This window comes from Palleronia pontilimi, assembly GCF_016412875.1.
Lineage (GTDB): Bacteria > Pseudomonadota > Alphaproteobacteria > Rhodobacterales > Rhodobacteraceae > Palleronia > Palleronia pontilimi.
In genome coordinates, this window is sequence record NZ_JAEKPD010000005.1 from 56,517 (window position 1) to 112,839 (window position 56,323).

Here is a 56,323-nt window from a genome sequence, read left to right on the forward strand (position 1 = left end):
GGAATCCCGACTATTGCGGCGAAATGGACCTGGTCATTCAGCGCGACGGCACCTGGATTCACGAAGGCACGCCCATCGGCAGGCCGAAATTGGTCAAGCTCTTCTCGACCATCCTGAAACGCGAGGGCGACGATTACTTTCTGGTCACCCCTGTGGAAAAATTGGGCATCAAGGTCGAAGACGCGCCGTTCGTTGCGGTGGACTTCGCGCGCGACGACGACGATCTGGTCTTCACCACCAATGTCGGCGACACGGTGCGCGCCGATGCCGAGCACCCGATCCGGGTCGAGCGCGACGCCGCCACGGGCGAGCCGTCGCCCTACATCCTGGTGCGCCGCAACCTCGAGGCGCTGATCGACCGCAAGAGCTTCTATCGCCTGGTCGACATCGGCGAGGTCGCGCCCCACGACGGGGCCGAGTGGTTCGGTCTGCGCTCGGGCGGACAGTTCTTTCCCGTCATCCCGGCCGCCGAGCTGCCCTAGCGCCCGGGCCACGGCCCTGCCCTGTCTTCAGACCACCCGCGAATCCTTCACGGCGCGCCCGTGCTGTCAGCCGAACGCGGCTCGAAGGTCGCGTGGGTGATGTCGAAACGCGCGCGCAGCATGTCTTTCACCTCGCGGCAGAGCGGCGGAAACTCGGTGCCGGCCCGGGGCACCAGTCGCGCCTCGACCGAAACGCGGTGCTCGTCGATCTGCCACAGGTGCAGATGCTCGACCGATTGCACGCCACCCACACCTGCGATTGCCTGCCGCACGTCCTCGGTCTCGATCGTCAGCGGCGCACCCAGCATCAGCAGCCGGATCGTCGGCCCGATCTCGGCCGCGCCGTGCCACAGGATATATCCGGCGATCCCGATGGTCACGATGGGGTCGATCAGCCGCCAATCGTACAACAGCACCAGCGTGCCCGCCAGGATCACCGCGACCGAGCCCAGCGCGTCGGCCACGTTGTGCAGGAACGCCGCGCGGATATTCATCGACCTCTTCGACATGGCGTAGGTCAGCGCGGCGGTCACAAGGTCCACCGCCAGCGCGATCGATGCGAGCACGACCACGATCCAGCCGTCGATGCTTGGTGGATCGAAAAGGCGGGTGACGCCCTCGTAGATCAGGAACAGGCCCAGCATGATCAGCGTGGTGTAATTGACCAAGGCCGCCACCACTTCGGCCCTTCCGTAGCCGAAGGTCATGGTATCGTCGGCGGGCTTGCGGGCGATCCGGCGGGCCGCGAAGGCGATGATCAGCGACAGCGCGTCCGAGAAGTTGTGCAGCGCATCGGCGATCAGCGCGAGCGAGCCCGACAGCACGCCGCCGATCACCTGCGCCACGGTCAGCCCGAGGTTGATCGCGACGGCGCCCGCCATGCGGGCGTCACCGACCTTGGGATCCATATGGCCGTGATCGTGCGGCAAGGCATTGACCCCTTCCGTGGCGCGCCAGGGCGACGGCCCGGTGCCCGCGCCCCGTCACAAGGGATCAGGCGGCGCGCCGGGTTCCGCGGGCAGGATAGGCCTGCTCGACGATGAAATCGACCTTGTCCAGCAGGAATTCCAGGTCGGGCCGCGCGAAGGGCGAATTCGAGACGTTGGCGAGGTACAGCTCCCCGTCGGGACGCACCCAGAACACGGCGGGCTCGGCGAAGACCTGCGCTTCCTCGTCCTTGATCGATTCGGAGATATAGAGGCCCCAGTCGCGCGCCTGCTGCTCGCTCAGCCCGTAGGCCATGGGGATCGGGTCAAGGCCCCAATCCTCATGCGCCTCACGCGCCCGCTCTTCGGTGTCCATCGAGACGTGAATGGTCTCGACCCCCTTGGCCAAGAAATCGTCGTAGAGCTTGCGCATCTGGCCGAGATATTCCTTGCAGACCGGGCAATGCAGGCCACGATAGACGATGATCTGCGTGAAACTGTCCGGCGATTGTTCGGACAGCTCCCAACGCGTGCCAATGATGAGCGGCAGGTTCAAAGTAGGCGCGGTCTGTCCGGGCATGGGTGTCGTGGGCATGGGGATGCTCCTGTAATGCTTGGTTCCGGGGTCAGCGTCGCAAACCGCGTTCGGTTCCCCCGGGCGTAGTGCCGTGGTCAGCGGATCGACGCGCACTACGCTCCCCATTGCAGGGCACGGCGCCGTGAATGGAGGTGCAGCATGGCCAAGAAGTTTTCGCGTAACGATTGGGCCAGCGATCCCGATCTGTGGAAAGGGCATATCAGCGGACAGGACCTGGGCACCGACGTGACGGTGCTGTTCTTCAGTTCCGACGAGGTCGGGGCGGGCCCGGGCCTGCATCGCCACCCCTATGACGAGGTTTTCATCGTCCGGCGCGGCCGCGCCCTGTTCACGCTCGCAGACGACACCATCGAAGCCGTGGCGGGCGATGTTCTGCTTGCGCAGGCGGGCGTGGCGCATGCCTTCAGGAACCTCGGGCCGGACAGGCTCGAGACGACCGATATCCACCTGAGCGCCGACTGGATCCAGGAAGATCTCGAGGACTAGGTTTCAGATCGCGCCGGTCACGTCGCGCCACGCGCCGGGCGCAAGATCCCCCAGCGGGACCGGTCCGATCTGCCACCGCACGAGCCGCAGACACGGAAAGCCCACATGGGCGCACATGCGCCGGACCTGCCGGTTGCGGCCTTCGCGGATCGAGAGGCGCAGCCAGCTGTCGGGCACGGTCTTGCGAACGCGCACGGGGGGATCGCGCGGCCACAGATCGGGCGGGGCGATCGCTTCGGCTTCGGCGGGTTTGGTGGGTCCGTCCTTCAAACGAACACCTTCGCGCAGCGCGGCAAGCGCCGGGGCGTCGATCACACCTTCGACCTGGACAAGGTAAGTCTTCGCGAACGCCCCCGAGGTGATCCGCGCCTGCAAGCGACCGTCATCGGTCAGAAGCAGCAAGCCCTCGCTGTCGCGATCCAGCCGACCGGCGGCGTAAACGCCGTTGGGCAGCCCCAATCCCGACAGGCCCGACCAGCGCCCTTCGTCGGTGAACTGGCTCAGCCGGTTCATGGGCTTGTCCAGCGCGATCAGCATCGCGGGACGTTCCGGCTCCCTGCGAACCCGGAGTTCCAAGGCATTCGCACGACGCCGGGAAAGCCCGCGGGCAACCTCAATGCGCCTGCGCCCAGTTCGCCCCCTGACCCGCATCGACTTCCAGCGGCACGCTCAGGTGGACGGCCGGAAGCGATGCGCCCTCCATCACCTCGCGCGCAGCGGCGATCAGCGCGTCCTCGGATCCCTCGTCCACCTCGAACAGCAATTCGTCGTGGACCTGCAGCAGCATGGTGGCGGGCAGGTCCGCGATGGCGTCTTCCATGCGGATCATGGCGCGGCGGATGACGTCGGCGGCGGTGCCCTGGATCGGCGCGTTGATGGCCGCGCGCTTGGCGAAACCCGCGCCGGGACCCTTGGCGTTGATGTCGGGCGTGTTGATCCGGCGCCCGAACAGCGTCTGCACGAAGCCGTGGTCCTTGGCGAACTTGACTGTCTCGTCCATGTAGGCGCGGATGCCCGGGAAGCGTTCGAAATAGCGGTCGATGAAGCCCTGCGCCTCGTCGCGGGGGATCCGCAGGTTGCGCGCCAGGCCGAAGCCCGAGATCCCGTAGATCACACCGAAATTGATCGCCTTGGCCTTGCGCCGGATCTCGGGCGTCATCTCGTCCAGCGGCACGTCGAACATCTCGGACGCCGTCAGCGCGTGGATGTCCTGGCCGTCCTTGAAGGCCTGTTTCAGCTCGTCGATCCCGGCGATATGGGCCAGGATCCGCAGCTCGATCTGGCTGTAATCCAGCGCCACCAGCGTCCGGCCCTGGGGGGCCACGAACGCCTCGCGGATGCGGCGGCCCTCCTCGGTGCGGATCGGGATGTTCTGCAGGTTCGGATCGGTCGAGGCCAGGCGACCCGTGTTCGCCCCCGCGATCGAGTATGACGTGTGCACGCGGCCCGTCTCTAGGTCGATATGGTCCTGCAGCGCGTCGGTATAGGTCGATTTCAGCTTGCTGACCTGCCGCCAGTCCAGGATCAGGCCGGGCAATTCGTGCTCGGTCGCCAGATCCTCCAGGATGTCCGCGCCGGTCTGGTAGGCACCGGTCTTGGTCTTCTTGCCGCCCGGCAGGCCCAGCTTGTCGAATAGGATCTCGCCCAGTTGCTTGGGGCTCGAGACCTTGAAATCCGCGCCCGCGAGCTCGCGGATCTCGTCCTCGAGCCCGGCCATCTTCTGCGCGAAGGCGCCCGACATGCGGCTCAGCACGTCACGGTCCACCTGCACGCCCGCCATTTCCATCCGCGCCAGCACCGGGATCAGGGGCCGCTCGAGCGTTTCGTAAACCGTCGTGACCTTGGAGCGGTGCAGCTGCGGCTTGAACAAATGCCACAATCGAAGGGTGATATCGGCGTCTTCGGCGGCGTATTTGACAGCTTTTTCGACATTCACCTTGTCGAAGGTGATCTGGCTTTTGCCGCTGCCGATCAGCTCCTTGATCGGGATCGGCGCGTGGCCCAGGTAACGCTCGCTCAGCGTGTCCATGCCGTGCCCGTGCAGGCCCGCGTTCATGGCGTAGCTCATAAGCATGGTGTCGTCGACGGGTGCCACCTGCACACCCAACCGAGCCAGCACCTTGCAGTCGTACTTGGCGTTCTGCAGGATCTTCATCACCGACGGATCTTCCAGCAGCGGCTTAAGAAGGGCCATGGCCTCGTCGAAGGGGATCTGCCCCTCGGCCAGCGCGTCGGTGGCAAAAAGATCGGCCTCGGCGTTTTCCTTGTGGCCCAGCGGGATATAGCACGCCTCGCCCGGGTCGATGCAAAGCGACACACCCACCAAAAGCGCCTGCATTTCGTTCAGCGACGTGGTTTCGGTGTCCACCGCGACGTAGCCGCGCGCGTGGGCACGGGCGATCCAGTCTTTCAGGGTGTCGGTGACCTTCACCCAATCATAGGCATCCGGAAACGCGACCTGTTTGGCGTCATCGACCGGGTCGGAGCCTTGCGGGGTCGTGTCCGTGATCACGGGCGCATCCACGCCCAGCCCGTCCGACACGCGCTTGACGATGGTGCGGAACTCCATGTCAGTCAAAAAGCCCAGCAAATCGTCAGCGATCGGTTCTTTGACCTCGAGACTGTCCAGATCGTAGTCCAGATCCATGTCACAATCGAGCTGGACAAGCCGTTTGGACAGCCTGATCTGGTCGGCATTGTCGATCAGCGTCTGGCGCCGCTTGGGCTGGGGCACTTCGTCGGTGCGCGCCAGCAAGTCCTCGAGCGTGCCGAACTCGTTGATCAGCAGCGCGGCGGTCTTGATGCCGATGCCGGGCGCGCCGGGGATGTTGTCGACGCTGTCGCCGGCCAGCGCCTGCACGTCGACGACGCGTTCGGGATCGACGCCAAACTTGTCGCGCACGCCGTCGGCGTCGATGCGCGCGTTCTTCATGGCGTCGTACATCTCGACCCCGCCGCCCACCAGCTGCATCAGGTCCTTGTCGGAACTGATGATGGTGACCCGCCCGCCCGCCTCGCGCGCGCGGCAGGCCAGCGTGGCGATGATGTCGTCGGCCTCGAAGCCCTCCTGTTCCAGGCAGGCCAGGTTGAAGGCGCGCGTGGCCTCGCGCGTCAGGGGGATCTGCGGGCGCAGATCCTCGGGCATCTCGTCGCGGTTCGCCTTGTACTTGTCGTACATGTCGTTGCGGAACGTGTGGCTGCCCTTGTCGAAGACCACGGCCGCATGGGTCGGCGCGTCGGGGCCCTTGTTGTCCTCGATCATCTTCCAGATCATGTTGACGAAGCCCGACACCGCGCCCACCGGCAGCCCGTCGGACTTGCGCGTCAGCGGCGGCAGCGCGTGGTAGGCGCGGAAAATGAAGGCCGATCCGTCGACCAGGTGCAGATGATGGCCTTTGCCGAAACTCATGCGGGTTCTCCGTCGATGCGCCGCGCTGTCATCGCCCGCGCGCGCGTCGGAGTCCAGTCGTCAGCCGCCCCAGAACCCGCCGAAGAGACCGCCGAAGATGTCGCCCATATTCTCGATGATCGACACGAGCAAAAGCACGGCCGCGATCAGCACGACGATCCACCAGACGAACTGGAACACGATGGCCGAGAGGCCCATCATCGTGCCGTATGCGCCCAGACGCGGCGGATCGCGCAGGATCAGCGACACGACCGACAGCACGATCGCCACGGCACCGGTCACCGGCGCGGCCAGCAGCAGGATACGGTCGATGTCCCAGCCCCGCGGCTCGGGTTCGGGCTGCGGCGCGCCTGTCAGCGCCCGCCAGGCCGAGGCGCGGATATCGCCCGCGATTTCACCGATGGACACGCCGACGGGTTGCTGGGGCGTGAACGGACCGCCAAAGATGTGGACCATGGCCAGGATCAGCGCCAGGGCGCCGGTGCCGACCGCCAGGTATCCGATCCGGAAACCGCCGCCGGGAATTTCTGCATGGTTCATTCCACCCTCCCAAAATAACGGTGCGAAACGGTTTCAACTCTGCAGATCGAATATGGCCCGAGTGCGGCAATCAGGAATCGCCGCTGCCGGTCAGTCGCAGAAGCGGTCCCGTGTTTCGCGTGACGGGGGCCATTCCGGGCGATCGGGATCCCCCAGGGGCAGACGGTAATAGTCCCGCAAAGCCTCAAGGTCGTGGATGTCGTAGTCGAAGGTCTGGCAGAGGCCGATGGGCCGATCCGTCGGCGGACCGTCACCGCGCAGATCGATCAGGTACCCCATCTTCCGCCCCAGCCCCACGATCTGGAAGTTCAGCGGTTCGGGATAGGTGAACGCGCTCGGGGTCGGCGTGTCGGCGGTGACATCGAGCGTATAGGTCCCGGCAGGCACCAGCACGCGAAAGAATTGCCCGGCCCGCAGCCGGGCGGTCAGGGCGGGCTGGTCTGTCGCAGGATCGCGTAGCGTAATTGACAGGTCCGGACCGGGATCGGTGCGGATCTGCAACGGAAAGACCAATGCCAGGCCCGTGTAGTTGCGCACCAGCCCATAATCCCGCCCTGCCCCGGCCGCGGGCATCAATGTCAGGACCAGCGCGAAAGCGATCCGGATCAGTGGCCGCCCGCGCCATCCTTCAAGACGAAACGCTTGTCGCAATAGCCACACTCCACCCATCCGCGTTCTTCCGGGATTTGCAGCCAGACGCGCGGATGGGTCATCCCGCCGTCACAACTGACCCGGATCGTCGTCACTTCTTCAACCTCGGGCGCGTCGAAGGCCCCGGTCGGGGGCAGATCGCCTTCAAGGTCGACAGGTTTTTCGGACATGGGATTTCCTTCGGGGCTTGGATCATGCGGGCCGGGGCCTAGGTCGGTGCATGATGATAGCCATCGCCGCCCGAGGGGCAAGTGGAGCGCAGGACAATGACCGATAACGCCATCGAGATTTCGGGCCTTACCAAGACCTATGCCGGGTCCGGATCCGAGCCGCCGAAAACTGCGCTGAAGGACGTGGACCTGAACATCCCGCGCGGCTCGATCTTCGGACTGCTCGGACCGAATGGCGCGGGCAAGTCGACGCTGATCAACGTGCTGGCGGGCCTGGTGGTGAAATCCGCGGGCCACGTGAAGATCTGGGGCTTCGACCAGGACGTGAACCCGCGCCAGAGCCGCGCGGCCATCGGCGTCATGCCGCAAGAGCTGAACCTGGACCCGTTCTTCACGCCGCGCGGATCGCTGGATGTGCAGGCCGGGCTTTACGGCGTGCCGCGGGCCGAACGGCGCACCGACGAGATCCTGGAAATGATCGGCCTGACCGACAAGGGCGACGCCTACGCGCGCAACCTGTCGGGTGGCATGCGGCGGCGGCTGCTTTTGGGCAAGGCGCTGGTCCACAATCCGCGCATCCTGGTGCTGGACGAGCCCACCGCCGGCGTCGATATCGAACTGCGCCAGATGCTGTGGTCGAACGTGCGCAAGCTGAACGACGAGGGCATGACGATCATCCTGACCACCCATTACCTGGAAGAAGCCGAACAGATGTGCGACGAGATCGCGATCCTGCACCACGGCGAATTGCTGGTCCGCGACACGACGCCGAAGCTGATCGGGCGCATCGACACCAAGACTCTTGTGATCCAGCCCGAGGGCACGCCGCCCCCCGATGTCGCCCTGCCCCAGGGGGTCACGCTGGACCGGCGCGAGGGCGGCATCCTGGCGTTCAATTATGCGAAGACGAAGACCTCGCCCGGCGACATCCTGATGGCGCTGCGCGAGGCGGGGGTGAAGATCGCGGACGTGTCGATCGAAGAGCCCGATCTCGAAGACGTGTTCCTCGACCTGACCCGCAGCGCCAACAAGTCCGCGGCGTAAGGGAACCGGGCTGCGCGCTGGGCGCTTTCCCCTGCAGCCACAAGCAAGACCGCAGCACGACAAAGACCGGACCGCCGGGCGGTGCATCCTGCACCCCGTCAGGTCCGGCAGGATCGAACGGAGCTATGGATGTTCATACGCCCCACCATTCGCGAGGCACCGACGACCGAGCGGGACGTCTTCGCCTTCCACATAATCGGTGAAGTCACGGCCGACGACATGTCGGCCATGGCCGATTACATGAACACGCAGTTCGACAAGCATGACACCGTGTCGATGTTGCTGATGTTCGACATCTACGACGGCGCCGAGAGGGGGGCGAGTTTCGATTGGGAAACGCTCAAATCCCGGGTGCGTGCGCTGGGCAAGGTCCGGCGCTACGCGGTCGTGGGCGGATCGGACGCAGCAAAGCAAGCGGTCGAATGGTCCGGCAAGATGCTGCCGGTCGACGCCCGCAGTTTCGATGCCGCCAACGAAGACGCGGCCTGGGCCTTCCTGGGCGCGCAGCGCGCCTAGCCCTTGGGCAGCATCCGCCCAAGCGGGCGGCCCCCAAGGATATGCAGGTGGTAGTGGGGGACTTCCTGGACCCCGTTGGCGCCTGCGTTCGAAATGACGCGGTAGCCGTTGCCGCCCGCGCCCGGGCTCAATCCCTGATCGGTCACGATCCGCGCGGTGAGGCGGCTGAAATCGGCGATCTCGGCGTCCGAAGCGTTCGCCATGAAATCATCGTGGCAGACATAGGCGCCTTTCGGGATCACGAGCACATGCACGGGCGCCTGCGGTGTTATGTCCTTGAAGGCCAGCGTGTGCTGGGTTTCGGCGACGGTATCGTTCGGGATCTCGCCCCGCAGGATCTTGGCGAACACGTTCTGGTCGTCATAGGTGAAGGGCATGGTCGGCTCCTGGAAGTTTTTCAATCGGCGAAAAGGTGGTCCGAGGCGGCGATCTGCTGGGCGGCCCCCGGCTCGATGGACAGGAATTCGGCAAGCGGTCCGGCATTCGTGTCGGGCGTGTCGCTTTCGGTGATGCGGTAGAGATGGGTGAAACCGGCGGCATTGATCGCCTCGGATTCGAACTGGAAATCGGCGCGGATCGTGGGCAACAGCCGGGACATGGTGACGGCCTTCGTGGATTGGCCCGCGATCCCCACCCGCCGGGCGTGACCTTCCAGGTACTGGTCCGAAAAGTCGCAAAGAATTTCCAGGATGCGCGTGGTCGAGCGATCGGACTCGAAATCCTGCATCAGGGCCAGGTTGCTCGGGTCCAGACAGATCATCAGGCGGTCCGTGTCGTGATAGTCGAAAAGCATCCGCATCAGCGCCCGGCGATGCCGCGTGCGCTTGACCAGGGTTGCCTGCGTGCCGCCCAGATCGGGCAACTCGGTGTCTTCTTCGTCGAACAGGTATTTCAAGCCCGGCAGGTTGGTATGCTGGCGCGCGCGGTCCACCAGTCGCTTGGCCACATGCCATTTCTTGCACGTCACGATCAGAAGCTCGCGGTCCCGGCCGATGCTGCTTTCCTTTTCCCAGAACCGGGGCGCGAAGCGGCGCCCGACGCGACCGCGTCCGGCGAGGAACTGGAACAGCCGTCGGCCTTCGTTCGAGATATCGAATTCCATTCCGACGGTCGTATAAAGCTGGCCCAGCCGCCGCTTCAGCGCGAGCGCCTCGGGACTGATCTTGCGGGCGAACAGGTAATCCTGCGACAGCAGAAGATCGTAGTGATCGTCGTAGAAGCTGACCGGCATCCCGTAGTCGGAAAATATCAGAAAGGTCAGCGTCCGGTTGCGCAGCTCCGCGCGCGGGATCAGGTGATGGACGAGCGTCTGGAAGAAGGTCTCATCGGGGATCCATGTGGTGCGGAAGAAACGCCGCACATCGCGGCGGCGATCGGTGAAGGCGAGCACCTTCTGCATCGTCTCGCGCCGCAGGCACCACCATTGCGAGCCGATCATGATCTGCAGATCCTGGGGCACGGAACGGGTCAGACCCAGGCGCTTCTGCAGCTCGAACGACCGGTAGAAGAGCGCCTTGTTCCGGCGTTCGTTGAAGAAGTGGCGATAGATCAGCCGCTCTTCCTTGAAGCCCGTCTTGATCCAGTCCGACGCGTGGAAATCGTGATGCTCGATATAGTCGCAATCCTCGGCCTCGAGCATGGCGCGGCAATATTCGGCGGACTTGATGGGCATGCAATCGCCCGACAGCATGTAGAAATGCGTGGCCCGCGGGAAGGTGTCGATCGCCGCGCGGGCGGCCAGGATGGTGGCTTCGACAAGGCTCCATTCGCCCCAGCCGCATTTCACCCGGCGCGGCGTGACCACGACACGCGGGTTGTCCGCAAGCTCGGACACGATCTGCTGATAGTCGCCATCCGGCGCGCGCGCGTCGAAATGAATGGCCAGAAAGTCGCCCGCCGCCGTCACGCGATTGGCCTGGGCGATGACCGCGGGCGCGTCCTTGTGGCTGAGAAGAAGATAGGCGATTTGCGCCATGGGCGGGATCGGGACCTGTCCAAATGCAACATTGGCCACCTGATAGCCCGAGACCCCATTGCAATGACAGGGCTTATTTGCTTCATGATGACCCCAAGGTGTGGGGCACCGCGGTCCTTGACGGGACCAGGAAGAGAGTTGCGCGACCATGGGATTCCCCGGAACCTGGATGACGACGAGCGAAAGCATGGTTTACCGCGTCGTTCCGAAATGCGCCTGTTCGACCATCGGGCAGATAATGTTCTACTCCGACCACGGGCGCTTCTTCGACGGCGATATCCACGACGCGACCGAAGACCTGCACAAATGGGCCCTGCCCGAAAGCCAGCCCATCATCACCCGCAACGTGCGGCGCCACGACAGCCCGGCCTTCACCTGCGTGCGCAATCCCTATACCCGCGTGCTGTCGTCGTTCTTCGACAAGATCTGCGGCATCCAGCGCAACGGGCGGCGCTATCGCGGCAACCTGGTGCCGCTTTTGATCCAGAAATACGGCATCGAGGTGGGCGGCGACGATGGCAAGGCCGAGTTCGACCAGATCGCGTCGTTCCGCCGTTTCCTGCTGTTCGTGCGCGACACGATCCGGTTCCGCAAGCCGATGGATCCCGACATCCACTGGTCGGCCGTCAGCGGCCACGTGGCGACCTTCATCGCCAATGGCGGCCGGTACGACCAGATCTTCTGGACCGAGGATTTTAACGCGGGCATGCGCAAGGTGCTGGACGCGACCGAGACGACGTATCCGGTGGACCTTGCCGAGATCCCGCGCTTCAATGAAAGCGAAGGCCACGGCCCCAAGCGCGCCCACCCGGTCGAGGATTATTTCGACGATCTGTCCATGCACCTCATGTGGGAGATCTATCACCGCGACTTCAGGCTGTTCCGCTACGATTTCGACAACCCGGCCAACAAGATGCCGACGGGCGAGATCGACCTGGACGAGGTGCACGCCAAGCTGGGCGGCTGAACGGCGCGGCCGGTCGGGGCGGAAGCGAGGGGCCAGCCCCTCGCGCTCCCCGGGATATTTCCAAGAACAAAGATGGGGGCGTGCGGCGCCTAGATCAGGTCGTGGGCCGCGAAGACCGCCCGCATGTCCGCCTTGGGACGCGGGCCCACATGGCCGATCACCTCGGCTGCGGCCAGAACACCCATCTGGCCCGCGATCGCGGGCGGCAGGTCCTGCGCCATACCGTAGATGAACCCGGCGGCGAACTGGTCGCCTGCCCCGGTAGCGTCCACCGGCTTGATGCGGTTGACCGGCACCTGGCTGCGTACGCCGTGCTGGACGATCACCACCGGATCGCCCGAGCGGGTGCAGACCACCGTGGCGCATTTCTTGGCCGCGCGGGCCAGCGCGGTATCGAGGTCGGTCTCGTAGAGGGTGGTCCACTCGGCCTCGTTCCCGATGACGAAATCCAGGCGTTCCTCGATCAGGCGCTGGAAATCGGCGCGATGGCGCTCGGCGCAGAACGGATCGCTCAGGGTCAGGCCGCTGCGCCCGCCCGCGTGTCGCATCAGGTCGGCGGCCCGGGCGAAGGCGGTCTTTCCCTCGTCCTTGTCGAACAGGTAGCCTTCCAGGAACAGCAGGCCGCCCCCGTCGAACGCCTGAACGGGCACGTCGCTTTGCGACAGATCGGCGCCCGCGCCGAGATAGGTGTTCATGGACCGCTCGCCATCGGGCGACACGAAGATCATCGAGCGCGACGTGGGCAGCGCCGCGTCGGCGACCGGCGCATTGGGGAACGCGATCCCGTCCGCCTGCATCCCGTCCGCGTAGGCCCGTCCCAGCGCATCGTCCTTCACCTTGCCGATGAACACCGCGTCGGCCCCTAGTTTTCCCAGCCCGGCGATGGTGTTGGCGACGGATCCGCCCGGCGTCTGGATGCGGTCGGACATGGCCGCGTAAAGCAGCTCGGCGCGCTCACGCTCGACCAGCTGCATGATGCCCTTCTCGATGCCCATGTTGTCCAGGAACGAGTCGTCGGCGTGGCTGATGACATCGACGATGGCGTTGCCGATGCCGACGATGCGGGCGGGGGTGGTCATGCGGTTTTCTCCGGGAAGGGGCAAAGATCGGCGATCGGGCACGCGCCGCATTTCGGCTTGCGGGCCACGCAGGTGTAGCGGCCGTGCAGGATCAGCCAATGATGGGCGTGGCGCTGGAACCGGGCGGGCACGTTGTCCTCGACGGCGCGCTCGACCGCGACGACGTCCTTGCCGGGCGCGATGCGGGTGCGGTTGCCGACGCGGAAGATATGGGTGTCGACCGCCTGTGCCGGATGGCCCCACCACATGTTCAGCACCACGTTGGCGGTCTTGCGGCCCACGCCCGGCAGGCCTTCCAGCGCGGCGCGCGACGACGGCACCTCGCCGCCATACTCATCCACCAGGATGCGGCTGAGCTTCATCACGTTCTTGGCCTTGTTGCGATAGAGCCCGATGGTCTTGATATGGGCGATCACGCCGTCCTCGCCCAGATCGAGCATCTTCTGCGGCGTGTCGGCCACGGCAAAAAGACCGCGCGTGGCCTTGTTCACGCCCACGTCGGTGGCCTGCGCGCTCAGCGCCACGGCCACGACCAGGGTGTAGGCGTTGACGTGCTCGAGCTCGCCCTTGGGTTCGGGATCAATGGCTTCGAACCGTTCGAAAATCTCGTAGATCTGGTGATAGGGCAGCGGCTTGACCATGCCCCGCTCTATGCAATGGGCGCCCGGACCCTTCAAGCGGGTTCATCGTCCCCGGCGCAGCGGCCAGCCGCGTGCCCCGCGGGACCGCGCTAGACTTCGATCGCCCGCCTATAGAGGTGCCACGTGGCATGGCCCAGCACCGGAAGCACGATGATCAGCCCGACGAAGGCCGGGATCGAGCCCAGGAGCAGCAACACCGCGACCGTCAGACCCCAGGCCAGGATCACGCGCGGGTTCCTGCGGAACACCCGGTACGACGTCACCACCGCCGTCGGCACCCCGACATTGTGGTCGAGGAGCAGCGGGAAACTGATCACGCTGGTCACCAGCACGGCCAAAGCGAAGCAAAACCCTACGAACGTCCCGATCACGATCATTGCCCAGCCCGCGCTGGTGGTGAACACGGCCTCGAGGAAGGCGGACACGCCGTCCGGCGCCACCGGGCCGAGGGTGGCCGCCCAGACCAGGTGCGCGACCACGATCCAGACCACGAAGATCGCGGCAAGATAGAGCCCCAGTACCACGATCGCGGCGAAGTTCGGTGAGCGCACGACGCCCAGCGCGGCCAGCCACGAGACCTGCTCGCCCCGCTCGCGGCGGCGGCTGACCTCGTAAAGGCCGACGGCCGTGAACGGGCCGATAAGCGCGAAGCCCGCGATCATCGGAAAGACCAGGTGCATCAGGTTCGCGTTCGAGGCGAAGAAGACGAGCAAGACGCCGATGATCGGATACATCAGGACGATGAACATCACGTCCGTCCGCAAGGCCCCGAAATCGTCGAGGCCTGCGCGCAGGACCTGGCGGATGTCCTGTAGCGTCATGGCGCGAATGCGCGGCTCGATCCGTTCGTCGCCGCCGATCCGCCCCACGGAATGGGCGATGTGCCCGGACGCGTCGGCAAGGCGGTGCGCCGTCCAGGACAGGGGATTTCCGATCGTTTTGGCCATGATGCATCCTCCCGTGTGTCGGCCACATGATGGATGCGCTGCGTGCGCCCGATTGGCCGAATGTCGCCCAATGCGCGGATGATCAATGATAGCAGCTTCGCGGGCGGATATCGGTCACTTATGCGGCACCGCGCGCCAGTGCGGGGCGACCGACCCTCGTGGCCGCCCGATCGACCGGGCGCCAAAGCCCGTCGCGGGCGTCAGTTCGTGATGATCTCGGGCCCCATGAAGGTCGTCGGCAGGAAGGTCGACAGCCACGGGATGTAGGTCACCATGATCAGGAATACGAAGAGCACCGCCAGGAACGGCACGGCCGCGCGCACGACGGCCATCATGGGCATGTTCGCCACGCCCGAGGTCACGAACAGGTTCAGTCCGACGGGTGGCGTGATCATCCCGATTTCCATGTTGACGACCATGATGATGCCCAGGTGGATCGGGTCGATGCCAAGCTGGATCGCGATGGGAAAGACCAGCGGTGCGACGATCACGATCAGGCCCGAAGGCTCCATGAATTGGCCGCCGATCAGCAGGATCACGTTGACCATCACCAGGAACATGATCGGCCCGAAACCCGCATCCAGCATGGCCCCCGCGATGGATTGCGGGATCTGCTCGTCGGTGAGCACGTGCTTCAGAATCAGCGCGTTGGCGATGATGAACATCAGCGTGATGGTCAGCTTGCCCGCCTCGAACAGGGTGTCGCGGGTGTCGCGGTGAAAGAAGGCCGTGACCAGCGCCCAGGGCTTTTCCAGCAGGGTATATTGGCGCGGCGCGGCGGGGTTGGCGGCGGCCGACAGGCTGCCCTGTTCGACCATCTCGGTCAGATCGGCGCTGCCCGCGGCCTCGGCCGCCAGGGGGCCCATGTCGCGATAGACGAAGGTTGCGATCACGAAGGCATAGACGGCGGCCACGGCGGCGGCCTCGGTCGGGGTGAAGATGCCGCCATAGATGCCGCCCAGGATGATGACGATCAGGAACAGACCCCACATGGCGTCGCGGCCCGACGCCCAGACCTCGCCCCAGCCCTGCCAGTCGCCCTTGGGCAGGTCGCGCAGCTTGGCGATGGTGAAGATCGTGAGCATCAGCATGAAGCCCGCCAGCAGGCCGGGGATCACGCCCGCCAGGAACATGCGGCCCACCGACACGTCGGTGGCGGACGCATAGACGACCATCACGATGGACGGCGGGATCAGGATGCCCAATGTGCCCGCGTTGCAGATGACACCGGCGGCGAATTCCTTGGAATAGCCCACCTGCCGCATCCCCGCGATCACGATGGACCCGATGGCGACGACGGTGGCGGGGCTGGAGCCCGACAGCGCCGCGAACATCATGCAGGCGAAGACGCCCGCGATGGCGAGGCCGCCCGGCAGATGGCCCACGATGGCGATGGAAAAGCGGATGATCCGCCGCGCCACGCCGCCGGTGGACATGAAGCTGGACGCGAGGATGAAGAACGGGATGGCCAGCAGCGTGTAATGGCCCGCCATCGCCTGGTAGAAGCTCTGCGCGATGGAGGCCAGCGACGTGTCTGACAGCACCAGCAGGAAGATCGTGGAGGAAAAGCCCAACGCGATGGCGATCGGTACGCCCAGGAACAGAAGGCCGATCACCATGCTGAAAAGGATAACGACATCCATGGCTTAAGCGTCCTTGTTCATGTGCGAGACGGCTTCGACATCGTCTTCGGCCTCGTGACTGACGATCAGGCTGTCGCGGGTGCCGCGGGCGATCTCGACGGTGGCTTGGACCAGCCGGAACAGCAGCAGCGCGCAGCCGAAGGGAAGCATGGCGTAGGGGATCACCCGGGGCAGCTTTTCGTATTCCTCGCCCATGTTGATCAGCGGCTCGAGCCAGCGGAAGATCTCCAGCATGGGCACTTGGTCGGTGACGTAGAAGGCGCGGTCGCGCGTGTCCTCGAACCCGGTCGGGAACCAGCGCCCCGTGGTCGCATCGAGCGCGGCGAAGGGCGCCCAGTAATCCCACGCGCCCTTGCACAGCAGCAGCGCGTAGGCCAGCGACACGGCGCAGGCGATCAGCGCGGCCACGTACTTGCCCTTGGGCGGCAGCAGGTTGGTGATGGCGTCGACGCCCAGATGGGCGGTCACCTTCACGCAATAGCTGACCCCGAACAGAACCAACCACGCGAACAGGATCAGCGTGGTCTCGAGCCCCCAGATCAGCGTTTCGTTGAAGACATAGCGCAGAACCACGTTGGCGAAGGTGACCAACGTCATCAGGCCCAGAAGCACCGCGATCGCGGTTTCCTCGAGCTCGTCGACGAAGCGCGAGACGGGCCCGCTTGGCTGATAGTTCTGCGACATGCCGTCCCCCTTCTGCAGAACCACCCGGCGCGCGGACGCACCGGGTGGAGTTTGGCGTCAGGTGATCGCCTCTCCCGCGATCACCCTACACCGTTTTTACATCGATGCGTTGATTTCCTGCGCGGCGGCGATGTTGTCGGCGCCCACGTCGGATTCGAACCGCTCCCAGACGGGCTTCATCGCGTCGACCCAGGCCTGGCGCTGCTCGTCCGTCAGCTCGCGGATCACCGCGCCGGTGTCCAGGATCGCCTGGCGTGCCTCGGCGTCGACTTCACCCACGGCGGCGTTCCGCTCGTTGGTCACCTCCTCGAGGATGGTCAGGAACTGGGTCCGCGTCTCTTCGTCGAGCCCTTCCAGCCAGTCCACGCTGGTCACGACCAGGTAGTCCAGCACACCGTGGTTGGTTTCGGTCGTGCCCTTCTGCACTTCGAAGAACTTCTGGCCGTAGATGTTGGACCAGGTGTTTTCCTGACCGTCGACGACGCCCGTCTGCAGCGCGCCATAGACTTCCGAGAACGCCATGGGCTGCGGCGACGCGTCCAGCGCCTCCATTTGCGCCACCAGCACGTCGCTGGGCTGCACGCGGAACTTGAGGCCAGCGGCATCTTCCGGCGTCTCGAGCGGTACGTTCGCCGAGAACTGCTTCATGCCGTTGTGCCAGAACTCAAGGCCCTGCAGACCGCGGCGGGTCATCGAATCCTTCATCGCCTGACCGGCTTCCGAGTTCTGGAACTTGTCGACGGCGTTGATGTCCACGAACATGAACGGCAGGTCGAAGATGCGGAACTGCTTGGTGAAGGTTTCGAACTTCGACAGCGACGGGGCCGCCAGCTGAACGTCGCCCTGCAGCATCGCTTCGAGCACCTGGTCGTCGTTGTAGAGCGTCGAGTTCGGGTACACTTCCATGCAGGCCGTGCCGTTCATCTCGGCGTTCACGCGCTCTTGCAGCAGCGACGCGGCGATGCCCTTGGGGTGACGGTCGGTGTTGGTCACGTGACTGAACTTGATGACCATTTCGCCGTCGTCGCATCCCGCTTCATGCTCGGCCGCAAAGGTGGCGCCGGTCGTCAGCGTCAGCGCGACGGCGGTGGTTGTAAGGAATTTCATAGGTGTCTCCCGATCTATTATTCTTGATCCGGCGCATTGGTGGCCGGGACCCGTGCAGGATGACGAATTGGTGAACGAAGCTGCAAGTGAATTTCGGTCGCGGAATTTTTACCCGACTTTATGACTTGATTACAGTCGGTTGCCTTATTTCTCACCGATATCTCTACGTGTCCCCACATCCTTGATGCGAAATGCCGCACAGCCCTCTTCCGCGTTGTGCGGGATTCCGCACAGGCTAGCGGAAATCTTCGGGCTTCAGATCGTGGCGCGTCAGCTTGTCGTAGAACGTCTTGCGCGGAAGTTTCAGCGCCTGGGCGGCCGACGTGGCGTGGCCCTTCGCCTGGCGGAGCGCCTGGATCAGCAGGCTGCGTTCGACCTGGGCCATCTGTTCGTTCAACCCCAGATCGGCACCCGGGTCGCGATCCTCGACCCCCATGGCAAAGCGCATGGCGGCGTTCATCAGGGCGCGCGCATTGCCCGGCCAATCCTGCGCCATGATCCGCGCCAGCGTGTCCGACGTGATTTCGGGCGGATCGAGCGCGGCCTGCTCGGCGGCCTGGGCCACGTATTTGCGGAACAGCAGCGGGATATCCTCGGGGCGTTCGCTCAGCGACGGGATCCGCACCCGCATCAAATCCAGCCGATAGAACAGGTCAGGGTTGAACTGCCCCTCCGCCGCATCCGTGTCCAGCGCCCGGAACGAGCCCGCGATGATCCGCGCGTCGATCTCGCCTTCCAGCCGTTCAAGCAGTGTCGCCTGCAATGGCGGCGTCAGGTCGGCGATCTCGCCGATGAAAAGCGATCCCGCCGCAGCCCGGTCGATGGCCTGTCCTAGCGCCTTGGCATCCGCCGAGGCGGCGGAAAGCTTCACGAAGGGCGCAGAGGCGCGGTCGGACAGCAGATGGATGACCTCGGCTACCTTCGAGATGCCCGAGCCGGGCGCGCCCAGGATCAGAACCTCGGCGCGGGTGCGCGCCACCGCGCGAACCCGGTCACGCAGGGTGCGCGCCAGCGCGCTTTCCCCGAAGATCAGCCGACCCGCCGCGTCCCCCTCTTGCGCCGCGCTTTTCAGGCGGCGGTTTTCCAGCACCAGCGCCCGGGTCTTCAGCGCCTTCTGGACAGAGGCCACCAGGTCGGCCGCGGCACAGGGCTTTTCCAGGAAGTCGTACGCGCCCGCGCTCATCCCCTTCACGGCCATGGGCACATCGCCTTCGCCGGTCAGCAGGATCACCGGCAGGTCTGGATCGATCTTCTGGGCGTATTTGAGCAGGTGAAAGCCGTCCCGGCCCGGCATCCGGATGTCGCTCAAGATCACGCCGTCGAACTCGGCCGTGATCCGGTCCTTGGCGGCCACGAACGAGCTGGCGGTCAGCGGGTCCAGATCCGCAAGCTCCAGGGTCTGGGCCAATGCGTCGCGCAGATCCGGCTCGTCCTCGACGATCATCACGCGGATCGTCATGCCGCGGCCCGAACGCTGGCGGGGACCAGATCAATCTCGAAGATCGCGCCGCCGGTATCGGCATTGCGCCCCGAGATGCGGCCCCCGAAGCTCTGGATCAGCCCGTAGGAAATCGAAAGCCCCAGCCCCATGCCCTCGGACGCCCCCACTTCCTTGGTGGAATAGAACGGATCGAAGATCCGGTCGGGCGCGTCCAGCCCAGGGCCCTCATCCGCGATGGAGATCCGCACCGGATCGCCGTCCCGTAGCGTGATCGTCAGCCGCCCGCCCTGCCCCGCCATCGCGTCCATGCCGTTGGTGACGAGGTTCAGGATAACCTGGCTCAAGCGCACCTCGCCGCCGCGCACCATCACGGGGCCATCCGGCAGGTCGGTGACGATGCGCACACCGTCCTTCCGGGTGCGCGCGTCCACCATGTCGAGCACGTCGTCGATCACCGCGCTCAGGTCCACGTCGCGGATCTCGACGCTGTCCTGCCGGGCGAACGCGCGCAGGTTCTTGATGATGCGCCCCATGCGCCGCGCCATCTCGGCGATACGGCCCAGGTTCTCGGCCGCCTTGTCGGGCTTGCCGCGCTCGAGGAAAGTCTGGCCGTTCTCGGCGAAAGACCGGATCGCCATCAGCGGCTGGTTCAGCTCGTGGCTGATCCCGGCCGACATCTGCCCCAGCGCGCTGAGCCTGCTGGCCTGCACCAGCTCCGCCTGCGCGCGGGTCAGCGCGGCCTCAGCGTCCAGCCGCTCGGCGATCTGGGCGCGCAGCACCCGGTTGGCGTCGCGCAACGCGCGGGTGCGATCGGCCACGTCGCGCTCGAGCTTGGCGTTGACCGCACCTTCGAGCGTCAGCCGCTCGGCCAGCGCGCGACGGCGGTCGCTGGCCAGCAGAAGTCCCGCGCCGATCAGCAGCCCAAGCCCCGCCGCCGCAAGCGCCTGCAGCAGCGCCGAGCGCCGGGTCGGGGCCAGGTCCACCAGAAGCTCGGCCGTCATGTCGAGCACGCGCAGATCCTGGCTCAGGTGCAGCGCGCGGCGCGGCAGGTAGCGGTTGTCCGCGATCCGCCAGACGTCGTGCCCGGCGCGGGCGGACCGCGTGACGGGCGTCTCGCCCAGCGGCGCATCGCGGGCCGCGGTCTGCAACACCAGCTCCGAGCGGTTGGCGATGAAGATCAGGCCGTCGGGGTCGGTAAAGAACACCGGCTCGGCCGCGCCGCGCCAGTTGGCTTCCAGCGCGTCCACGTTCACGTCGATGATCAGGACGGCCAGGATGCCCTGCCCGGGATCGCCGAAGATCGGCGTCGCATGGCCGAACCGGCGGCGCCCGGTATCGGGCTCGACACCGTGGTGTCGCCCCAGCGCACCGGTCAGCGCGCGCGCCATCAGCTCGGGCGGGGGGCGGCCCAGCCCGTCGCTGCTTTGCGCCAGCACCCAGCCGTTGGGTGACACCAGCCGCAAGCCCCGCGCGCCCGTCTTGCCCTCCATCCGGCGCAGCAGATCGGACACCGCTTCGGGATCGGCGCGCCCCTCGGCCAAGGCCCGCAAGGCTGGGTGCTCGGCCACCAGGACCACTGACTCGCGGTATTGCTGCAATAGCCCCAGCAGGCGCCCCGACGCCTGCCCCAGATCGGCGCGCCCCCGCTCTTCCAGCCGGTCGAGCGCCCCCAGCCACGCCGCCCACCACACGGCACCGGACAGCAGGCCGATGGCCACCAGATATCCCGCGATGCCAAACGCGCGCGCCATGCGATGCCTCCCTTGCGCCTTGCGTTCTAGCAGTCCCGGAACGCGCCTGCTAGCGATGGCGGATGCAGCGCCTGTCCCAATCGCCGACCGACCCGGGCTTCGTCCAGGATCCCTATCCTTGCTACGCCCGCGCGCGGGCGGCGGGCGACATCGTCTGGTGGACCGACTACGCCATGGCCGTGGCCACGACCCACCGCGCCGTGGGCGCTCTGCTGCGCGACCCGCGCCTGGGCCGCGAAGAGCCGCCCGAAACACGCCAGCCTGCACCGGACCATCTGCGCGATTTCTACGCGGTCGAGCATCACTCGATGCTGGAACGCGAACCGCCCGACCACACGCGGCTGCGCCGCTCGGTGCTGCGCGCCTTCACATCGCGCCGCGTCGATGGGATGCGCCCCGAGATCGTCTCGCTGTGCGACGGCCTGATCGATGCCTTTCCCGACGGCGCCTTCGACCTGCTCGACGCCTACGCGCGCCCCCTGCCCGTGACGATCATCGCGCGGCTGATTGGCTTGCCGGAAACGCTGAACGACCAGCTTCTGGCCTGGTCCAGCGCGATGGTGGGGATGTATCGGGCTGGCCGCAGCCGCGCGGACGAGGACGCGGCAAACGACGCCGCGCGGGACTTCGCCGCCCTCGTCTCGGACCGGATCGCAGCCCTGCGACGCGTGCCCGGCGACGGGCTTCTGTCACAGCTCGTCCACGCCCGAGACGCCGACACCCGCCTGAGCGACGCCGAGATCACCGCCACCGCCATCCTGCTGCTCAACGCGGGACACGAGGCCACGGTCCACACCCTGGGCAACGCCGTGGCCCTGATGCTGTCACGTGGCGTGACGCCCGGCGACCCGGTGACGGATGTCGAGGAACTGCTGCGCCTCGACCCGCCGCTGCATCTCTTCACCCGCTGGATCTACGAAGACTGCACCCTCTTCGACCATCCCTTCCGGCGCGGCGACCGGATCGGGCTGCTGCTGGCCTCGGCCGGGCGCGACCCGGCGGTGTTCGACCGTCCCGATACCTTCCTGCCGGACCGGCGCGGCCCCGCGCACCTGGCCTTCGGGGCCGGGCCGCATTTCTGCCTCGGCGCACCGCTGGCGCGGCTCGAGCTGCAGATCGCCCTGCCGCGCCTCTTCGCGCGCAAACCCGGTCTGCGTCTGGCCGACACGCCCCGTTTCGCCGATATCTACCACTTCCACGGCCTGGCCCGGCTCATGGTCAGCGCGCCCGCCCCCGGCTTCATCTTTCCATAAATACCTGAATCCCTTGCCTCAAACCGGCAATTCGGTGGTGAACTTCAGCTCTTCCATGGACAGAAGCGCCGTGACGTTGTGGATCTTCACCTGGCCGATGAGCGCCTGGTAGAAGGTGTCGTAGGCCCGCGCGTTGGTGACCCGCACCTTCAGGATGTAGTCGATATCGCCCGCCAGCCGGTGCGCCTCCAGCACCTCGGGGCGCGCGCGCAGCGTCTGCAGGAACCGTGTCTGCCAGTCCGCATCGTGTTCGGACGTGCGGATCAGCACGAAGAAACACGCCTCGAGTCCCAGCTTCTCGGGATCCAGCAACACCGTCTGCTGGCCGATCACCCCCGCATCGCGCAGTTTGCGCAATCGATTCCACACCGGCGTCTTCGACGAGCCCACGTCCTTGGCGATATCGTCCAGCGACCGGCTGGCATCGCGCTGCACGGCCGCAAGGATCTTCCGGTCAAGCGCATCCAGACGAACATCCATTCCACTCATTCCCTCTTCCATGGAACCCCCGTTCCACGGCGCGACAGCCGCGGAACATACGTTTCTTATATTGCCGCGCACCTGCACGACAGCGGGAAAATATTCTATCTATGATCCAGCGCAGACAAGGACCGCCCCGATGCACCATTTCCCGATCTTCCTGGCCGTCGAAGGCCGCCGCATCGTGCTGGCGGGCGGCGGGGACGCGGCGCTGGCCAAGCTGCGGCTGATCCTGAAGACCTCGGCGCGGGTCACGGTCTTCGCACCCGATCCCGCGCCCGAAATCGCCGCATGGGCCGCGGCGGGCAAGCTCACATTGCACACCCGCGCAATGGCACCCGGCGACACGCTTTGCGCCAAGCTGTTCTACGCGGCGTCCGAAGATCCGGCCGAAGACGCGCGCACGGCGGCCATCGCCCACGCGGACGGCGCATTGGTCAACATCGTCGACAACCTCGAAGACAGCGCCTTCATCACGCCCGCCATCGTGGACCGCGATCCCGTGACCATCGCCATTGGCACCGAAGGCGCGGCGCCGGTCCTGGCGCGGGCGATCAAGCGCGACCTGGAAGAACGTCTGCCGACCGCGCTTGGCCCGCTGGCGCGGATCGGCAAGGAATTCCGCAAGATGGCGGAGCTTCTACCGTTCGGCCGGGCGCGCCGCGACTTCTGGGCCGATTATTACGACCGCGCGGGGCCCATGGCCTTCGCGCAGGGCGAGGATGCCGTGCGCCCCGCGCTGGATGATCTGTTGTCCCAGCACCTCGACCGCGGCGCGCAGCCCGGCCACGTCCATTTCGTCGGCGCGGGTCCGGGCGATCCGGACCTGCTGACCCTGAAGGCCCGCAAGGCGCTGGACGCGGCGGACGTGGTGATCCACGACCGGCTTGTCGCACCCGAGATCCTGGAGCTGGCCCGCCGCGAGGCGACGATCCTCGACGCGGGCAAGGAAGGCTTCGGTCCCTCCACCCCGCAGGCCCGGATCAACGCGATGATCGTCGAACACGGGCGCCAGGGCGCCCAGGTCGTGCGGCTGAAATCGGGCGATCCGACCGTGTTCGGTCGTCTCGACGAGGAAATCGAGGCGGTCGAGCAAGCGGGCCTCGCCTACACGATCGTGCCCGGCATCACCGCCGCATCCGCCGCCGTGGCGGGCATCGGTCAAAGCCTGACGCGGCGCGGGCGCAACGGCTCGGTGCGGCTGCTGACCGGCCACGACATGCAAGGCTTCGCCGATCACGACTGGGCCGCCCTGGCCGCGCCCGGAACGGTCGCCGCGATCTACATGGGCAAACGGGCCGCGCGCTTCATCCAGGGCCGCCTGCTGATGCACGGCGCCGATCCCGAAACCCCGGTGACGGTCGTCGAAAACGCAGGCCGGGCGGATGCGCGAACGCTTGCCACCTCCTTGGCCCGGCTGCAGCCCGAGTTGAGCGAGATCAATTTCGCCGGCCCCGCGGTCGTCATGTTGGGCCTTCGGCCGCGCGAAGCTGTCACCGTCCTGTCGCGGGCCGATGCTATGCAGCTGGCGTCCAAATCATCCCCGAAGGAGATCGCTCTATGAGCCGCGAATACACGCCCAAGGTCATCACCGCCAACCACCTGATGCTGGGTGACGCCATCTGGCTGACCGAAGACGACACCTGGAGCCGCGACATCGCGCGGGCCGAGCTGCTGACCGACGAGGCCCATGCCGACATGCGGATGCTCTTTGCCAAGGGCCAGCCGCAGATTGCCGTCGGCCCTTATCTCGCCGAGGCAGAGCAAGGCGCACTCGGCCCCGTGCCCGTTCACCTTCGCGAGGTGTTTCGCACGCGCGGCCCCTCCAATCGCGACCACGGCAAGCAAGTCGACGGCGCGATCTGAGGACACGTAATTCCCGGGCGGGCCCTGACGGGTCCCCCGGGAAAATCGCGCCACCGGCGCAGCAGGAGCAGACAAGATGTACCATTACTCCGATTTCGACGAAGCTTTCGTGCGGACCCGCGTGGACCAGTTCCGCGACCAGGTCGCGCGCCGCATCGATGGGTCGTTGACCGAGGACGAATTCAAGCCGCTGCGCCTGATGAACGGGCTTTACCTGCAACTGCACGCCTACATGCTGCGCGTGGCGATCCCCTACGGCACGCTCAACAGCCGCCAGATGCGGCAACTGGCGCTGATCGCGGCGCGTTGGGACAAGGGCTACGGGCACTTCACCACGCGCCAGAACATCCAGTTCAACTGGCCCAAGCTGGCGGATGTGCCCGACATCCTGGATGCGCTGGCCGATGTGGACATGCACGCCATCCAGACCTCCGGCAACACGATCCGCAACGTGACCGCCGATCATTTCGCGGGCGCCGCGGCGGACGAGATCGCCGATCCGCGGCCCTTTGCCGAGCTGCTGCGCCAGTGGTCCACCGACCACCCCGAGTTCCAGTTCCTGCCGCGCAAGTTCAAGATCGCCATCACCGGCGCTGCGGCCGACCGGGCGGTGATCGCCGCCCATGACATCGGTCTTCAGGTCATCGAGCGCGACGGCGCCCTAGGCTTCCGCGTGTTGGTGGGCGGCGGGCTGGGACGCACGCCGATGATCGGGAAGGTCGTTCACGACTTCCTGCCGCAATCCGACCTGCTGCCTTATATCGAGGCCATCGTGTCGGTCTGGAACCTGCTCGGACGCCGGGACAACAAGTACAAGGCCCGCATCAAGATCACCGTGCACGAGCACGGCATCGACGAGATCGCGCGGCTGGCCGAACAGCGCTTCTCCGAGATCCGGCCCGGCTTCTCGGGCGTGGACCAGCAGGTGCTGCGCGATATCGAAGCCCAGTTCGCCGCGCCCGATTTCGAGACGAAGCCGATGGACTGCTTTCACGCCGCCTACGACGCGGACCCGGTGTTCCGGTCCTGGGTCGACATCAACGTGAGCGCTCACAAGCGCGACGATCATGCCATCGTGTCGATCTCGCTGAAAAAGCCGGGCGCCACGCCCGGCGACGCGACTGCCGCGCAGATGGACGTGATGGCCGCACTCGCCGAAGGCTTCGGCCATGACGAGTTGCGCATCTCGCACGAACAGAACGTGATCCTGCCCCATGTCGCGCGCGCCGATCTGCCCGCGATACACGCGGCGCTGAAGGATGCCGACCTGGCAAGCGCCAATATCGGGCTGATCTCGGACATCATCGCCTGCCCTGGCATGGATTATTGCGCGCTGGCAACCGCCCGCTCGATCCCCGTCGCGCAAGAGATCGCGACCCGCTTCGAAGAGCTCAAGCTCGAGCACGAAGTTGGACCGCTGAAGATCAAGATCTCGGGCTGCATCAATGCCTGCGGCCACCACCATGTGGGCCATATCGGCATCTTGGGCCTCGACCGTGCGGGCGTCGAGAATTACCAGATCACGCTGGGCGGCGACGGCACCGAAGACGCCGTCATCGGGACGCGCGCCGGACCCGGTTTCGCCTATGACGAGATCGTGCCCGCCATCGAGCGCCTGATCCAGGCCTATCTGGGCCTGCGCGAAGATGCGTCCGAGACGTTCCTGCAAACCTATCGTCGCACGGGGATCGCCCCGTTCAAGGCGGCGCTCTATCCCGAAAAGGAGAACGCCCGTGCCGCTTGAGGCCCCCCTTCCCAGCGCGCACGAGCGCGCGCGCGAGCTGAACGCCCGCTACACCCGCCACGGCGCCACCGCGGTGCTGCGCCACGCGCTGTCCGACCCCCAGGTCGGGCGGATCGCGCTGGTGTCGTCCTTCGGCGCCGAATCGGTGGTGCTGCTGCACATGCTCAGCGTCATCGACCGGACAGTGCCGGTGATCTTCCTGAATACCGAGATGCTGTTCCCGGACACGCTGATCTACCAAAGCGCGGTGGCCGAACGACTGGAGCTCACGGATATCCGCCGCATCCGGCCGGACCGCGCCCAGACGTTGCTGCGCGACACGGACGGGCTTTTGCACCGCGACGACGCCGATGCCTGCTGCGCGCTGCGCAAGACCGAGCCGCTCGAGCGCGCGCTTCGGGGCTTCGACGGCTGGATCACCGGGCGCAAGCGCTTCCAGGGCGGCGCGCGCGCGGACCTGCAGTTCTTCGAGGCCGACAGCGACGGCCGCATCAAGGTGAACCCGCTGGCCCATTGGGCCAAGGCGGACGTGCAGGAATACCTGTTGAACAACCGCCTGCCCCGTCACCCGCTGATCAAGCAGGGCTATGCCTCGATCGGCTGCGCGCCCTGCACGTCGAAGGTGGATCCCGGCGAAGACGAACGCGCCGGTCGCTGGCGCGGCTTCGACAAGGTGGAATGCGGCATCCATTTCGAAAACGGTCGGGCGGTGCGCAGCTGAGCGGCCGGTGCTTCGAGGTATTTTGGGAAAGATGAAGACAGGACGTCTTCGCGACGGGATGGAACGATGAGCATAATTGTAACCGATGCGGGCTTCGGGTCCGACGACTGGACGGCGGGCTTTTCCGCCGCCGACCGGCACGCCGCGAATGACGGGGGGGCGGTGGACCTGCCCTCGGACACCCCGCCGGGCGACCTGGCGGCGTATCTGGACGCGCGATTGATCCGCGTGGACTTTCCCAGCTTCGCCGACGGGCGCGGCTTCACCCTGGCCGCGCACCTGCGGCGGCTGGGCTTCGCGGGGCGGCTGCGCGCGCGCGGCCATGTGATCGCCGATCAATACGCGATGGCGCGGCGCGCGGGCTTCGACGAGGTCGAGATCGACGACGACCTGGCCGCGCGCCAGCCCGAAGACCAGTGGCTTGCCCGCGCCGACTGGCGCGCCCACGACTATCAGCGACGCCTGCGCGGCTGAGCGTCGCCTTTCGCTGAACTTCCAGACAGGCTAACAGAAGGCCGGGCCGTTTCGGGTCCGCGACAAGACATGAACGAGATGACAGACGTGACCGCCTCAACCGCTCAAGCTGCCCAAGCCGTCAAGGTGTTGCCCGACGCCCAGACCGTCACCAGCGTGACCCACTGGACCGACACGTTGTTTTCGTTCCGGGTCACGCGCCCCGCATCCCTGCGCTTCCGCTCCGGCGAATTCGTGATGATCGGCCTGCTGAAGGACGACGGCAAGCCGCTGCTGCGCGCCTATTCCATCGCCTCGCCCGCCTGGGACGACGAGCTCGAGTTCTATTCGATCAAGGTCCAGGACGGCCCGCTGACCAGTCGGCTGCAGCATATCCAGCCCGGCGACCAGATCATCCTGCGCCCCAAGCCGGTGGGCACGCTGGTGCACGACGCGCTGCTGCCCGGCAAACGCTTGTGGTTCTTCTCGACCGGGACCGGCATCGCGCCCTTCGCGTCGCTGATCCGCGATCCGCAGACCTACGAGGATTACGAGCAGATCATCCTGACCCATACCTGCCGCGACGTGGCCGATCTGGAATACGGGCGCCGCCTGGTCGAGCACGTCAAATCCGACGCGACGCTGCGCGAGCTTCTGGGCGACGTGGTGGAGAAGCTGGTCTACTACCCGACCACCACCCGCGAAGAGAGCCCGAAGATGGGCCGGATCACCAATCTTCTGAAGTCGGGCGCCCTGTTCGAAGATCTGGGGATCGCGGACGGCATGTCACCGCAGACTGACCGGGCCATGGTCTGCGGCTCGATCGGGCTGAACACGGATCTCAAGGAGATCCTGGAAGGGTTCGGACTGCGCGAGGGCGCCAACAGCGACCCCGCCGAATACGTCGTGGAAAAGGCCTTCGTGGGATAGAGTCTTTGCGCTTCGGGCAAGGGCGAGGGTCGGCAGCGATGCCGACCCCCTGACGGCCAGCTCTATTGTGCCGCCTGAAGCTCGGGCAGGCCCATCGCGTCGCGCAGGCGGACGATCAGTTCCTTGACCACAGCCGGATCGTCGCCCACTTGCCGGACGGCTTCGGACAACGTCGTCTTCTGGACCATGTTCAACTCGGACGTCTCGACCGCGGCGATCACCTGTTCGCTGTCGAAATTCTCGAGCGTCAGCAGCTCGGTCAGGGCCATTTCCTGGGCTTCGCTCGCGCCGACCACACCCTCTTCCACGGCCGCTTCGGTCGCGTCTTCCTGCACGTTCTCGACCACGGCTTCGCCGTCCTGTGCGGCCTCGACGGCGGCCTCGGTCGCGTCCGACGATGCCGCGCCGATATCGCTGGCTTCGGCTTCGACCTCGGCGGCGGTGGCTTCCGCGGCCTGCTCGGCCTCGGCGGCGCCTTCCGCGACGGCGGCTTCGGCGCTTTCGGCGGCCTCGGTCGCGTCTGCGGCCATCTCGTCTGCGGCGCCTTCAGCGGCAGCGGCGGTGTCTTCCGCAGCCTGCTCGACCTCGGCTGCGGCGTCTTCAGCGGCTGCCTCGGCCTCGGCGGCGGCCTCGGCCGCTTCGGTGGCCATCTCTTCTGCCGCCTGCTCTGCCTCGGCCGCGGCGTCTTCGGCGGCGATCTCGGCCGTATCGGCTGCCTCGTCCGTCATCTCTTCGGCGGCCTCGGCGGTTGCTTCTGCTTCCGCCTCGACGCTGCTGGTCTCGGCCTCGCCTGCCTCTTCTTCCTGACAACCCGCCACCAGGATTCCGGCAGCAAGCAATGCGATCAGTGATGTCGATCTCAGTCCCATGGGATGTCCTTCGCGTTTGAATGCAGTGTCTCTTCAAGACAATGATCTCGCCCAAGGATGGTTCCCGTCTTCCATGCGTGCTATTCCCCACGCGCCGCGTCGAACACGCCTTGAACAGGGCGCGTCCGACCGTTATTTTACGCGCTCGTAACAAGCATCAGGAGATACACCCATCGCCCGCAGACCTCACAACGCGCCGCCCACGCGCGACACCGGCCCCCGCGTCAACGGACGCATTCGGTCCGGCGAAATCCGCCTGATCGGCGCGGAAGGCGAAAATGTCGGCGTCGTGACGCCCGAACGCGGCATGCAGCTGGCCGAAGAGGCCGGGCTCGACCTGGTCGAGATCTCGCCCAATGCCAGCCCGCCCGTGTGCAAGATCATGGATTTCGGCAAGTTCAAATACGAACAGCAGAAGCGCGAATCCGAGGCGCGCAAGAAGCAAAAGACGATCGAGGTGAAAGAGGTGAAGTTTCGCCCCAACACCGACACGCATGACTACGACGTCAAGATGCGCAACGTCTTCAAGTTTCTCGAGAACGGCGACAAGGTGAAGATCACGCTTCGGTTCCGGGGCCGCGAGATGGCGCACCAGAACCTCGGCCGCGAACTTCTGGAGCGTGTGGCCGAAGACACCAAGGACGTGGGCAAGGTCGAGAACTTCCCCAAGATGGAAGGCCGACAGATGGTCATGCTGATCGGACCCAGCAAGTAACGGGCACGGGTGGCGGGCCCTGATGGCCCGCCCCGAACCAACCGAAGTAAGGTCGATGACGTGGCGAATTTCCTCTTTGCGGCTGCGGTTGTATTCTTCGGCCTTCTGGTTCTGGTCACCACCCTGCTTCCGCTGGTGCCGTCCCACGCCTGGTGGATTCGCGCCTGGGATTTCCCGCGCCTTCAACTTCTGATCCTCGGCTGCGCCGTCATCGTCGGCGCCATGTTCCTGGGCTCGCCTGCGAAATGGATCTTCATCGCCGCACTCGTCGCGGCCTGCGCCTACCAGGCGGTTCGGATCTATCCCTACACGCCACTCGCCCGGACCGAGATGAACAACGTCCCGCAGCGCGACGACGGCAGCCAGACGACCATCCTGGCCTCGAATGTCGAGATGCCGAACGAGGAGTTCGACCGCGTCGCCGACCTGATCGCCGAAACCGATGCCGACAGCGTCTTTCTGATGGAGACGAACGAGACCTGGTTCGACCGGCTCGCCGACGCGCTCGCGTCCTATCCCACGGTGGTGACCGAGCTGCGCGACAATTACTACGGCATGATCTTCGCCACCCGGCTGACGGTGCACCAGGCGCAGATCGTCTATCTGACGCCCGACGAAACGCCGACCCTCTTCGCCGAGCTCGAGACGCCCAGCGGTCACCGCTTCCGCTTCGTGGGCCTTCATCCGCGGCCGCCCGTGCCGGGAAACTCGACGAAGGACCGGGACGCCCAGATCATCTATTCCGCCCGTTTCGCGCGCGCCAAGGAAATGCCGCTGATGGCCGTGGGCGATTTCAACGACGCCGCGTGGTCCGACACCTCGCGGCGGTTCAAGCACGTGGGCGGCTATGTCGATCCCAGGGTCGGGCGCGGTCTCGTCGCCAGCTTCGATGCGAAATCCAAGCTCTTGCGGACCCCCATCGACCAGTTCTACGCCACGCCCGATATCGCGCTGGTCGATTTCCGGCGCGGCCCCGACGTGGGGTCGGATCATTTCCCGCTGATCACCCGGATCGAGCTGGACCGCGACATCGCCCAGGAAGCGAACGTGCCGCCGCCGCCCCTGCCCGACGATACCCTGGACGAGCTGGATCGCGTGATGACCACCTATCGCAAGACGCTCGACGCGCGCCACCTGCCGGATCTCGACTAGTCCCTGGCCTTGGCCCTCGGATGAGGGCGCGACGGCGGTTCCTTCAACAATCCTCCGACCCCCATCGCCGCGAACTCGGCTGCATCGGGGATATGCCCGCAGGCCACCCGCTCGAGCACCCAGTCCGCACCGTTCAGCGCCGGCGATCGCGCGCATCCCGGCAGCCCGATCACCGGGCGTTTCCCGAGCGCGCCCAGAAACAGCAGATTGCCTGGATCGACGGGCATCCCGAAGCGGGTCAAATGCCCGCCCGCGCGGATCAATCCCGTCGGCCCCACGTCGCCCGCGTCGGATGTCGCCGATGCCGTCAGCAGCAGCAGCAGGTCGGCACTGGCCTCACCCAGCGCCGCGGCGATGGCGGCCGCATCGTGGGCGACGACGCGCGTCGCCTCCAGCGCCATGCCCAAGCGCTCGAGCCGAAGCGCCATGGCCGATTCGCCCTTGCCCGGCCCCTGCCCCATATCGGTGACGATCAGGGCGGCGTTGCGCAGGGTCACCGGTGCGACCCTCAGCGCCGCCTCCACCAGATGTGCGCCCTGGGCCACTGTTGCTTCGCCCACGAAATACGAGATCACTTTCACCGTCGCCACCATCTGCCCCGCGGCGACCCTTTGGAATGGCGCCAGCGTGGCGGTCGTCACGTTGGGATCGAGCGCGTTCAGCGCGGTCACGGCACCAGTGTCTAGAACCACGATACCCGGCAATGTCGCGTGGATATTGACCCGTCCCGTCGCCGCGCGGCCCAGGCGCAGGTTCTGTCCCGCGGGATCCGGCACCAGCGCCCGCGCGATCCTCGCCGCCGCGTCGTTCTCGTCCAGATCGCCGGGATCGGCGCGCGCCACGATGACCGTGTCCAGCCCGGCGGCGCGCAGCCTGGCGATATCGGCATCCTCCAGCCGGTGCCCCTTGCGCAGGCGTCCTCCCGCGACCGGATGCGAATGGGCGAGCGTCGCGCCACGCGCCGCGTCCAGCGGGACCGGGCCGAACCGCATCAGCCTTGCCGCAGCCGCTGGATGATCTCGGCCATGACCGCCACGGCGATCTCGGCGGGCGCGCGCGCCCCGATATCCAGCCCCACGGGCGCGTGGATGCGGGCGATGGCCTGCGCGTCGAACCCTTTTTCTTCCAGGCGGGCCACGCGTTTCGCATGGGTCCGGGTCGAGCCGAGGCACCCAAGATAGAAGACATCCGATCCCAGCGCCGTTTCGATGGCCGGGTCGTCCAGCTTGGGATCGTGTGTCAGCGTCACCACCGCCGTGCGCGCGTCGAGCCCGTGATCGGCCAGTGCCGCATCCGGCCAGTCGTGGATCAGCACCTCGCCGGGGAAGCGCGCGGGCGACGCGAAGCTGTCGCGCGGATCCACGAGCACCGCGTCGAACCCTGCCAGCCGCGCCATCTGCATCAGCGGCTGCGCGATATGCACGCCGCCCACGACGACCATGCGAAGCGGCGGGTTGTGAATGGCCACGAATTGCAGGCTGTACTCGTCGAACCCCGAGCGGTCCAGCCGGAACCGGTCGGCATGGGCGGGCGGATAGGCCAGCTTGCGCGTCCAGCCTTCGGTATCGACGACATAGGCCACCTGTTTGCGCTGCGCCCGCGCCGCGACAAGCTCGGCAAGAAGGGATTGTGGCAGGTCGTCGTCACGCACCGGCTCGACCATGACGCGGATGCGCCCGCCGCAGGCCAGGCCCACCGCGAAGGCTTCGTCGTCGCTGACGCCGAATTCGAGAATGCGCGAGCCGCCGTCTTCGACCGCTTCCAGGGCCTCGACCACCACCGCGCCCTCGACACAGCCGCCCGACACCGATCCCGCGATTTCGCCGTCGCCGGAAATCGCCAGCTGGCTTCCCACGGGGCGCGGGGCCGAACCCCAGGTTTCGACCACGGTGGCCAGCGCGGCACCGCGCCCCGCGCGCGCCCAGTCCAGCGCGATGGCGGGACAATCATCGTATCCTGCGGACATGGCGGCTCCTTTCGGCTTCCCTCATAGACCGAAAGGCCGCGCCACGAAAAGCGGCACGGCCCTGTCCATTGGTGGCGGGACAGCCTGCCGCCGCCCCGCCCCATCTTTGTTCTTCGAAATATCCCGGGGGAGCCGCGCGCCGCGCGGCCGGGGGCAGAGCCCCCGTCCCCGTCCGGCCTACTGCGCCGACGCCGTCTGCAGCAGCGGCGTGATGCGACGCACCGTGGCGCGGCGGTTCTGCCGCTCGGCCTCGGTCGTGGGCACCTTCAGGAAGCGCTCGCCGTAGCCCTGCACCACAAGGTTTTCGGGCGGCACGTCGAAATACTCGGTCAGCGCCAGGGCCACCGATTCCGCACGACGATCCGACAGCGCCAGGTTGTAGGCGGCATTGCCCACGGCGTCCGTATGACCCTCGACCAGGAAGATCTCCTGCGGGTTCTCGGCGATCCGGGCGCGGATATAGCTGCCCAGATCCGTCAACTCGTCGGCCTGCTCGGGCGCAATCGCGGCCGATCCGGATGCGAAGGTGATATTGTCCAGATCGACGGCGGGTACCTGTTCGCGCACCTGCGAGATGTTGCGCACCTGCGCCAGCGAAAAGCTGCGATCGAACGCGCCTTCGGCGGCCAGCGCCTGGCGCAGCGCGTCCTCGTCCATGCCCGCATCCACCTGCGACCGCGCGGCGGGACGCAGCGTGCTCACGTCCACGGCCTGCGTCTCGATAGTGTCGTCGATCAGCACGATGCGGTCGCCCTCGGGCGTCACCCGCACGCGCTGCAGCACCCGCAGATTGGCATCGCGGATCGTCACGATCTGGCTGCCATCGGGTCGCAGGACCGTGGTCCGGGTCGAGCCGTCGTCGAAGCGCTCGGTGCTGACTTCCGTGCCGGGACGGCGCAGCAGCGCGGTGTCGTCCTTGATCAGCTCGTATCCGCCATCGCGACCCGAAACCACGACGCGGTCCTCGGAAGACGCGACCACCTGGCGGTTGTTGTTCAGAAGCGTGCCCACGGCGATGATGCCCGCCCCCGCGATCAGGGCCTTCTGCAAGGTGCTGAGCCCGTCATCGTCGTCGTTATCGGCGGCTTCGGCCTCGACCGTCGACGCAGAGGACGCTTCGCGCGGCTCGCCCGCGATGTCGCTGGTGAAATCCTCGTCGCTCGAGCGCGCAGTCTCTTCGGTAACGGTTTCGGTCGCGACTTCTTCGGCCGGGGCCGCGTCAAGTGCGGCGGCAGCGACCGGCGCGGCCTCCGATCCTTCGAGCGCCTGGCGTTCGGCATCGGTCATCTGCGTCTCGGGCGCCTCGCCCGCCTCGGGCGCTGCGTCGGCGCTCTCGGCCGTGGCGGTGTCCTCCGGGGCCGCTTCGGCCTCGGCTTCCGCGGTGGCGGGGCTTTCCTCGGCGGGCATTTCCGCTTCGGGGGCGGCTTCGCCTTCGGCCGTTTCCGCCGGAGCGGCTTCGGTCGCGGCGGCGGCATCGCCCGTCTCTTCGGTCAGGACCGGCGTTCCATCCATTTCGACCATCTCGGGCGTTTCTTCGGTTTCGGCCGTCTCGGGGGCCTCGTCCGTCACCTGCTCTTCGGCGGTGGTCTCGACCGTGCCTTCGGCTTCCGTCGCGGGCTCGGCCGGCGCGGCCTCGGCGGCATCCGCGGCGGGCGCGGGCTCGGCCGGTGCCGCCTCTGCCGCTTCGGCTGCGGGCTCAGCCGGTACCGCGGCGGGCTCTGGCGCGGCTTCGGCCGCTTCGCCTTCGACGGGTTCGGCTTGGGTCTGTTCGCCCTCGGCGGTCATCGCTTCGGCCTCAGCCTCAGCCTCGGCCTCCGGCATTTCAGCCGTCTCTTCGACGGGTTCCGCCGCCTCGGTTTCCGTCACCTCTTCGGCCGCGGGGGCCTCTTCCGGGGCGGCTTCGGCCGCCTCCGGCGCGGGCTCGGCGGTCTCGGCCGCACCGGCCTCGCGCGCCATGCGCAGCGCTTCGGCAACCTGGTCGGCCGGCAATCCCGTGGCGGTGGCGCAGGTTTCGGCGTCGAGTTCGGCGCAGACCTCAAGCAGCTGGTCGAGCGAGATCTGGTCTTGCGCGAAGGCGGCCTGCGGGATCGCCAGGTGAAGGCCCGCGACAAGGGCCGTGGTGGTTTTCAGGGATTTGCGCATTTTGCGTCCTTTCGGGGACCATTAGGGTTTGCGCAATTAACCCACCAATGCCGCGCGCGTTCCATCACGAGCCCGACAACGCCCCCATCATTCGCGCTTTTTCGCCGATATCGTCGGGGCGCGACAGCGCCACGGCCAGCCCTTCCAGCGACGCGATGTCGTGGCCCGCGCGAAAGCTGTCAACGTGGGGCATCATCGCGGCGATGCCCGCGGCCTTGGGCGCGAAGCCGTCGAAGCGCAGCAGCGGATTCAGCCAGATGAGCTTGCGCGCGGTCAGGCTCAGACGGCGCATTTGAGCGTCCAGCACCTTCGGATCGCCCCGGTCGAGCCCGTCGGTGATCAGCAGCACGATGGCCCCCTGTCCCATGACCCTGCGCGACCAGTCGCGGTTGAAATCGGCCAGGCAGGCGCCGATCCGCGTGCCGCCTTCCCAATCCTGGGCTTCCGCCCCCGCCGCGGCCAGTGCCGCGTCCACGTCGCGCTGGCGCAGGTGGCGGGTGATGTTGGTCAGACGGGTGCCGAAGGTGAAGGCGTGGACCTGCGCCCAGCCCGCGCCCTTTTCGTTGCTGACGGCGTGCAGGAAATGCAGCACCGCGCGCGAATAGTGGGACATGGAGCCCGAGATATCGCAGATCGCCACCAGGCTGGGCCAGCGGGTGCGCCGCTCGCGCCGGGCGAAATCCGTGACCTCGCCGCCCTTGCGCATGGCCGTGCGCATGGTCTGCGACCAGTCCGGCCGCGCGCCGTTGATCGCCGCGATGGTGCGGCGCGATTTCAACGGCTGCACGGGCAGCGTAAGCCGCGCGATCAGGCGCTTGGCGGCGGCCATCTCGGCGGTGGACATCTGTTCGAAATCGAGTGTGCGCAGCCGCTCCTCGTCGGACATGGTGCGCGAGGCGTCGACCTCGATCAGTGTTTCAGTCTCGTCGCTTTCGGGCGGTGGCGGCAGGTCGGCGTTGGCGCCGTCGAGGATCGCTTCGGCGGCGCGCTTTTCGGCCGGTTTGGCGATGCGCTCTTCCTGGGTGCCGCGGACCGCCGGGATCAGCCAGCTCATCATCTGCTCCATGTAGCGCGGGTCGCGCCAGTAAAGCCGGAAGATCTGGTCGAACACGGCCCGCTGGTCGGGCTTCGAGACGAAACAGGCCTGCAGGGTGTAGTAGAAATCGCGCCGATCGGTGAAGCCCGCCGCCTGCACCGCGCGGATCGCATCCATCACGCGGCCCGGCCCGATGGGCAGGCCCGCCTTCCTGAGCGCGCGGGCGAACCAGGTGATGTTGTGGGCCAGCTTGGGATTGTCGGGCAGCTCGAGTTCGGGAAGCGTTACCATGGGGATCCGGCGTCGAGGGGGGCTGTCTGCCCCCCGCGCTGCGCGCCCCCCCGAGGAATATTTGAAAAGAGATGAAGCACGGGACGTGTCACGCCGTGGCAAGCTCGGTGCGCACCTTTTCCAGGATGCGGGTGGCTTCCGAGCCCTGCAGTTTCTGGATGTCGTCCTGGTATTTCAGGATCGCGCCCAGCGTGTCGGCGATCACCTGGGGGCTGAGTTCCAGGATGTCGAGCGCCAGCAGGCACTTGGCCCAGTCGATGGTTTCGGCCACGCCGGGTTTCTTGAACAGGTCTTCGGTGCGCAGGTCCTGCACGAAGGCCACCACCTCGCGGCTGAGGGCCTCGGACGCGTCGGGGGCGCGGGCGTGGAGGATCTCGATCTCGCGGTCGAAATCGGGATAGTCGACCCAGTGATAAAGGCAGCGTCGCTTCAGCGCGTCGTGAACCTCGCGCGTGCGGTTCGACGTCAGGATGACGATGGGCGGCTCGGGGGCGCGGATCGTGCCGAGCTCGGGGATGGTCACGGCGAAATCGCTGAGGGCTTCGAGCAGGAACGCCTCGAACGGGGCGTCGGTGCGGTCGATCTCGTCGATGAGCAGCACCGGCGGCCCGCCGGGCTGGGGGCGCATGGCATCGAGCAGCGGGCGCGAAATCAGGTAATCCTCGGTGAAAAGCTCGGATTTCAGCGCATCGCGGTCGGCGCCGCCCGAGGCCTCGGCGGCACGGATGGCGATCATCTGCTCGGCGAAATTCCATTCGTAGACGGCCGATGCCGCATCCAGCCCTTCGTAACATTGCAGCCGGATCAGCTTGCGGCCCAGCCCCGCCGCGATCGCCTTGGCGATTTCGGTCTTGCCGGTCCCGGCCTCGCCTTCCAAGAACAGCGGGCGTCCCAGTTTCATCGCCAGGAACGTCACCGTCGCCAAGGCGCGGCCGCAGACATAGTCCTGTCCCGCCAGCATGTCCTGCACGGCATCGATGCTTTCGGGGATATCGGTCATGGGCCATGTCCTTTGTCGGTTGCGCACAAACCTGCACCGCAGGGCGGCGCGGTCAAGCGGGGCTTAAGTGGCATGGCGTCAATCGGGCGTGCGCGTCGCGTTCTGGAACAGCGCCACCAGCTTGCGGGCCACGTCCGGCGGCGGCGGCTGGCTTGACGCCGCAAGAAGCAACCGGCCGTAGATCTTGACCCAGGACGGGTCGGCCAGCGCCATGCGGAAGGCCCGCGCGTGCCAGTCGCGGGCCCCGGCTTCCGCCTCAATGATCCCCGGCAGCGCGTAAAGCCCCGCCAATTCGGCGTCGGTCCGCGGCTCGTGGCGCAGGATGGTGTCGTCTGGCACGGTGTTGAAGTTGCGCTCGACCCAATAGGTCAGATCCACGGGCTTTTCTGTGTGGTTGGGCAATCCGCGCCGCGCCTTGGCCACGAAATCCTCGGCCGAGCGGACCGAGTAGTGGTTGAGCTGCACGCACGCATTGGCCAGCGGACCGCCCCAGAGCATGATCTGGCCCTGATCTTCCGAGAACCGGTCGGGCAACGGCTGGCCCGAGCCATCGATCCAGGCCGCGGGGCCGCTTTGCTTCGGGCGATGCACGCCGGGCTTCTGGAACGGCCCCGCGCGGCGATAGAGCGTCTTGATGAAGCGTCCGAGCGCCGGATAAAGCGCGTCTTCGGGGATCGCGGTGGTATAGGCCCGCGTGGGCGGCAAATCCGGCCTCGAGACGTGGCCGTTATGGCCGAACAACCGCCAGGGCAGCGCGATGGCGTCCGCTTGCGTGTCCGCTAGCAGGTCCTGCAGCGTGTCGTAGGGCGCGCGCAGGTTCAGGTACTCGTCGCAATCGAGGACGGCGATCCAGTCGGCCTCGTCCAGAAGCGGGTGACCCCTGGCCTGGTGGAGCGCGGACCATTGCGGCGTCTTGCCGTCGGGCACGCGGTTGCGCACATGGCTGAGGATGCCGCCCGCCTGCAACAGGTCCAGCAGCACGTCCGTCCCGTCTGCGCAATCGTTCGAGAACACCAGGAAATCGGTGACGCCCAGCGCGCGGCAATGGGCGATCCAGTGCAGAAGGTTCGACCCCTCGTCGCGCACCGACGTGATGACCAGGATACGCTCCGCTTCAGCCATCGGAGGGCGCGTCCAGCCCTTCGCGGATGACCGCGGCGCTGGCGGGCAACTTGCCACCCAGGTCGGCCAGCAGCCGGTCGTAGGCCGACGCGAAGAACGGCCAGCCGATATTGTGGGCGTAGCGGTGATAGTGGATCACGGCCGCCCGGTTTGGCTCGGCCTGCCGGTCCGAGATCGAGTAATTGTAGCGCTCGTCCAGCACCGTCACGGGAATGCCGAAGCGCGCGCAGGCGATGGGCAGCGCCACTTGGTCGAGCCACGGACGCTTGCGGGCGACGGGCAGGTTGAAGTCGATATCCTGCGCCGTCTCGCGCCAGCGGGTGGCGAAATCCGGCGGCGCGCCCTCGCGGAAGGCGATGAAGCCCGCATTGTAATAGGGATAGAACTCGATCCGGCGGCCGCGGGTCAGGCGTACGCGCTCGGTGGGAAGCTCCATTCCGAAATGGGCATAGGCGCGGTCCCAGCGGTCGTTGTTCTTGCCCCAGGTGGGCTTGCCCTCGGGCACCGCGGCGATGCCGTCCGGGGGAGCAAGGCCGCGCAGGTCCAAAGCGTCACCGATCAGGATGTCGGTGTCGAGAAAGACGCCCGTGTCGCCATCGCGCGGCGCTTCGCAGGCGAAGATCTTGTTGCCGTGGGGAAAGGGTTTCTTCCACGCGCCACCGGGGATCGGCAGATCCGCGAGCCGCACGCCGAGCCGGTCGTAGGCGGCGCGCAGGTCGTCGGGCGGCGCGCCGTTGCCCGGCACCGGCACGTAGGCGACGATGTCGAGATCGTGCACCACGCGAGCGCGCAACGAGGACGCGAGCAGCAGGCCCTGCGCGGCCATGTCGGGCCCGTCGACCACGAAGAAGGCGGTGATCCGCTCGCTCATGGCTGCGGCTCGAGCGGCTCGGGGCGGGCGTAGACGGCGGCCACGGCGGGATCGATGGGCAGGCGGCGGGTATAGCCCAGCTGCCCCAGCATCCCTTCCCACTGGCGCAACTCGGCAAATGCGTCGACCCACAGGCGGCCCGTCAGGGCGATGAGGGCGGGCGACCGAGGCACGGGCTTCAGCAGATCGAAGACAGCGCGCGGCACCAGCGCCGGATCGCCCAGCGCCAGGTAGTCGGCGGGCGTGTCGCGCAGCAGCGCGGCCAGATCGTCCCCGTCGAGCAGGCGCAGCCGGTCCCCGGCCCGAAGATCGTTGCGGGTCCAGAGCTTGCGGATGAAGCTGCGCAGTTCCGGATGGCCCTCGACCAAGGTCACGCGCAGGTCTGGCCGCTCCTTGGCCAGGTGTGCGCCGATGAACCCCGAGGTCGCGCCGATCTCGACCACATGGGCGAATTCGGGCAGCATCTTGGGCAGGTTGCGGGCCAGGTTGCGCTCGAACTTGCCCTCGGTGATCTGGATCAGTCCCGGCGGCGTGAACAGGCGCGGATCGCAGGGCAGCTCGACCGAGTGGTTCCGGTGCCATTCCATAGGGGGATCGGCGCCCATGTCGGGGATGTCGCGCACGTAGGTGTCCACGGGGGCGATCATCCGCTCCTCGGGGGGCTTCGCCTTCTCGTCCTCGCGCTTGATCGCGGCGCGCTTTTCCATGTCCTTCATCTGCGCGGCGATGGCATCCTTGTCGCGCTCTTTCGGGGGCTTGGCCTCGACCTGGGTGATGGGCACCTGCGACGCCGCCTGCAACTGGGACACGAAGGCGTCGTATTCGGGGCTGCCCTTGAACTCGGCCAGTCGTGCCTCGGCCCGTTCGAGGGCTGCGAAATGCAGCCGGTTCAGGACCGGGTCGGTCAGCAGCCCGTCGAAGATCTCGCGCCGCCGGTCGGTGTATCGCAACATCGCATCGTCGCGCACCTCGTTGCGGTCCTGCAAAGACCAGTAGTCGTCGTTGTACTTGTCCTTCTTGTTGTTCACGTTGCCGCGGAACTTGCGGATCGCGTAGCTGTCGATGGACTTGACCGCGTAGTGATTCATCTGCGCCCAGTCATAGCCGATGGTGCGCACGATCGACCGCCAGCCGCGGAACTTGAAATATTCCTCCATCTCGCGGCCCGAGCCATTCAGCCACTTTACGGAATGCGGATAATCCGTATCCAGCACCTTGTTCTTCATCTTGGGCCGGTGGATCCCCAGTTTCCACTTCTCTGGATCGAACTGGAAAAGGGTCTTCACGCCCCAGCCCTTGTTCCACATGGGGGGTGCTGCCATCAGGTATTGCTCGGTCACGAAGTCGCGGGACCAGTGCTGCACGCCGCCCGACCCGAAGATCCGCCAGGTGATGACCATGCCGTTGGCGCCTTCGTCCTTGATCGACTGGATCATGCCATCCAGCGACCCGTCGCCGTGCTTGATGCACAGGAACTCGTCGGCGTCGAAGATCAGCACCCAGTCGCTGTCCTGCACCAGCGGCTCGTCCTGGGCGTATTTGATCGCCGAGGGCTGCGGCTTCATCCCCTTGGGGATGTCGTTGCGGCGGTGATAGGCGAGCCCCAGCTCTTCCAGCCGCATCAACATCGTGTCGGTGCCGTCGGTGCAGTCGTTGGTATAGACCACCAGGTCGGTGAATCCGACCGCCATGTGGTGCGCGACCCATTCCAGCAGGTAGGGGCCTTCGTCCTTCATCATCGACACCGCGGTGACGCGCCCGTGGGGCGACACCGCCTTGACGGGAAGCTGCGGCTGGACCTGCGCGGTGTCGGGCATGGATCGAAATTTTTGCCTGTTCGGGACGCTTGGGGCGCCGATCTCCATACTATTTGCACATTTCCTTGCCAAGGTAAGCCCCAACAGGCGGACACCTCCCTGGCCCGCATCGGCATCTGCGCCTTTTTCGCAAAGCGCGGATCGCGATGATGGACAGGGCCGAGCCACGCGGGCATTGTCCACGAAACGATAACAATTCGGCGCAGAATGGGGGGATTTCCCCTGAACCGCGCCTCAAGTCAGAGGCTGAAATGGCAGAACTCAACCGCCGCCCCGTCGCTTCGCTGTGGATCGGCGAGAAGCTCCAATACCTCAACCAGCTCTGCCTGGCGAGCCATGTCCAGGCGGGCCACCCAACGATCCTGTATTGCACGCATAACGTCGGAAATGTCCCCGAGGGCGTCGAGATGCGCGACGCCAAAGAGGTCATGGACATCGACATGGCGCTGGTCGAAGGCACCTCGGCGTCGTTCTGGTCCAACGTGTTCCGCTACAAGATGATCAAGAAGGACGACGCGATCTGGATCGACTGCGACGCCTTCTGCCACCGCCCCTTCCCCGACGAGATGGACAACATCTTCGCGGGCCACGGGATGCGCGGCGCGCTGAATTGCGGCGTGGTGAAGATCCCGCGCGAGGGCGCGCTGATCGACATGCTGCTGGACTATTACGACAACCTTCCCGACTACCCGCCCTGGTTCAACAAGAACCAGCGCAAGAAGCTGGACCGGCAGAAGGACAACATTCCGCACAGCGAAAAGATCTACAAGGCCGAGCGCACGGCGTTTGGGCCGCAAGCCTTCACCTATTTCGCCCAGCAGACCGGCGATTACGACAAGGCCATGACGCCGGACACGCTGTACCCCGTGCCCTTCCAGCTGAACGACATCTTCTACGACCCGCACGGCCGCGTCGAAGGCTGGTTCACCGACGACACGCTGTCCGTGCACCTCTACACCAACGGGACAAAGCCCTGGTGGCGCAAGAACCCGCCGCTCGAGAACTCGTATGCCTGGCGGATGTGCCGACAGGTGGGGATCGACCCCGCCAAGGCGCTGGAATGACCGCAGGTCGAAGCCCGGATCGGAAAGGGGAAAGCCGATGAGCTTTGAAGACACGATCACCGAAGCGCAGAACAGCGCTGACCTTGCGGCGCTCGAAGCGGACGGGACGCCCCGCACGCAAGCCGAACGCAAGGCCATCAAGATGGTGCGCCGCTACCGGCGGAACCTGCGGGCCGCCGAGGCCCACGCCCACCTGGCGGGCATCTGCAGCATGCTGTGCGAAGGCGACATCGTCATGGACATCGGCGCCAACCTGGGCGAAATCACCGCCCCCCTGGCCGAAACCGGCGCACGCGTCGTCGCCTACGAGCCCGATCCCTGGACCTTCGCCCAACTCGACGAACGGTTCGCGAAAAACCCCAATGTCGAGCTGGTGAATGCCGCCATCGGCCGCAAGGCGGGCACCGTCCAGCTGATGCGCGCCGACAATTTCGACCGCAATCCCCAGGGCGCGTCGGTGAAGTCCACCACCGTGACAGGCGGCCGCGCGATCGACGAAAGCACGGCGATCGACGTCGAGATGCGCGGCTTCCTGGACGAGGTGGCGCGCCTGACGTCCGGTGGCGGCGGGATCGCGTTCTGCAAGATGGATATCGAAGGCGCCGAACTGGAGATCCTGGAAGACCTCGTGGCGCGGCGCGCGCTCGACCCGATCCGATGCCTCGTCGCGGAAACCCACGAGCACAAGTTCAAGGAGCTTCGGCCCCGCTTCCGCGCGCTACGCGCCGCCGCGGCCGAAGCCTATCCGAAGCGACGCCTGAACCTCGACTGGATCTGACATGGCGCGGCCCCGACTGACCTTCGCCTACATCGTCGAGCCGCCGGACTACCAGATCCTGGCCTGCACCCTGCTGGCGTCAATCCGCACCCATTTCGGCGATGACGTGGCCGCCGTCGGCTACTGCCCCGAACACCGCATGGACGAGCTGCATCCGTCGGTCTTCAAGGCGCACGAAATCATGCAGGCCGAGCTCAGGCCCATGAGAACGCAAGGCATGTGGGACGAGGACTACCCCCACGGCAACAAGATCATCGCCGCGATGCAACCGCGCGACAGCGAATATTCGGCCTTCGTCGACAGCGACGTTCTGTTCCTGCGCGACAACACGCCCGACAACCTGATCCGCGCGGACCACGTATCCTGCTCGGCGGCGGCATCGATGACCTGGGCCGGCGAAGAGATGTGGGACATCGTCTACGGCGCGCTCGACATGGAGATCCCCGATGAGCGCATGGAATACATGCGCCGCCCGCGCGGCCCGTCGATCCCCTATTTCTCGGCGGGGCTGGTGGTCTTCCCCGAAGCGCCCGGCAGCGACAGCCGCTTTCCCGATGTGTGGTACGACACCGCGCGCCAGATCGACCGGGTCGAGTCGCTGGAATTCCGCCGCCCCTACCTCGACCAGATGTCGCTGCCGCCGGCGATCCGGCGCGCGGGCCTGGACTGGAACATCCTGCCCGAAGAACAGCACTATATCCTGGGCGGACGGCTGCGGGGCGAGCCGCTGCCCGAGGACCGCGACATCTACACGGTCCACTACCGCAAGGCGGGCATCCTGAAGGAAATCGGCTTGCAGAAATACGCGCGGGGCCTTCTGGGCAAGCAGACGGGCGTGTCCTTTGTCAGGCGCCTGACGGACAGCCCCGAGAAGATAAAAGAGGGCAGCAAGTAAGACTTGGTTAACCAATCAGTCGCGTGCCCTGACAAATCTTCCCAATCTGGCCCAATTGTTGAACGTATTGTCGGGCATGTTTAGGTTAATCGCAGACCCAACTGCGTCGATCGAAGCTGCTTGAGGCACACCAGATGAACTCAGTGACCGACACTATCGAAGACGAGACGAGCGAGCCCGTCGGCGGCCGGGACTTTTCGTATGATCTGATGCCGGGCGTCTCGATCGCGCTGGAGCGTCGCGGACCCGAGCTTCTGGTCTGCTTCGGTGTGAACGACGCGCTCGCCCACGTGACCGATGACATGGAATGCTCGCTTCTGCGCATCGACACCGACGACGCGGAAAAGCTGCACAGCGACCAGATGGTCGGCTATTTCGATGCCCTGCTGGATTCGACCCTGCTGGATGAATTCGACAGCGTTCTGTTCGTGGGCGTCGGCGCAACGGCCGCGGCGGCCCTTGGCTATTCGATCTGCGCACCCATGGCGCGGGTGCTCGTGCTGGGGCCCCGCGGCGCGCTGCCCCAGACGGGTCGCTACGCCCCCAGCGCGGCGAACCTGGCGGTGGCCGAACAGATCCACGTGGTCTTCGATCCCCGAGACGCCGAACAGCGGCTCATGGCCCAGAAGATCGCGGCGCGCGGCGCGAAGGCCCTGCCCATGCGATTCGGCATGAGCGGCGACCTGATCGAGGATCTCGACGAGCTCGGTGCGCTGGAAAGCGTGTTGGGCGACGCCGTGGATGGCGAACTTGGCGCGCGGGCCTATTTCCAGGCCCTGCGCACGCGTCGGCGCAACAACCTTTATCTGCGCACCCTGACGGGGCGCCTGACCAATCCCGACCGTCCCGTGCTGCGCGCGCTGGTGCTGCGTCATATCGGCGAAAAGCTGGGTCGCAGGCGCTACATGGCGCAATACGAACGGGTCGTCGAAGAGCTTGCGGCCAAGGGCATCCGCGTCCCGTCGCCTGCGAGCTGATCCAACTCGTCTGGTCTTGCGCGCCGCAATCCTGTAGCCAATCGCGCCATGGACCGACTGACCTTGCGCCGCCCCGATGACTGGCACCTGCATCTGCGCGATGGCGCTATGATGCGCGCCGTGTTGCCGGAAACCACACGCCATTTCGCCCGCGCGATCGTGATGCCGAACCTCGTGCCACCGGTGGTGACCGGTCGCGACGCGGCCGAATATCGCGACCGCATTCTGTCCGCCAAGCCGAAGGGGTCGAAATTCCGCCCCCTGATGACGCTCTACCTGACCGAAGAGACCGAGGTGCGCGACCTGCGCGCCGCCGCCGATATCGGTCTGATCACCGCCGTGAAGCTCTATCCGGCGGGGGCCACGACAAACTCGGCCTCGGGCGTGCGGGATTTCACCAAGGTCCGCCGCGTGCTGGAAAACATGGCCCAGATCGGGCTGCCGCTTTGCGTCCACGGCGAGGTGACCGACCCCGAGATCGATATCTTCGATCGCGAGGCGGCGTTCATCGAGCGCGTGCTCGACCCGATCCGGCGCGATATTCCGGGGCTGCGGGTGATCATGGAGCATGTCACCACCTCGGACGCCGTGGACTACGTGCGATCGGGCGGCGACGATATTGCGGCCACGATCACGACGCATCACCTGGTCATCAACCGGAACCACATCCTGGCGGGCGGAATCCGGCCGCATTATTACTGCCTGCCCGTCGCCAAGCGCGAATCCCACCGCCGCGCACTTGTCCAGGCCGCCACTTCGGGCGACGCGTCCTTCTTCCTGGGCACTGACAGCGCCCCCCACACCGACGCCGCCAAGCTGCAAGCCTGCGGCTGCGCGGGCTGCTTCACGGCCACGAACACCCTGTCGATCCTGGCCGAGGTTTTCGAGGCGGCGGGTGCGCTGGACCGGCTCGAAGCCTTCACCTCGCTGAACGGCCCGGCCTTCTACCGGCTTCCCGTGAACGACGGCACGATCACGCTGGAACGGGGCGATTCCGTGACCTACCCCGCCGCCATCGACACCGAGGACGGGCCGGTCACCGTGTTCGATCCCGGGATGCCGCTCCACTGGCGCGTCCGAGACTGACCGCCCAACAAGGTATTTATCGGACCAGTGATGATAGTGCGCGGCGCTTGCTGGCATCACTGGTCCTTAAATACCTGGAAGCAACGCCCGCGACATTGACCGAGATCGGGGGGCTTGGCGCGCCCGGGCCGGTGGCCTAATCAGGGCGAAAGCTGCCCCGAGGAGCGCGTTATGATCCCCACGTCCTTTCCGCCCCGCGACGAGATCGCGCGTCTCAGCGCCGGAATGCTGCTGGAAATCGGCGCCGTGCATTTCAACGCGCGCGAGCCCTTCACCTTGGCCAGCGGCTTGCCGTCGCCCACCTATATCGATTGCCGCAAGCTGATCTCGTATCCGCGCATCCGCAGCACGCTGATGGATTTTTTGACCGTCACCGTCATGCGCGACGCGGGGTTCGAGGCGTTCGACAACGTCGCGGGCGGCGAGACGGCGGGCATCCCGTTTGCCGCGCTGGTGGCCGAGCGGATGGCCCTGCCGATGAGCTACGTGCGCAAGAAGCCCAAGGGCTACGGGCGCAACGCGCGGATCGAAGGGGTGATGACCGAAGGCCAGCGCGTGCTTCTGGTCGAGGATCTGACCACCGATGGCGGCTCGAAGCTGAGCTTCGTGGACGCCATTCGCGACACCGGCGCGACCTGCGCCCATACGGCCGTCATCTTCAGCTACGGCATCTTCCCGGAAACGGAAAAGACGCTGGGCGATCACGGTGTGGCGCTGCACAGCCTGTGCACCTGGTGGGACGTTCTGGCCGCGGCCCGCGCGCGGGGCAGTTTCGACGACGAAACCCTGCAGGGCGTCGAGACTTTCCTGCGCGACCCGCGCGCCTGGCAGGCCGCGCGCGGCTGAGACGGAAGGATTCGTCCACAGATGTGGATGGGTCGGTGGCATAAGTCCGGGATAGCTTCTGGCCCGGGCGAAAAGCTGTCACGGTATCGCGGATCTTGTGATAGGCTGCAAAAGGCGCACCAGATAAGGTGGCGGAAATAATCTGCCCAAGTGGCTTATCCCATCTTGCGAGACGCCGGGATTGGGCGCTAACCCAAGGGCGCCGGGGGGCAAGGGAGCAGGAACATGAACGAGATCTCGCGGTTCGCGGAACACGGCGAAAAGGCCGACGACGCCGCGGCGCTTCTGCCGCACAATATCGACGCCGAGCAACAGCTCCTGGGCGCGATCCTGACCAACAACGACGTCTACGACCGGGTCGCGTCGGTCATCAACGAGACGCATTTCTACGATCCGATCCACGCGCGGATCTTCGAAATCGCCTCGGCCCGGATCGCCAAGAACCAGGTCGCAAGCCCCGTATCGCTGAAGTCGTTCCTGGAAGGCGAGCCCGGCATGGCCGAGCTGGGCGGTCCGCAATACCTGGTGCGTCTCGCGGGGGCCGCGATCTCCAGCTACGCCGCGCGCGATTACGCGCAGGTGATCTATGACCTGGCGATCCGCCGCAAGCTGATCCAGCTGGGCCGCGACATCTCGGACAAGGCCGCGAAGGTCGACGTGTCCTGCGAGCCGAAGGAGCAGATCGTCGATGCCGAGCAGGCGCTCTACAAGCTGGGCGAGGCCGGGCAATCGGGCCAGGGCTTCCAGTCCTTCCTGCGCGCCGTCACCGACGCGGTGAACGTCGCCAACGCCGCCTACCAGCGCGAAGGCGGGCTGGCCGGCGTCAGCACCGGGCTGGTGGATCTCGACAAGAAGCTGGGCGGTCTGCACAAGTCCGACCTGCTGATCCTTGCCGGGCGTCCCTCCATGGGCAAGACGTCGCTGGCCACCAATGTCGCGTTCAACATCGCCAAGGCCTACAAGAAGGGCATCCGCCCGGACGGCGCCGAAGGCACCGTCGATGGCGGCGTGGTGGGCTTCTTTTCACTGGAAATGAGCGCCGAGCAGCTGGCCGCGCGGATCCTGTCCGAGGCCAGCGAGGTGCCGAGCGAACAGATCCGCCGCGGCGACATGAACGAGGGCGAATTCCGCCGCTTCGTCGAAGCCGCAAAGTCGCTGGAAGCCTGCCCGCTTTACATCGATGACACCCCCGCCCTGCCGATCAGCCAGCTGGCCGCGCGCGCCCGCAGGCTCAAGCGCGAGCACGGGCTGGACGTCCTGGTGGTGGACTACCTGCAGCTGATCAAGGGCACCGGCAAGAACGACAACCGCGTGAACGAGATTTCCGAGATCAGCCAGGGCCTGAAGGCCATCGCCAAGGAACTGGACATCCCCGTGGTTGCGCTGTCGCAGCTCAGCCGCCAGGTGGAAAGCCGCGAGGACAAGCGCCCGCAGCTTTCCGACCTGCGCGAATCGGGCTCGATCGAGCAGGACGCGGACGTGGTGATGTTCGTGTTCCGCGAAGAATACTACAAGGAACGCGAAAAGCCCGGCGATCACGAGCTGGAAAAGATGGCGACCTGGCAGGACGAGATGGAGCGCCTGCATGGCAAGGCCGAGGTCATCATCGGCAAGCAGCGTCACGGCCCCATCGGATCGGTCGACCTGAGCTTCGAGGGCCGCTTCACCCGCTTCGGCAACCTGGTGCAGCCCTGGCAGCAGGGCGGCGGCGATCTCTAGGCCACGCCGTCGTGACTGGACACGGGGCCAGCGCCTTGGTTCCCTAGAGGCATGCGCTGTCTTCTGATCCTCTTCCTGACGCTCTGGGCCCCGATGGTGCCCGCGCAAACCAACGAAGTGGATCTCGAACTTCTGCTGCTGGTGGACGTGTCGCGCTCGATGTCGCCGCGCGAGCTGGAAATCCAGCGGCGCGGCTACGCCGAGGCGCTGAGCGATCCCGAGGTGATCGACGCCATCCTGAACGGACTGACGGGACGCATCGCGCTGTCCTACGTGGAATGGGCGGGCGCGGATTCCATCCGCCCCGTCGTGGACTGGACGATCATCGACAGCGCAGCCGACGCGCGCGCCTTCGCGGGCGCCATCGACGCCACGTTCCGCAATTCCATGCGGCGCACGTCGATCTCGGGCGCGCTCGGCTACGGGATAAACACCCTGAACGAAAACGACATCGACGGGCTGCGGCGGGTGATCGACATCTCGGGTGACGGGCCCAACAACCACGGTGGCGACGTGCGCATCGCGCGCGACAGGGCGGTGGCCGCCGGGATCGTGGTGAACGGTCTGCCGCTGATGACGCGCGACGGGATCGGGACGCGCTGGCATCTGGAAAATCTCGACGACTACTATCGTGCCTGCGTGATCGGCGGGCCCGGTGCCTTCGTCCTTCCGGTGCTGTCCTGGGTGGAATTCGCTCCCGCCATCAAGCGCAAGCTCATCCTGGAAATCGCGGGCGACACGCCGCGGCTCTGGCAGGCGCAGGCCATCCTGCCGGACGCCTATGATTGCCTGATCGGCGAGAAGATCTGGCGTCGGAACCGCGTTTACGAGTTGCCGTGAACCGCTTATCACCGGTCCGACACATGCGGTTGCGAAGATGCGGGACTTGGCGGTCCACCAGGCAGAAGGGCTATCGTGGCGTACGGCGTGCTGCGCTGGTACGTTCGAACGGCGTTCCACACCGACTCGCACCGGGCCCGCATTCTGGTTTAGCCCTGAAAACAACGGCGTCCCGCCACCGCGGGCCACCAAGAGCAGCACCCCGATGAAGGGCGTCGGACAAAGCGAAACTCCGGAGAAGCGGGCATGGCGCAGGCACATTTGAAAATCGACCTCGAGGCGCTGGCCGCCAACTGGCGCGCGCTGGACAAGCTTTCGGCCGACACCGTCGAAACCGGCGCCGTGGTAAAGGCCGATGGCTACGGGCTGGGCGTGGCGCGCGTGGCGCGGGCGCTGGCGGATGCGGGCGCGCGGCAATTCTACGTGGCGCAGGCCGAAGAAGGTGTCAGCTTGCGCGACGCTTTGGGCGAAGGCCCTGAGATCTTCGTCTTCTCGGGCCACATGGCGGGCGATTCCGACATGCTGCGCGATGCGCGGCTGATCCCGCTGCTGAATTCCATCGAACAGATGACGCGCCATTTCGAAACGCTGCCGGGCCATGCCTTCGGCGTCCAGATCGACAGCGGCATGAACCGGCTGGGGCTGGAGCCTGCCGAATGGGCCGCCGCCCGTGGCATCGTCATTCCGCAGGGGCCGCGCATGGTCATGAGCCACCTGGCCTGCGCCGACGAGCCCGATGACGCCATGAACGCCCGGCAATTGGCCGCTTTCCGCGAAATGACCCAAGGGCTCGACACCACGCTGTCGCTGTCGGCCACCGGCGGCATCCTGCTGGGCGCCGACTACCATTTCGACGCCACCCGTCCCGGCATCGGCCTTTACGGCGGGCTGCCCTTCGCCGATGCGCAGCCCGTGGCGTATCTGAACGCGCCGGTGATCCAGATCCGCGATGTGGCGGCTGGCGAGACGGTCGGCTACGGCGCCGCCTGGCTGGCCGACCAGGCCGCGCGCGTGGCGACCGTCCAGGCGGGCTATGCCGACGGGCTTATCCGGGCCATGGGCGACAACGCGGTCGTGTTCGCCGACGACACCCCCTGCCCGCTGGCCGGTCGTGTGTCGATGGACATGCTGACGGTGGATGTGACCCATCTCGACACGGCGCCGGACACCCTGCAGCTGCTCGGCGCGCAGCAGGGCATCGACGACCTGGCGGATGCGGCAGGCACGATCGGCTACGAAATCCTGACCTCGCTCGGCGCGCGCTACCGGCGCGAATACTCCTGATCAGCCACGATTGCGCAACAATCGGGCCGATCTAGTCGCATTGTTTTCCGCTGGCGGGTCACACGCGGTTTTCCCCGTCACATCCAGTGTCGGGTGGGGAGCCGCTCGTGCGACTCGCGTCGATTTGATGCTGAAAACCTTGCTCAAAAAAAAGATATTGACCGCGGTCAACGACGACATGCGCGCACTTCTGTCAAACTCGAGACTCGAGACAGAGAGTGAAAAAGCCCGCAATAGCCCCGAATTTCGTGCCCATTGCGGGCCGCGGAGCACACAGTCCTGACGAAAAATTAATTGCCGGAACCAACGCTTCGCAAAAAACTTAAACACGGTAAGCGAAAAATCGCTTATACTGTGTAATTGGGGGAAAGAATCGATGTCGACCAAAGCAAAGACCTTTCGTCGCACGTTGGCCGCACAGGTGCAGTGGGTGGCCTCCAGCCTCGTCGCGGTTGCCGCGCTGGCGCTTGGTCTTGCGACGCTCGCGGGTGTGCTGGGCTATCTTCCCGTCCTGACCCTGCCGCTGCAATTCGGCGACACGATCTATCCGCAAGCGGGGCTGGCGATCCAGGTCGGCCTTGCGATCTTCCTGCTCGCGGTCGTGGCCTGCCTGCCGTCCGGCCTGCGTGTCCTCGACCTCGAGCGGACCCACCGCGATTTCAGCATCACCATGTCCGACGTGGCCGAAGCCTATCGCATCTGCCATGCCGCCGACCGCCAGGGCGTCTTCACCCTGTCCGAGCAATTCGACGCCGTGAAAGAGCGGATCCTCTATCTGCGGCAGCATCCCGACCTCGGCAATCTCGAACCCGACGTGCTCGAAGCCGCGTCCGAGATGTCCTATGCCAGCCGTGACCTGGCCGAAACCTACAGCGACGAAAACGTCGCCCGCGCGCGCGGCTTCCTGGCCCATCGCCAGGAAGAGGCCGCGCTGTTCGAAGACCGGTTCGAGCGGGCGCTGAAGATCTGCCGCGACCTGCGCCGCCAGCGCGACGCCGTGGCGATGGACGGCGACATGATGGACAGCCGCATGTCCCAGCTCGAAGACGAGTTCGGCGACCTGCTGCGCGACCTGGGCTTCACCCGCTCGCGCACGGCGCACAACATCATCGCGATGCCCGCCGCTGCGCACAAGGGCATGGCCGCCGAGTAACCTTGCCCCCGCCGCCCCCAAGGGGCAGAAGGGCGCATGGCCAAAACCCCGTCCTTTCACTGCACCGCCTGCGGCGCCAGCTATACCAAGTGGTCCGGCCGCTGCGACGCCTGCGGCGCGTGGAACACCATCGTGGAAGACGCGGGCCTGTCCACCGGGCCCGCGTCGAAATCGCTGGGCAACAAGCGCGGACGCGGCATGGCGCTTACGGATCTTGCCGCCGAAGAAGCCCCGCCGCCGCGCACCCGGTCGGGCATGGGCGAGCTTGACCGCGTGCTGGGCGGCGGGCTGGTGCCCGCATCGGCCGTCCTTGTGGGCGGCGATCCGGGCATCGGCAAATCCACCCTTCTGCTGCAGGCCGCCGCCGCCTTCGCGGGATCGGGGCTGAAGGTGATCTACGTCTCCGGCGAAGAGGCCAGCGCCCAGGTGCGGATGCGGGCCCAGCGGCTGGGTCTGGGCAAGGCCGACGTCCAACTGGCCGCCGAGACCAACCTGCGCGAGATCCTGACCACGCTCGAGGCCGAGAAACCCGCGCTGGCCATCATCGATTCGATCCAGACCATGTGGGCCGACAACGTGGACAGCGCGCCGGGCTCGGTCAGCCAGGTCCGCGCCGCGGCGCACGAGCTCACGACCTTCGCCAAGCGCCACGGAATATCGGTCGTTCTGGTGGGTCACGTCACCAAGGAAGGCCAGATCGCGGGCCCCCGCGTGGTCGAGCACATGGTGGACACCGTGCTTTATTTCGAAGGCGAGCGCGGCCACCAGTTCCGCATCCTGCGCGCGGTCAAGAACCGCTTCGGCCCCGCCGACGAGATCGGCGTCTTCGAGATGACCGGCGGCGGTCTGGCCGAGGTCGCCAACCCCAGTGCGCTGTTTCTGGGCGACCACGAACGTCCCAGCGCGGGCAGTGCGGTCTTCGCGGGCATCGAGGGCTCGCGCCCTGTTCTGTGCGAGATCCAGGCGCTGGTGGCCCCCACGCCCCACGCCCAGCCGCGCCGGTCGGCCGTGGGCTGGGACACCGGGCGGCTGGCGATGATCCTGGCGGTGCTGGAAGCGCGCTGCGCCATCCCCTTCGCGGGGCTGGACGTGTATCTTAACATCGCGGGCGGGCTGCGCGTACGTGAACCGGCCGCAGACCTGGCCGTGGCGCTCGCGCTTCTGAGCGCCCGCGAAGACGTCGCCCTGCCGCCGCAATCGGTGGTTTTCGGCGAGATCAGCCTGTCTGGCGCGCTGCGTCCGGCCGGTCAGACGGAAAACAGGTTGAAAGAGGCCGCGAAACTTGGTTTTTCGACCGCAATCGCGCCCGTCTCCACCAAGCGGATGGCCAAGAGCGGGATGGCCCTGAAAAGCTATCCCGACCTGGCCGGATTGGTGGGCGACATGTTCGGCGCCGGATAAGGATCGGATCCCATGGAAGGTTTCACTCTCATCGACGGCATCGTGGCCGCCGTCATCGTCGTCTCGGCGATCCTGGCCTATAGCCGCGGTTTCGTGCGCGAAGCGATGGCCATCGTCGGCTGGATCGTCGCGGCCATCGCGGCCTTCGTACTGGCCCCCATGGCCCAGCCCCTTGTCAGGGAGCTGCCGGTGCTCGGCGATTTCGTCGGCGACTCGTGCGAGTTGTCGATCATCGCCGCCTTCGCGATCGTTTTCGCGATCGCGCTGGTCATCGCGTCGATCTTCACCCCGCTTCTGTCCGGCGCGGTGCGCGAATCGGCCCTGGGCGGGGTCGACCAGGGGCTGGGCTTCCTGTTCGGCGTGGCACGCGGCGTGCTTCTGGTCGCGGTCGCTATGATCGTCTACGACCGCGTGGTCGCCACGGAGTCCATTCCCATGGTCGACGATAGCCGCACCGCCAAGATCTTCGCCCGCTCGCAAGGCGACCTGGACCAGGCGATCCCCGACGACGCCCCGGGCTGGATCGTCGGCCAGTACGAGAACCTGGTCAGCGTCTGCGAGGGCGGCTGACCCCCGCCCGACCGCAAGGATGAGCTTTGAGCTTTACCTGGCGCTTCTGGTCTTCGCGGTCGTTTCGACCGCGACGCCGGGGCCGAACAACCTGATGCTGATGACCTCTGGCGCGAATTTCGGATTTCGCCGCACCATACCGCACATGCTGGGGATCACCTTCGGCTTCACGCTGATGATCGCGCTGGTGGGCCTGGGCATCATGCGCGTGTTCGACGCCTGGCCGCCCAGCTACACGATCCTGACGGCGCTGAGCGTGGTCTATCTGCTCTATCTTGCCTGGCGCATCGCGACCGCCGCCGCCCCCGGCCAGGCCGAAGCCGGGGCGCGCCCCTTCTCGTTCCTGCAGGCCGCGGCGTTCCAGTGGGTGAACCCTAAGGCCTGGGCCATGGGTCTGAGCGCCGTGACGCTCTACGCCCCCGACCGCGCCACCCCGTCGGTCCTGATCGTCGCGGGCACTTTCGGCCTTGTGTCGCTTCCGCTGGTCTCGGCCTGGACCGCCATGGGACAGCAATTGCGGCGCGCCCTGACCAGCCTGATCCGGTTGCGCCTGTTCAATGGCGTCATGGCCACACTTCTGGTCCTGTCGATGCTGCCTGGCTTGATAAACTGACCCGGGATCGCGCCGAGGGGTGACAGTGGCGCCAAGCCGCCATACATACCCACCCATCTGCTGCCACAGAGTCGGGACCCAATCATGCGCGCCCAACTGCCCCCTGCCCATCCGTTCGACACCAGCCACCTGCGCGATGCAGGGCTCGACGACAAGCTGCACGAGGAATGCGGCGTGTTCGGTGTGTCGGGCGTCGCCGATGCCGCGAATTTCGTGGCGCTCGGCCTGCACGCGCTGCAGCATCGCGGGCAAGAGGCCGGCGGCATCGTCGCCTATCACCCCGATCACGGCTTCACCTCGGCCCGGCGCTTCGGCTACGTGCGCGACAATTTCACCAAGCAATCGCTGATGGAAACGCTGCCCGGCGCGCTGGCCATCGGCCATGTCCGCTATTCCACCGCCGGATCCAAGGGCACATCGCAGATCCGCGACGTGCAGCCCTTCTTCGGTGAATTTTCCATGGGCGGTGCGGCGATCGCCCATAACGGCAACATCGTCAACGCGGACGCGCTGCGGCGCGAGCTGATCGGCGCGGGCAGCATCTTCCAGTCGGCCAGCGACAGCGAATGCATCATCCACCTGATGGCGCGATCCCTGCAACGCCGCGTGCCCGAGCGGATGCAGGACGCGCTGCGCCGGGTGGAAGGCGCGTTTTCCATCGTCGCCATGACCCGCACCAAGCTGATCGGCGTGCGCGATCCGCTGGGTGTGCGGCCGCTGGTGCTGGGTCGGCTTGGCGACGGCTACGCGCTGGCCTCCGAGACCTGCGCGCTGGACATCTGCGGCGCCGAGTTCCTGCGCGAGATCGAGCCGGGCGAGATGGTCGTGATCGAGGATGGCGAGATCGCCAGCCACCGCCCCTTCGCCCCCCGCAAGCCGCGCTTCTGCATCTTCGAGCATGTCTATTTCTCGCGCCCCGACAGCATCCTGGGCGGTCGCTCGGTCTATGAAACCCGCCGCGATATCGGCGTCGAGCTCGCGCGCGAAGCGCCGGTCGACGCCGACCTGGTCTGCCCGGTGCCCGACTCGGGCACGCCCGCCGCGATCGGCTTCAGCCAGGAATCCGGCATCCCCTACGGCATGGGGATCATCCGCAACCAGTATATGGGCCGCACCTTCATCGAGCCGACCGAGCAGATCCGCAACATGGGCGTACGGCTGAAGCTGAACGTCAACCGCGCGCTCATCAGGGGCAAGCGGGTGGTCCTGGTGGACGACAGCGTGGTGCGCGGGACCACGTCGATCAAGATCCGCGAGATGATCCTGGATGCGGGCGCGAAGGAAGTGCATTTCCGCATCGCGTCGCCCCCCACCGCGTGGCCGTGCTTTTACGGCGTCGACACGCCCGAGCGGGAAAAGCTGCTGGCCGCCTCCATGTCCGAGGACGAGATGTGCCAGCATCTGGGCGTGGATTCGCTGCGCTTCATCTCGCTGGACGGGCTGTACCGCGCGGTGGGCGAAGCCGACGGCCGCGACGCCAAATCGCCACAATATTGCGATGCCTGCTTTTCGGGCGACTACCCGGTAACGCCGTCGGACCGGATCGAGCAGGGTTTCCAGATGAAGACCGCGGCCGAGTGATCTAGCCCGCCAGCAGGGTCCGCGCCGCCGC

At 66.4% G+C, this 56,323-nt stretch carries 56 protein-coding genes (2 of these 56 only partly in view); 28 read left to right on the forward strand and 28 right to left on the reverse strand.

Annotated elements, in window-relative coordinates:
* On the forward strand, nt 1-482 hold the 3' portion of the coding sequence (locus tag ILP92_RS05475) for a DUF1285 domain-containing protein (RefSeq protein WP_198915368.1). It extends 106 nt beyond the left edge of the window; the window shows 482 of its 588 coding nt (coding positions 107-588); its start codon lies beyond the left edge, outside the window; the stop codon is at nt 480-482.
* Between the two features lie 47 nt (nt 483-529).
* On the opposite strand, the gene ILP92_RS05480 is transcribed toward ILP92_RS05475, so the two are convergent.
* Both ILP92_RS05480 and ILP92_RS05485 read right to left on the reverse strand, forming a co-directional pair.
* Entirely contained in the window at nt 530-1,390 is an 861-nt protein-coding gene (locus ILP92_RS05480) for a cation diffusion facilitator family transporter (protein WP_198915510.1), read from the reverse strand.
* A gap of 85 nt (nt 1,391-1,475) precedes the next feature.
* Complete coding sequence (locus ILP92_RS05485; RefSeq protein WP_198915369.1) at nt 1,476-2,003, reverse strand: peroxiredoxin-like family protein; 528 nt, start codon at nt 2,001-2,003, stop codon at nt 1,476-1,478.
* Nucleotides 2,004-2,144: 141 nt separating this feature from the next.
* Here ILP92_RS05485 and ILP92_RS05490 point away from each other — a divergent pair, with 141 nt between their 5' ends.
* Nucleotides 2,145-2,492 carry a cupin domain-containing protein gene (locus tag ILP92_RS05490; RefSeq protein WP_198915370.1) on the forward strand — a complete coding sequence of 116 codons (348 nt, stop codon included), beginning with the start codon at nt 2,145-2,147 and terminating at the stop codon, nt 2,490-2,492.
* A gap of 3 nt (nt 2,493-2,495) precedes the next feature.
* Here the strand turns inward: ILP92_RS05490 and ILP92_RS05495 are convergent, their stop codons facing one another.
* From ILP92_RS05495 to ILP92_RS05515, 5 genes are all read right to left on the reverse strand, one after another.
* Nucleotides 2,496-3,029, reverse strand: coding sequence for a pseudouridine synthase (locus ILP92_RS05495; RefSeq protein WP_198915371.1), 534 nt, complete (start codon nt 3,027-3,029; stop codon nt 2,496-2,498).
* Nucleotides 3,030-3,105: 76 nt separating this feature from the next.
* On the reverse strand, nt 3,106-5,901 hold the full coding sequence (gene polA, locus ILP92_RS05500) for a DNA polymerase I (RefSeq protein ID WP_198915372.1): 2,796 nt from the start codon (nt 5,899-5,901) through the stop codon (nt 3,106-3,108).
* A 60-nt stretch (nt 5,902-5,961) separates the two neighbouring features.
* Nucleotides 5,962-6,441 (reverse strand): hypothetical protein, encoded by a 480-nt coding sequence (locus ILP92_RS05505; RefSeq protein WP_198915373.1) that lies wholly within the window; start codon nt 6,439-6,441, stop codon nt 5,962-5,964.
* Between the two features lie 90 nt (nt 6,442-6,531).
* Nucleotides 6,532-6,978, reverse strand: coding sequence for a hypothetical protein (locus ILP92_RS05510; RefSeq protein WP_198915374.1), 447 nt, complete (start codon nt 6,976-6,978; stop codon nt 6,532-6,534).
* A 68-nt stretch (nt 6,979-7,046) separates the two neighbouring features.
* Complete coding sequence (locus tag ILP92_RS05515) at nt 7,047-7,262, reverse strand: zinc-finger domain-containing protein (RefSeq protein ID WP_198915375.1); 216 nt, start codon at nt 7,260-7,262, stop codon at nt 7,047-7,049.
* Nucleotides 7,263-7,358: 96 nt separating this feature from the next.
* On the opposite strand from ILP92_RS05515, the gene ILP92_RS05520 reads away from it, so the two are divergent.
* Together ILP92_RS05520 and ILP92_RS05525 are read left to right on the forward strand one after the other, a co-directional pair.
* Nucleotides 7,359-8,306, forward strand: a complete 948-nt coding sequence (locus ILP92_RS05520) for an ABC transporter ATP-binding protein (protein ID WP_198915376.1) — start codon at nt 7,359-7,361, stop codon at nt 8,304-8,306.
* Between the two features lie 129 nt (nt 8,307-8,435).
* The gene (locus ILP92_RS05525) at nt 8,436-8,822 is read left to right on the forward strand and encodes a SpoIIAA family protein (protein ID WP_198915377.1); all 387 of its coding nucleotides are present in this window, start codon (nt 8,436-8,438) and stop codon (nt 8,820-8,822) included.
* Here ILP92_RS05525 and ILP92_RS05530 read toward each other — a convergent pair.
* Both ILP92_RS05530 and ILP92_RS05535 read right to left on the reverse strand, forming a co-directional pair.
* Nucleotides 8,819-9,199: an HIT domain-containing protein gene (locus ILP92_RS05530; RefSeq protein WP_198915378.1), complete on the reverse strand. Its 381-nt coding sequence runs from the start codon at nt 9,197-9,199 to the stop codon at nt 8,819-8,821. The two genes, ILP92_RS05525 and ILP92_RS05530, sit on opposite strands and share 4 nt — an antisense overlap.
* A gap of 20 nt (nt 9,200-9,219) precedes the next feature.
* The gene (locus ILP92_RS05535) at nt 9,220-10,797 is read right to left on the reverse strand and encodes a DUF5928 domain-containing protein (RefSeq protein WP_198915379.1); all 1,578 of its coding nucleotides are present in this window, start codon (nt 10,795-10,797) and stop codon (nt 9,220-9,222) included.
* A 148-nt stretch (nt 10,798-10,945) separates the two neighbouring features.
* Between ILP92_RS05535 and ILP92_RS05540 the strand changes: the two genes are divergently transcribed.
* Entirely contained in the window at nt 10,946-11,764 is an 819-nt protein-coding gene (locus ILP92_RS05540; RefSeq protein WP_198915380.1) for a sulfotransferase family protein, read from the forward strand.
* Between the two features lie 89 nt (nt 11,765-11,853).
* Here the strand turns inward: ILP92_RS05540 and ILP92_RS05545 are convergent, their stop codons facing one another.
* The 8 genes from ILP92_RS05545 to ILP92_RS05580 form a co-directional block, all read right to left on the reverse strand.
* Nucleotides 11,854-12,843 carry an adenosine kinase gene (locus ILP92_RS05545; protein ID WP_198915381.1) on the reverse strand — a complete coding sequence of 330 codons (990 nt, stop codon included), beginning with the start codon at nt 12,841-12,843 and terminating at the stop codon, nt 11,854-11,856.
* Entirely contained in the window at nt 12,840-13,484 is a 645-nt protein-coding gene (gene nth / locus ILP92_RS05550; protein ID WP_198915382.1) for an endonuclease III, read from the reverse strand. The genes ILP92_RS05545 and nth overlap by 4 nt, the downstream gene beginning before the upstream one ends.
* Nucleotides 13,485-13,573: 89 nt before the next feature.
* Nucleotides 13,574-14,431: a DUF2189 domain-containing protein gene (locus ILP92_RS05555; protein WP_198915383.1), complete on the reverse strand. Its 858-nt coding sequence runs from the start codon at nt 14,429-14,431 to the stop codon at nt 13,574-13,576.
* Between the two features lie 200 nt (nt 14,432-14,631).
* On the reverse strand, nt 14,632-16,074 hold the full coding sequence (locus ILP92_RS05560) for a TRAP transporter large permease (RefSeq protein WP_198915384.1): 1,443 nt from the start codon (nt 16,072-16,074) through the stop codon (nt 14,632-14,634).
* 3 nt (nt 16,075-16,077) lie between these two features.
* Entirely contained in the window at nt 16,078-16,758 is a 681-nt protein-coding gene (locus ILP92_RS05565) for a TRAP transporter small permease (RefSeq protein WP_198915385.1), read from the reverse strand.
* A gap of 96 nt (nt 16,759-16,854) precedes the next feature.
* Nucleotides 16,855-17,865: a DctP family TRAP transporter solute-binding subunit gene (locus ILP92_RS05570; protein ID WP_198915386.1), complete on the reverse strand. Its 1,011-nt coding sequence runs from the start codon at nt 17,863-17,865 to the stop codon at nt 16,855-16,857.
* 235 nt (nt 17,866-18,100) lie between these two features.
* The gene (locus ILP92_RS05575) at nt 18,101-19,324 is read right to left on the reverse strand and encodes a sigma-54-dependent transcriptional regulator (RefSeq protein ID WP_198915387.1); all 1,224 of its coding nucleotides are present in this window, start codon (nt 19,322-19,324) and stop codon (nt 18,101-18,103) included.
* Nucleotides 19,321-21,057, reverse strand: coding sequence for a sensor histidine kinase (locus ILP92_RS05580; protein ID WP_198915388.1), 1,737 nt, complete (start codon nt 21,055-21,057; stop codon nt 19,321-19,323). The genes ILP92_RS05575 and ILP92_RS05580 overlap by 4 nt, the downstream gene beginning before the upstream one ends.
* Nucleotides 21,058-21,119: 62 nt before the next feature.
* Here ILP92_RS05580 and ILP92_RS05585 point away from each other — a divergent pair, with 62 nt between their 5' ends.
* Nucleotides 21,120-22,310 (forward strand): cytochrome P450, encoded by a 1,191-nt coding sequence (locus ILP92_RS05585; protein WP_198915389.1) that lies wholly within the window; start codon nt 21,120-21,122, stop codon nt 22,308-22,310.
* Nucleotides 22,311-22,328: 18 nt separating this feature from the next.
* On the opposite strand, the gene ILP92_RS05590 is transcribed toward ILP92_RS05585, so the two are convergent.
* A complete protein-coding gene (locus tag ILP92_RS05590; protein ID WP_198915390.1) occupies nt 22,329-22,790 on the reverse strand; it encodes an Lrp/AsnC family transcriptional regulator in 462 nt (153 codons plus the stop codon).
* 139 nt (nt 22,791-22,929) lie between these two features.
* On the opposite strand from ILP92_RS05590, the gene cysG reads away from it, so the two are divergent.
* The 6 genes from cysG (at nt 22,930) to ILP92_RS05620 (ending at nt 28,504) form a co-directional block, all read left to right on the forward strand.
* Complete coding sequence (gene cysG / locus ILP92_RS05595; RefSeq protein ID WP_198915391.1) at nt 22,930-24,354, forward strand: siroheme synthase CysG; 1,425 nt, start codon at nt 22,930-22,932, stop codon at nt 24,352-24,354.
* Nucleotides 24,351-24,656, forward strand: a complete 306-nt coding sequence (locus ILP92_RS05600; protein ID WP_198915392.1) for a DUF2849 domain-containing protein — start codon at nt 24,351-24,353, stop codon at nt 24,654-24,656. The genes cysG and ILP92_RS05600 overlap by 4 nt, the downstream gene beginning before the upstream one ends.
* A gap of 76 nt (nt 24,657-24,732) precedes the next feature.
* Entirely contained in the window at nt 24,733-26,400 is a 1,668-nt protein-coding gene (locus ILP92_RS05605; protein ID WP_198915393.1) for a nitrite/sulfite reductase, read from the forward strand.
* A complete protein-coding gene (locus ILP92_RS05610) occupies nt 26,390-27,121 on the forward strand; it encodes a phosphoadenylyl-sulfate reductase (RefSeq protein WP_368667846.1) in 732 nt (243 codons plus the stop codon). The genes ILP92_RS05605 and ILP92_RS05610 overlap by 11 nt, the downstream gene beginning before the upstream one ends.
* Nucleotides 27,122-27,187: 66 nt before the next feature.
* A complete protein-coding gene (locus ILP92_RS05615; protein WP_198915395.1) occupies nt 27,188-27,595 on the forward strand; it encodes a DUF934 domain-containing protein in 408 nt (135 codons plus the stop codon).
* A 69-nt stretch (nt 27,596-27,664) separates the two neighbouring features.
* Nucleotides 27,665-28,504 (forward strand): ferredoxin--NADP reductase, encoded by an 840-nt coding sequence (locus tag ILP92_RS05620; RefSeq protein ID WP_198915396.1) that lies wholly within the window; start codon nt 27,665-27,667, stop codon nt 28,502-28,504.
* A 62-nt stretch (nt 28,505-28,566) separates the two neighbouring features.
* Here the strand turns inward: ILP92_RS05620 and ILP92_RS05625 are convergent, their stop codons facing one another.
* Entirely contained in the window at nt 28,567-29,373 is an 807-nt protein-coding gene (locus ILP92_RS05625; RefSeq protein ID WP_198915397.1) for a hypothetical protein, read from the reverse strand.
* Between the two features lie 172 nt (nt 29,374-29,545).
* Between ILP92_RS05625 and infC the strand changes: the two genes are divergently transcribed.
* Entirely contained in the window at nt 29,546-30,088 is a 543-nt protein-coding gene (gene infC / locus ILP92_RS05630) for a translation initiation factor IF-3 (RefSeq protein ID WP_198915511.1), read from the forward strand.
* Between the two features lie 60 nt (nt 30,089-30,148).
* A complete protein-coding gene (locus ILP92_RS18435; protein ID WP_198915398.1) occupies nt 30,149-31,240 on the forward strand; it encodes an endonuclease/exonuclease/phosphatase family protein in 1,092 nt (363 codons plus the stop codon).
* Here ILP92_RS18435 and ILP92_RS05640 read toward each other — a convergent pair.
* The 8 genes from ILP92_RS05640 to ILP92_RS05675 form a co-directional block, all read right to left on the reverse strand.
* Nucleotides 31,237-32,232 carry a molybdopterin-binding protein gene (locus ILP92_RS05640; RefSeq protein WP_198915399.1) on the reverse strand — a complete coding sequence of 332 codons (996 nt, stop codon included), beginning with the start codon at nt 32,230-32,232 and terminating at the stop codon, nt 31,237-31,239. The two genes, ILP92_RS18435 and ILP92_RS05640, sit on opposite strands and share 4 nt — an antisense overlap.
* Nucleotides 32,232-33,206, reverse strand: coding sequence for an XdhC family protein (locus ILP92_RS05645; protein ID WP_198915400.1), 975 nt, complete (start codon nt 33,204-33,206; stop codon nt 32,232-32,234). The genes ILP92_RS05640 and ILP92_RS05645 overlap by 1 nt, the downstream gene beginning before the upstream one ends.
* Before the next feature lie 177 nt (nt 33,207-33,383).
* Nucleotides 33,384-35,348, reverse strand: a complete 1,965-nt coding sequence (locus ILP92_RS05650) for an OmpA family protein (RefSeq protein WP_198915401.1) — start codon at nt 35,346-35,348, stop codon at nt 33,384-33,386.
* 64 nt (nt 35,349-35,412) lie between these two features.
* Nucleotides 35,413-36,675 (reverse strand): vWA domain-containing protein, encoded by a 1,263-nt coding sequence (locus ILP92_RS05655; protein WP_198915402.1) that lies wholly within the window; start codon nt 36,673-36,675, stop codon nt 35,413-35,415.
* A gap of 88 nt (nt 36,676-36,763) precedes the next feature.
* Entirely contained in the window at nt 36,764-37,675 is a 912-nt protein-coding gene (locus ILP92_RS05660) for an AAA family ATPase (protein WP_198915403.1), read from the reverse strand.
* A gap of 78 nt (nt 37,676-37,753) precedes the next feature.
* Nucleotides 37,754-38,797, reverse strand: coding sequence for a glycosyltransferase family 2 protein (locus ILP92_RS05665; RefSeq protein WP_198915404.1), 1,044 nt, complete (start codon nt 38,795-38,797; stop codon nt 37,754-37,756).
* Entirely contained in the window at nt 38,790-39,668 is an 879-nt protein-coding gene (locus ILP92_RS05670; protein WP_198915405.1) for a GT-B fold glycosyltransferase domain-containing protein, read from the reverse strand. The genes ILP92_RS05665 and ILP92_RS05670 overlap by 8 nt, the downstream gene beginning before the upstream one ends.
* A complete protein-coding gene (locus ILP92_RS05675) occupies nt 39,665-41,485 on the reverse strand; it encodes a glycosyltransferase family 92 protein (RefSeq protein WP_235971139.1) in 1,821 nt (606 codons plus the stop codon). The genes ILP92_RS05670 and ILP92_RS05675 overlap by 4 nt, the downstream gene beginning before the upstream one ends.
* 251 nt (nt 41,486-41,736) lie before the next feature.
* Here ILP92_RS05675 and ILP92_RS05680 point away from each other — a divergent pair, with 251 nt between their 5' ends.
* The 14 genes from ILP92_RS05680 to purF all read left to right on the forward strand — a co-directional run bounded on the left by ILP92_RS05680 (nt 41,737) and on the right by purF (nt 56,292).
* Entirely contained in the window at nt 41,737-42,549 is an 813-nt protein-coding gene (locus ILP92_RS05680) for a hypothetical protein (RefSeq protein WP_198915406.1), read from the forward strand.
* A 37-nt stretch (nt 42,550-42,586) separates the two neighbouring features.
* On the forward strand, nt 42,587-43,327 hold the full coding sequence (locus ILP92_RS05685) for an FkbM family methyltransferase (RefSeq protein WP_198915407.1): 741 nt from the start codon (nt 42,587-42,589) through the stop codon (nt 43,325-43,327).
* 1 nt (nt 43,328) lies between these two features.
* Nucleotides 43,329-44,222: a GT-B fold glycosyltransferase domain-containing protein gene (locus ILP92_RS05690; RefSeq protein WP_198915408.1), complete on the forward strand. Its 894-nt coding sequence runs from the start codon at nt 43,329-43,331 to the stop codon at nt 44,220-44,222.
* Between the two features lie 143 nt (nt 44,223-44,365).
* Complete coding sequence (locus ILP92_RS05695; RefSeq protein ID WP_198915409.1) at nt 44,366-45,199, forward strand: hypothetical protein; 834 nt, start codon at nt 44,366-44,368, stop codon at nt 45,197-45,199.
* Nucleotides 45,200-45,247: 48 nt separating this feature from the next.
* A complete protein-coding gene (gene pyrC, locus ILP92_RS05700; RefSeq protein WP_198915410.1) occupies nt 45,248-46,285 on the forward strand; it encodes a dihydroorotase in 1,038 nt (345 codons plus the stop codon).
* 171 nt (nt 46,286-46,456) lie between these two features.
* A complete protein-coding gene (locus ILP92_RS05705) occupies nt 46,457-47,131 on the forward strand; it encodes an orotate phosphoribosyltransferase (protein WP_198915411.1) in 675 nt (224 codons plus the stop codon).
* Between the two features lie 225 nt (nt 47,132-47,356).
* The gene (locus ILP92_RS05710) at nt 47,357-48,850 is read left to right on the forward strand and encodes a replicative DNA helicase (RefSeq protein WP_198915412.1); all 1,494 of its coding nucleotides are present in this window, start codon (nt 47,357-47,359) and stop codon (nt 48,848-48,850) included.
* Between the two features lie 51 nt (nt 48,851-48,901).
* On the forward strand, nt 48,902-49,690 hold the full coding sequence (locus ILP92_RS05715) for a DUF1194 domain-containing protein (RefSeq protein ID WP_198915413.1): 789 nt from the start codon (nt 48,902-48,904) through the stop codon (nt 49,688-49,690).
* 246 nt (nt 49,691-49,936) lie between these two features.
* A complete protein-coding gene (gene alr / locus ILP92_RS05720) occupies nt 49,937-50,974 on the forward strand; it encodes an alanine racemase (RefSeq protein ID WP_198915414.1) in 1,038 nt (345 codons plus the stop codon).
* 376 nt (nt 50,975-51,350) lie between these two features.
* Nucleotides 51,351-52,127 (forward strand): DNA repair protein, encoded by a 777-nt coding sequence (locus ILP92_RS05725; protein ID WP_198915415.1) that lies wholly within the window; start codon nt 51,351-51,353, stop codon nt 52,125-52,127.
* Between the two features lie 36 nt (nt 52,128-52,163).
* On the forward strand, nt 52,164-53,528 hold the full coding sequence (gene radA / locus ILP92_RS05730; RefSeq protein WP_198915416.1) for a DNA repair protein RadA: 1,365 nt from the start codon (nt 52,164-52,166) through the stop codon (nt 53,526-53,528).
* Between the two features lie 12 nt (nt 53,529-53,540).
* Nucleotides 53,541-54,098: a CvpA family protein gene (locus tag ILP92_RS05735; RefSeq protein WP_198915417.1), complete on the forward strand. Its 558-nt coding sequence runs from the start codon at nt 53,541-53,543 to the stop codon at nt 54,096-54,098.
* A 19-nt stretch (nt 54,099-54,117) separates the two neighbouring features.
* Complete coding sequence (locus ILP92_RS05740) at nt 54,118-54,711, forward strand: LysE family translocator (RefSeq protein ID WP_198915418.1); 594 nt, start codon at nt 54,118-54,120, stop codon at nt 54,709-54,711.
* Nucleotides 54,712-54,795: 84 nt separating this feature from the next.
* Nucleotides 54,796-56,292: an amidophosphoribosyltransferase gene (gene purF / locus ILP92_RS05745; protein WP_198915419.1), complete on the forward strand. Its 1,497-nt coding sequence runs from the start codon at nt 54,796-54,798 to the stop codon at nt 56,290-56,292.
* Between the two features lies 1 nt (nt 56,293).
* Here purF and recN read toward each other — a convergent pair whose 3' ends face one another.
* Nucleotides 56,294-56,323, reverse strand: the final stretch of a protein-coding gene (gene recN, locus ILP92_RS05750) for a DNA repair protein RecN (protein ID WP_198915420.1). It continues 1,620 nt past the right edge of the window; only the last 30 of its 1,650 coding nucleotides appear in the window; the start codon falls outside the window, past its right edge; the stop codon is at nt 56,294-56,296.

Coding starts and splice junctions, on each gene's coding strand:
- ILP92_RS05575 (WP_198915387.1), bottom strand. CDS start 19,324: ATGACGATCCGCGTGATGATCGTCGAGGACGAGCCGGATCTGCGCGAC.
- ILP92_RS05680 (WP_198915406.1), top strand. CDS start 41,737: ATGGCAGAACTCAACCGCCGCCCCGTCGCTTCGCTGTGGATCGGCGAG.
- ILP92_RS05545 (WP_198915381.1), bottom strand. CDS start 12,843: ATGACCACCCCCGCCCGCATCGTCGGCATCGGCAACGCCATCGTCGAT.
- ILP92_RS05690 (WP_198915408.1), top strand. CDS start 43,329: ATGGCGCGGCCCCGACTGACCTTCGCCTACATCGTCGAGCCGCCGGAC.
- ILP92_RS05505 (WP_198915373.1), bottom strand. CDS start 6,441: ATGAACCATGCAGAAATTCCCGGCGGCGGTTTCCGGATCGGATACCTG.
- ILP92_RS05620 (WP_198915396.1), top strand. CDS start 27,665: ATGAACGAGATGACAGACGTGACCGCCTCAACCGCTCAAGCTGCCCAA.
- ILP92_RS05655 (WP_198915402.1), bottom strand. CDS start 36,675: ATGGTAACGCTTCCCGAACTCGAGCTGCCCGACAATCCCAAGCTGGCC.
- ILP92_RS05585 (WP_198915389.1), top strand. CDS start 21,120: ATGCAGCGCCTGTCCCAATCGCCGACCGACCCGGGCTTCGTCCAGGAT.
- nth (WP_198915382.1), bottom strand. CDS start 13,484: ATGGTCAAGCCGCTGCCCTATCACCAGATCTACGAGATTTTCGAACGG.
- ILP92_RS05490 (WP_198915370.1), top strand. CDS start 2,145: ATGGCCAAGAAGTTTTCGCGTAACGATTGGGCCAGCGATCCCGATCTG.
- ILP92_RS05555 (WP_198915383.1), bottom strand. CDS start 14,431: ATGGCCAAAACGATCGGAAATCCCCTGTCCTGGACGGCGCACCGCCTT.
- ILP92_RS05710 (WP_198915412.1), top strand. CDS start 47,357: ATGAACGAGATCTCGCGGTTCGCGGAACACGGCGAAAAGGCCGACGAC.
- cysG (WP_198915391.1), top strand. CDS start 22,930: ATGCACCATTTCCCGATCTTCCTGGCCGTCGAAGGCCGCCGCATCGTG.
- ILP92_RS05530 (WP_198915378.1), bottom strand. CDS start 9,199: ATGCCCTTCACCTATGACGACCAGAACGTGTTCGCCAAGATCCTGCGG.
- ILP92_RS05600 (WP_198915392.1), top strand. CDS start 24,351: ATGAGCCGCGAATACACGCCCAAGGTCATCACCGCCAACCACCTGATG.
- pyrC (WP_198915410.1), top strand. CDS start 45,248: ATGGACCGACTGACCTTGCGCCGCCCCGATGACTGGCACCTGCATCTG.
- ILP92_RS05660 (WP_198915403.1), bottom strand. CDS start 37,675: ATGACCGATATCCCCGAAAGCATCGATGCCGTGCAGGACATGCTGGCG.
- ILP92_RS05685 (WP_198915407.1), top strand. CDS start 42,587: ATGAGCTTTGAAGACACGATCACCGAAGCGCAGAACAGCGCTGACCTT.
- alr (WP_198915414.1), top strand. CDS start 49,937: ATGGCGCAGGCACATTTGAAAATCGACCTCGAGGCGCTGGCCGCCAAC.
- ILP92_RS05715 (WP_198915413.1), top strand. CDS start 48,902: ATGCGCTGTCTTCTGATCCTCTTCCTGACGCTCTGGGCCCCGATGGTG.
- purF (WP_198915419.1), top strand. CDS start 54,796: ATGCGCGCCCAACTGCCCCCTGCCCATCCGTTCGACACCAGCCACCTG.
- ILP92_RS05480 (WP_198915510.1), bottom strand. CDS start 1,390: ATGGATCCCAAGGTCGGTGACGCCCGCATGGCGGGCGCCGTCGCGATC.
- ILP92_RS05670 (WP_198915405.1), bottom strand. CDS start 39,668: ATGAGCGAGCGGATCACCGCCTTCTTCGTGGTCGACGGGCCCGACATG.
- ILP92_RS05665 (WP_198915404.1), bottom strand. CDS start 38,797: ATGGCTGAAGCGGAGCGTATCCTGGTCATCACGTCGGTGCGCGACGAG.
- polA (WP_198915372.1), bottom strand. CDS start 5,901: ATGAGTTTCGGCAAAGGCCATCATCTGCACCTGGTCGACGGATCGGCC.
- ILP92_RS05570 (WP_198915386.1), bottom strand. CDS start 17,865: ATGAAATTCCTTACAACCACCGCCGTCGCGCTGACGCTGACGACCGGC.
- ILP92_RS05645 (WP_198915400.1), bottom strand. CDS start 33,206: ATGTCCGCAGGATACGATGATTGTCCCGCCATCGCGCTGGACTGGGCG.
- ILP92_RS05625 (WP_198915397.1), bottom strand. CDS start 29,373: ATGGGACTGAGATCGACATCACTGATCGCATTGCTTGCTGCCGGAATC.
- ILP92_RS05605 (WP_198915393.1), top strand. CDS start 24,733: ATGTACCATTACTCCGATTTCGACGAAGCTTTCGTGCGGACCCGCGTG.
- radA (WP_198915416.1), top strand. CDS start 52,164: ATGGCCAAAACCCCGTCCTTTCACTGCACCGCCTGCGGCGCCAGCTAT.
- ILP92_RS05590 (WP_198915390.1), bottom strand. CDS start 22,790: ATGGATGTTCGTCTGGATGCGCTTGACCGGAAGATCCTTGCGGCCGTG.
- ILP92_RS05515 (WP_198915375.1), bottom strand. CDS start 7,262: ATGTCCGAAAAACCTGTCGACCTTGAAGGCGATCTGCCCCCGACCGGG.
- ILP92_RS05705 (WP_198915411.1), top strand. CDS start 46,457: ATGATCCCCACGTCCTTTCCGCCCCGCGACGAGATCGCGCGTCTCAGC.
- ILP92_RS05740 (WP_198915418.1), top strand. CDS start 54,118: ATGAGCTTTGAGCTTTACCTGGCGCTTCTGGTCTTCGCGGTCGTTTCG.
- ILP92_RS05495 (WP_198915371.1), bottom strand. CDS start 3,029: ATGCTGATCGCGCTGGACAAGCCCATGAACCGGCTGAGCCAGTTCACC.
- ILP92_RS05540 (WP_198915380.1), top strand. CDS start 10,946: ATGGGATTCCCCGGAACCTGGATGACGACGAGCGAAAGCATGGTTTAC.
- ILP92_RS05735 (WP_198915417.1), top strand. CDS start 53,541: ATGGAAGGTTTCACTCTCATCGACGGCATCGTGGCCGCCGTCATCGTC.
- ILP92_RS05485 (WP_198915369.1), bottom strand. CDS start 2,003: ATGCCCACGACACCCATGCCCGGACAGACCGCGCCTACTTTGAACCTG.
- ILP92_RS05725 (WP_198915415.1), top strand. CDS start 51,351: ATGTCGACCAAAGCAAAGACCTTTCGTCGCACGTTGGCCGCACAGGTG.
- ILP92_RS05675 (WP_235971139.1), bottom strand. CDS start 41,485: ATGCCCGACACCGCGCAGGTCCAGCCGCAGCTTCCCGTCAAGGCGGTG.
- ILP92_RS05560 (WP_198915384.1), bottom strand. CDS start 16,074: ATGGATGTCGTTATCCTTTTCAGCATGGTGATCGGCCTTCTGTTCCTG.
- ILP92_RS05520 (WP_198915376.1), top strand. CDS start 7,359: ATGACCGATAACGCCATCGAGATTTCGGGCCTTACCAAGACCTATGCC.
- ILP92_RS05565 (WP_198915385.1), bottom strand. CDS start 16,758: ATGTCGCAGAACTATCAGCCAAGCGGGCCCGTCTCGCGCTTCGTCGAC.
- ILP92_RS05535 (WP_198915379.1), bottom strand. CDS start 10,797: ATGGCGCAAATCGCCTATCTTCTTCTCAGCCACAAGGACGCGCCCGCG.
- ILP92_RS05580 (WP_198915388.1), bottom strand. CDS start 21,057: ATGGCGCGCGCGTTTGGCATCGCGGGATATCTGGTGGCCATCGGCCTG.
- ILP92_RS05615 (WP_198915395.1), top strand. CDS start 27,188: ATGAGCATAATTGTAACCGATGCGGGCTTCGGGTCCGACGACTGGACG.
- ILP92_RS05525 (WP_198915377.1), top strand. CDS start 8,436: ATGTTCATACGCCCCACCATTCGCGAGGCACCGACGACCGAGCGGGAC.
- ILP92_RS05650 (WP_198915401.1), bottom strand. CDS start 35,348: ATGCGCAAATCCCTGAAAACCACCACGGCCCTTGTCGCGGGCCTTCAC.
- ILP92_RS05640 (WP_198915399.1), bottom strand. CDS start 32,232: ATGCGGTTCGGCCCGGTCCCGCTGGACGCGGCGCGTGGCGCGACGCTC.